Below are 57,671 nucleotides of genomic sequence, written 5' to 3' on the forward strand. Positions count from 1 at the left end.
ACGGCCGCATTGGCCCAACGCTTTTCCCGGGAATTGGCGGTTCATGCCCGGGCGGCGCGCACTTAACCTTTCAGCATCGGTTTTGAAAGCCGGTTCCGGCCTTTACCGGATTGCGTCGTCAGCGCCCAATGGCCCCACGTCCGGCCAGCAGAAAGGAGCCTTGCCATGTCCCCGTCCGCCATTGCCATCGTCCGTGTCCAGGCGTTCCCCGGCCAGGTTGCCGCGTTGGGCCGTCACCTGAATGACTTGCTGGAGCAGGTACGCCAGCAACCCGGCTGCCAGTCCGGCGAGTTGCTGGCGCTGGCCGCCGACCGCTGGCAGGTTTCGACTTGCTGGGCCAGCCAGGCCGCGCTGGACGCGCACCTGGCCGGCGCGAAAGCGCAACAGTGGCTGGGCCAGCTTGGCAGCAGTGAGCTGGCGCTGGGCCTGGAGTTCGAGAGCCGCCGCGGCGAGTGACTCAGAACGGCGAGCGCACCACACCGCCATCCACCCGCAGTGCCGCGCCATTGGTGGCCGATGACGCCTCGGAGCAGACGTAGACCACCAGATTGGCCACCTCCTCCGGGCGCGCGAAGCGCTGCAGCAGGGAGCTGGGCCGCGCACTGCGGAAGAACTCGGCCTCGAACTCCGCGAACGGCTGGCCGCCGGAGAGCTTCTCGACGAACTCGTTGACGCCTTCCGAGGCAGTCGGCCCCGGCAGCACCGCGTTCACCGTCACGCCGGTGCCGGCACAGGTTTCCGCCAATCCGCGGGACAGGCTGAGCTGGGCGGTCTTGGTGACGCCGTAATGAATCATCTCCACCGGGATCACCATTCCACTCTCGCTGCTGATGAACACCACCCGGCCCCAGTTCTTCTGCTTCATGCCCGGCAGGTAGGCGCGGGACAGGCGTACCCCGGAGAGCAGGTTGACATCGAGGAAGCGCACCCAGTCTTCGTCAGGAATCTCTTCGAAGGGCTTCGGATCGAAGATGCCCAGGTTGTTCACCAGCACGTCCACCGCCGGATAGCGCTGCACCAGCGCGGCGACCTGCTGCGGATCGGAAAGGTCGCTGGCGAAGCCTTCCACCCTGGCGTCGGCCTGCCCCGAGCGCAGCCTGGCCAGTGCTTCGTCCACCGAGCCCTGGCTGCGGCCATTGACGATGACCCTCGCGCCTTCGCGGGCCAGGCCCTGGGCAATGGCAAAACCGATGCCCTTGGTCGAACCGCTGACCAGGGCGAGCTTGTCGGACAGATGCAGGTTCATGAAATGTCTCCGGCGCGGGCAAGTGGGTCGGGCCCCGCACTGCAACCGGGGCCCGTGGATCGATCAGCATAGATGAGCGCCGGCATCTCGCCGGACTCAGCGATCGGACGGCGCCTCGGGCTTGGCCGGCGCCGCATGCCATTGATCGCGCGGCACCCACTTGGCCTGCTGGGGGTCGCCCAGGTAATGCGGCGACATGATCTGTACGCCGTACTCGTTGAACACGTCCTGGATATTTGCGTGCAGTACGCTCAGCAGCAGCGCGCGCGGGCGCGGCTCGCTGGGGATGGCCTGGGCCACCAGGCGGTATTCGGGGTAGAAGTCCGACAGCGCCGTCTGGAACACCTGTGGTGCCGGGGTTTGCAGGATGCCGTCGGTGCGCCGTGCCGCCTCGATCAGCATGGCCTCCACCTGCCGCCACGGCGTGTCGTAGCCGATGGTGACGACCGTATCCACCACGTAGCCCTGGCCTTGCACGATGCGCGAATAGTTGCGCGTCACCGAGCCGGTGATCATCGAGTTGGGCAGCGTCAGCACTTCGCCCAGGCCGGTGCGGATGGTGGTGTTGAACACCCCCACCTCGGTCACCGTGCCTTCGTTGTCGCCGATGCGGACGAATTCGCCGACCCGCAAGGTGCGCGAGTACGTGAGGATCAGCCCGGAAGCCGCCTGGCCGATGACGCTGGAAGCGCCCAGGGAAATCATCAGGCCCACCAGTACCGACAAGCCCTTGAAGGCCTCGGTGCCGGAACCGGGGAGGTACGGATAGGCCATGACGATAGCGAACAGCCAGATCGCCAGGGAGGTCAGCCGTGTGGTCGGCTGCAGGGTTTCCTCGGTCAACCAGCGCAGGTTGCCCGGCCGTGCCATGCGCTGCAGCACGTGGCGGGCGAAGCCGCTGATGGCACGGGCAATCACCAGGATGCTGAGTGCCACCGCCAGCCCCGGCAAGGCATCGAGCATGCCGTTGATGAGATAGCGCGCCAGGTTGACCAGGTGCACGTTGAGGCTCTCGCCCCACGGCCGGGTATAGGGGAAGCGCGAGAGCACGAAGCTCAGCCATTGATAGCTGAACAGGAACACCAGCAGCCAGTAGACCAGCCAGATCAGCCGGCCGACCAGGTAATAGAGGTAGCGGCTGCCCAGCAGCGGCGTCTGCCCGACCTTGAGCCGGCCGCTGTGCCGGCTCATCACATCCGGCAGGCGCTGCAGCAGCTTGCTTCTCACGTAGCCGATGCCGCGCAGCAGCAGGAGGTAGGCCACCGTCGCCGCGGCCGCCAGGCCCAGCGCGCTGAGCAGGTAGCGCACGCTGCTCGCCTCGCGGTTCTCGGCCACCGCCAGGCGCAGGTTGGCGGCTGCCACCTCGGCGGCGGCACGCACCGAACTGCCCGGCGGATCGACATCCTCCGGCGAAATGATGAAGGCACGGCTATAGCCGAGCAGGACCATGTAGCTGTCCTGGATCGGGTCGAGATTCACTTTCAGTTCGTCGCCGCCCTGCAGCGCTTCCTCGATGGTCGCCTTGGCGCGATGGGCCCGCACCTGCGGAGACTCGCCGAGCAGCGTGGCGCGAAACAGCAGGATGTCGCGGTTTTCCACCTTCAACGGCGCCGCCGCATCGTCAGGCGCCCGCACCGCGGTTGCCGGCGGCTCCGCGGCCAGCCCGGCCTGCACTCCGACCAACAGCAGCCCCATCAGTAGCAGACATCTGCCCAGCTTTTTCCCCATGGCCACTCCCCAACCTTCCTGCGCCCTGATCCGGTCTCTGCCGGACCGTTCGCTCAAGCGTAGCCAAAGTCGGAATTTGCGCCGGACCTGTGGCGAAACGTCCCCATCTGCCAGTCGTTTCTGCGAAAGCCGCGCCGACCGTAGAACTGAGCCATTCAGCTGTAAGATTTTTGATACTTAGCTGTCGCTTATGTCGCTGTTCTGCTTGCGATAATTCGGATTGGTACTAGCGTAAATTGCGTAAGCAGATATGCGTAGGACTGCTTTCCTCGGGGACTTACTTAGCCGGAAGTTAGGAAATGCAGGCCAAATTCCGTTCGAAACTATTCCAGCCCGCCGCCCACGCGCTCGCGCTGGAGCAACGCATTCTCTTCGACGGCGCTGCCGCAGCGGCTGTCGATCAACAGCATCATGACACCACTGCGGGCGCCGACGCCAAGGACACGGCCAAACCGGCCACTGCGGTGGAAGCGCGCGCGCAGGCAGCGGCACCCGCCCAGGCGGCGCCGCGCAACCTGGTGGTGATCGATGCGCGCCTGGAGAACCGCGACCAGTTGGCCGCCAACCTGCCGGTGGGTACCACCGCGCTGCTCGTCGACGCCGGCCAGGATGCCATCGCGGCGATCAGCAGCGCCCTGGCGCAACTGGGCAAGGTCGACTCCATCCAGATCTTCTCCCACGGTGCCACCGGCCAGTTCACCCTGGGCAGCCAGACCTTCACCAGCCAGAGCGTCGACCAGCTCGGCGAACGCCTGAGTGCCTGGCGCGGCGAACTCAATGCGGGTGCGGACATCCAGCTCTACGGCTGCGACGTTGGCGCAGGCAGCGCCGGGCAGGCGCTGGTGAACGAGCTGGCGCGCTGGACCGGCGCCGATGTCGGCGCCTCGAGCAACGCCACCGGCTCCCGAAATGCCGGTGGCGACTGGAACCTCGAAGTGCGCGCCGGCGACGTCGACAAGACCATCGCCCTCAGCGCCAGCACACTGGTGGACTTCCAGGGCCTGCTGGCCAATGCCAGCCCCACCGTGGCCATGGGCAGCGGCGGTTCCGCAGTGCGCCTGGGCGATCAGTTCACCTTCGACGTCATCTTCAGCAACCCGTCCACGCAAGTGGGCTACGCCCCCTATATCGATCTGTTCATGCCGGCCACCGGCCGTGATGGCAACGACGGCGCCAGCTTCATCTCGGCCACCTACCTTGGCCAGGCGGTGAAGTCCACCGTGCTGACCTTCGGCGCCGACGGCAACGTCACCCACCCGTTCGCCAAGGACGCCAACGGCAACGCCCTGGTGATCAACGCCGCCAGCGTCGGCATGAAGCCCGGCGACCAGATGATCGTGCTGCAACTGCCCTACGGCAGCGTCACCAACGGCCAGCCGGCAATCGACATCCTGGTCACCGCGCAATTGAGCAACCTGGCCGACACCAGCTACTCCGATGGCGCGCCGAACCTCACGATCAATGCCCGCGGCGGCTTCGAATACGGCAATGATTCGCTGAACAACCCGACCCAGGACCCCTCCCTGGTGGAGTCCGCGCTGCACAGCTTCGTGGTGACACCGACGCTGCTATCGATCACCCAGACGGTCAACATGCCCGAGGGCGAGACCGTCACCGGGCCGAACTACACCCGCACCCAGACGGTGACGGTGACCCCGGCCACCGGCCAGACCCTGACCAATGTCAGCGTCACCCAGACCGTGCCCGACCAGGTCCACGTCAGCCAGATCACTCCCGGTGCCGGCGGCACCCTGGAGTCGGTGACCCTGCACGACGGCACCGTGCTCACCGATCCCGCGCTGATCGCTGCCGCCCTGGCCAACCCCAACGCCTTCGTCGCCAGCTACACCATCCACTACGACAACCTGAACAGCGCCAGCAGCACCCAGGTGAGTTTCTACGTCCCGGAGATCGACGCCAACGGCCGCCCGGTGATCGACCCGACTACCGGCAACCCGGTGACCATCAACTTCGGTACCGCCACCGCCAGTGGCGACTGGAACCCGCTGGACCCGCGCGACCGTCCGCTCGACCCCGACGGTTATCCGTTCACCGAGACCGGCAATGGCCAGGGCATCACCTTCGTCGCCAAGTCCATCACCCTGCTCAAGGAAGTCAACCTGCAGAACGATGTTGGCCAGGCCGGCCTGACCCCCGGCGATACCCTGCGCTACACCATGGAAGTGGCCATCTCCGACTTCTTTGCCTTCGGCAAGAACATCCTCGGCCAGGGCCAGTTCACCATCACCGACCATCTCAGCGACGGCCAGACCTTCAGCACCCTCAATCCGCCAACCATCGTCATCCGGACGCAAGGCGGCTCCCAGGTGATTCCGCTGATCTACACCGCCACGCAGAATGCCGACGGCAGCACCACCCTGGTCTTCGATATCTCCGAGTCGATTGCCACTGCCGTCCAGGGCCCCGGCCTGTACGCCCTGTTCGGCGACCTCTGGGACGATAACCAGCAGGAAGGCGCCACGACCCTGACCATCGTCTATGACGCAGTCGTCGACCTCACCTACACCTCCGACCACCCGCCCCACGACCAGCTCAACGAGGGCGACAGCGTCGGCAACAACGCCACCGTCGATGCCACGGTGCTGCGCGACGCGGTGAACATCGGCGGCACCCAGACCGATGGTTCCAGCACCACCAGCACGATCCAGACCTCGACGGTGGATATCGACCTGACCAGGGTCAATGGTGGCCTGCCACCGGCCAACGGCGAGCTGCGCCCCGGCGACGTGGTGACCTTCACCATCACCTACGACCTGCTGGTGGCGGACTACGAGAACTTCACCCTCACCGCCTACCTGCCGCTGCCGCTGCTGGATGCCACCGGCATCAACTGGACGCAGGGCACCGGGGTCGGGCAGTGGCTGATCACCAACGGCAACACCATCGCCGATGTTCCCGACAGCGTCACCACCGGTCCGGGCAACTCGATCATCTTCAACTTCGGCAACTTCGCCTCCGGTGGCCTCAACGGCGGCCGGGTGCAGGTGCAGTTCACCATGCGCGTGGGCGACCAGCCCTTCGCCGACCAGCGCGAACTGGACGTGCTGGCTCAGTCCAGCCAGACCACCACCATCGACAAGACCGTGCTGACCTCTTCGGACGTAGCAGTCATCGAGTCGGTCGCCGAACCGGTGCTGGACATCAAGCACGGCGTGGTTTCCAGCAGCAACGGCACAGTCACCGGCACCAGCGGCAGCTGGTCGGCGCCTGGTACCAGCGGTGTGCCCTTCAGTGGCGGCGTACCGACCCTCACCTCGGTGGACGGCAACGTCAGCGGCATCGATGGCGGCGACACCTTGCGTCTGGCGACGGCGATCAAGAATACCGGGGGGGGCGGCGCCTACGATGTCACCACCAGCATCACCCTGCCGGCCGGCGTCAGCTTTACTGGCGGCAGCCTGGACGCGCTCACGACCCGGCTGCAGATCTACCGTGGCGACGGCACCCAGCTGATCGCCGGGGTCGACTACAGCGTCAACGGCAATACCATCACCTTCCTCGACGCCAACGGCCAGGCGACATTCCTCGCCGGCCGTGCCAATGCCGCCGACGGCAACGACGCCGCCGGGCGCAACGTGGTGGTGATCACCTACGACGTCACCGTCAACAATGCGATTCTCGCGTCGAGCACCCTGCAGAGCAGCGCAGCGCTGACCAACTACGCCAGCGTCAACGGCGGTCAGGACTTCACTCCCACCGACCTGGTAGACCTGGCCAACCAGCAGGTCGCCGCCCCCACCATCACCAAGGTCTACAAGGACGGCAGCCTCAGCGCCGACGACTCCAGCGCCAACCACACCACCGGCAGCGACCTGGTGATCGGCGAGAGCATGACCTACGACATCGTGGTGACACTGCCCGAGGGCACCACTGGCAACCTGCGCATCAACGACCTGATTCCCCCGGGACTGCGCCTGGACACCAGCTTCAATAGCGGCCGGGGCTATCAGATCATCCTCACCCGCGCCGGTAGCGCTGCACTGGGCCAGGACTTCGGCGGCAGCGTCAATGTCTCCAGTTTCGTGATCGACCCCGGCGACGGCGGTGATCTCCACCTGGTGTTCGACGTCGCTGGCTCCAATGCCGACAACAACACCGGCAACAACGCCTTCGTCATCCGCCTGGTATTGATCGCCAACAACGTCAGCGGCAACCAGCAGGGCGTGGTACTCAACAACGGCGCGCAACTGGTCTATAGCGACCCGGATGGCGATACCCCCAACGGCGCCACAGCGATCGACCGCAGCCTGGCCAGCGCCCAGCAGCCCAGCGTGACAATCGTCGAGCCGACGCTGGCGGTGACCCAGCAACTGACCACTACCCCGGCGTTCGGCGGCTTTGGCGAAAACGCGCCGATCAGCTGGAACATCACTATCAGCAACACCAGCGGCATCAACGCCTTCGACCTTAGCTTCCTCGATACCCTGCCGATCCAGATCAGCAACTACACCATCACCAACATCAGCGGCGCTGGTGCTGGCAGCTTCGCCATCGTCAACGGCGTCCTGCAGACGGTCGGCAAGGTCGACCTGGCAGCGGGCGGCAGCATCATCATCAGCCTGTCCGGGGTGGTCAACAGCCAGGTCGGCAGCGTGCCCGTCATGCGTAACGTCGCGGCCGTACAGTGGACCAGCCTGGACGGTGCCAACAGCGGCGAGCGTACCGGCGTCGACGGCATCCTCGCCAGCGGCGTGCTCAACGACTACAGCATCGACAACACCCTGCTGATCCCGGTCTCCAACCAGATCCTGATCTCCCGCGTCGGCGGCATGCCGGATACTCCGCCGGCCACCAATGCCAGCGGCGTTGTGGATACCTCGGCACCGTTCGAGCAGGTAGCCGTCGGCGAAGTGATCCGTTACCGCGTGGCCGTGCAGATCGCCTCCAGCGGCACGGGCAACACCAACTACCAGATCGTCATCGACCTGGCGCCCGGCCTGGAATTCCTCGCTGCCGACCTCAACGAGGTCCTCATCGCCTTCGTGTCTACCCTCAAGGGCGGCCTGAACAGCAGCAACGCACTGCTGGACGTGAACACCGTCGCTGGCCTGTGGATCCAGGGCAACCAGCTCAGCGGCGTGGCCCGGCCAATTGACCCCAACGTGCCGGTCGACCCGTCCAATCCCGGCGCCTGGCCAGGCCCCACAGCGGTGCTGAACTCCTCGCTGTACAGCATCGCCGCCACCGGTGGCCTCAACGGCGGTCAGCGGGTCACCATCAGCCTGGGCAACATTACCAACACCGAGCAACTGCCGGGCGATGACGACATCGAAGGAGTGGTCATCGACTTCAACGTGCGGGTGCGCAATACCGTCGGCAACCAGGCCGGCACCCAACTGGGCATGCAGGTCAGCGAGTATGTCGACAGTAACAGCGAGCCACGCGGCCAGAGTGGGGTTCTCTACGAAACCGTGGTCGAACCAGGCTTCACCGACCCGACCAAGTCGGTGATCGACCTGACCTTGAGCCCCGGCAACACCACCAATGCCACCCTGGAAGTGAGCTTCCAGCAGAACGGCAATGTGCCGGCCTACGATGTCCACCTGCAGGACAAGCTACCCGGCGGCAGCAACTACACCTTCGTCGGCGTCACCATCAGCGACGTCAACGGCAACAGCGTCACCTACACCGCTGCGGACTTCCTGCCCGGCGGAGCCGCGACCCTGGCCGGGCTGACCCTGAGCATCGACCCCAACCCGGCCAACGGCATCGGGCTGGACATCACCAGGCTCAATGTCGGCGACAAGGTCAGCTTCCGCTACAGCGTCACGGTGCCGGACGCTCCGATCGCCAACAACGCCGCGAGCTCCGCCGTGCTGACCTGGACCAGCCTGCCGCAAAGCTTCACCGCCTGGGGCGGTTCGGCGGTCGGCAGCGCCGGCACCGCCACTGGCGAACGGACCGGCCAGGATGGCCCCGGCCCGGACAACAGCGTGCTGAACAACTACATCAAGAGCGTCGGCATCGCCTTTGGCGTGGTGCGCGGCACGCTCTGGGACGACACCGGCTCCGCCACTATCAGCACGACACCGGACGGCCCCGGCCTGGCCGGCCAAACCGTCACCCTCACCTGGGCCGGCGCGGATGGCCTGTTCGGCACCGGCGACGACGCGCAACTGGCGACGACCACCACCGACGCCAACGGCCAGTACGTTTTCAGCATCCTCCCCAGCGGGCTGTACCGCGTGGACGTTGCCGCGCAGGTCAGCAACCCGACAACCGGCGACCCCGGCAATACGCTCAAGGTGCGCATCGACACCGACGGAGCGGGCAACACCTTCAACCAGGTCCAGCTGACGCTCGATGGCGGCACCGCCACCGATGGCCCGACCGGGCAGGCAAACTTCGGTTACGTGCACCTCAACGAAGCACCGATCAATACCGTCGCCAACCAGCACGGCCAGGAGGACACGGTACTGCACATCGTCGGTCTGGCTACCAGCGATGTCGACGCCGGCAACGGCGTGCTCACCGTCACCCTGACCGTCAACCACGGCGTACTCTGGACCAGTGCCACGACACCTGCCCCCAACGCCACCCCGCCGAGCGGTGCCAGCAACCAGTTGGTGCTGAGCGGGACGCTCGCACAGATAAACCTCCTGCTCAGCCAGCTGTATTACAAGGGTAACCAGGACTTCAACACCTTCCGCGACAGCGAAACCCTGACCATGGTCACCAACGACCAGGGCAACTTCGGCGACCACCCGCTCACCGGTGATGGCACGCCGGGTCAGAACCCGGCGGACGCGCTGAGCGACACCGATACCCTGAACATCGTCATCGACCCGGTCAACGACGCGCCCGTTGCCCATCCGGACATCGCCATCGCCGTCGAGGCCGGCGGCAGCCTCAATGCCGATCCAGGGATCAACCCCACCGGCAACGTGCTGGACAACGACACCGACGTCGACATCGCCACCAACAATGACTTCCTCCGCGTAAGCCGTCTGGAGAACGCCGCTGGCGGCGGTGTCAACGTTCCGGCCAACGGCACGGTCGTCAGCCTCGCCGGCCGTTACGGCACGCTGTACATCACCGCCAACGGCGGCTACCAATACGTCGTCGACAACAACAATGCGGCCGTCCAGGCCCTGCGGACCGGCACCGACCAGTTACGCGACTCCTTCGGTTACTTCGTCGTCGATAGCGGCGGCCTGAGCAGCTCGACCTCCCTCACCATCGACATCCACGGCGCCAACGACACCCCGATCGGCGTTCCGGACTTCGGTACCGCCATCGAGGCGGGAGGCACCAACAACGGCACTCCGGGCCAGGACGCCACCGGCAACGTACTCACCGGTGACCCTGTCACCGGCGCCGGCGCGGACACCGATGTCGACTCGGTAGCCCTGGGCGAAACCAAGACGGTCAGCCTGGTGCGCTACGAAGGCGTCGGCGGCGGGCGGATCTTCCCGGTCGCACCCGGGGCGCCCGCCACCTTGCAGACGGCCTTCGGCACCCTGACGCTCAACGCCGACGGTTCTTACCGCTACGTGATCGACAACAACAACCCGGCGATACAGGCACTCTCGCCAGGCGACCCGCCCATCACCGAGGTCTTCACCTATCAGGTCACCGACAAGGGCGGCCTGAGCGCCCTGACCACCCTGACTATCCGCATCCAGGGCGCCAACGATGCCCCGGTGGCCGTCGACGATCACAACACCGCCACTGCTGGCGCCAGCGACGGCAGCCCGGCGCCGGTCAATGCCAGCGGCAACGTGATCACCGGCGCTCCGGGCACCGGCGTGGATACCGACGTCGACAACGCCGACAAGCCCAACGCCGACAAGCTCAGGGTCGATGGCATTCGCTCCGGCCTGGAGACCGCCGGCGGCACCCTGACCACCGTCCCCGGCACCGGCACCATCGGCGTTACCGGCACCGCGGCACGGCTGGCCAACGGCACGATCATCAGCGGCAACTTCGGCCAGCTGACCATCGGCGCCGACGGCAACTACCTGTTCGAGATCAACAGCGCCGACCCGACCATCCGCGCGCTGACCGCCAACCAGTCGCTGGACGTGATCTTCACCTACCGCATCCACGACAGCGGCGGGCTGACCGACCAGGCACAACTGATCATCACCGTCACCGGCGTGAACGATCCGCCCATCGTGCAGCCGGTGGTGATCCATGCCACCGAGGCTGGCGGCCTGCTCAACAATGTCCCGGGCCTGGACCCGACCGGCAGCATCCGCGGCTCCTACACCGACCCGGACGGTGACACCCTGACCATCACCGCCGTGGTCAGCCCCACCGGCGCCAACGGCACCGTGGGCACCGACCTGGCCGGCAGGTACGGCATGCTGCTGCTCAACGCCGATGGCAGCTATCGCTTCGCGGTGAACAACCTCGACCCGACCGTGCAGTCCTTGCGCACCTACAACGACACCCTCACGGAGGTCTTCACCTATACCGTCAGCGACGGCCACGGCAAGGCCATCACCCGCACCTTCAGCGTCATCATCCACGGGCAGAACGACACCCCCATCGCTGGCGATGACACGAGTACCGCCATCGAGGCCGGCGGCACGCTGAACACCACACCCGGCGCCCCGGCTACCGGCAACGTGCTGCTCAACGACTTCGACGCGGATGGCGCGGCCTATGGTGAAACCAAGGTGGTGGATGCCGCGCGCAGCGGCGACAAGAACGGCAGTGGCGCGCTCATCGACCTCAGCGTCAGTGGCGGCGTGCTCACCGGCAGCTACGGCACCCTGGTGCTCAACGCCAACGGCACCTACACCTACACGGTGAACGACAGCCTGGCGGCGGTGCAGGCCCTGAAGCTGGGCGACAGCCTGGTGGAAACCTTCACCTACCGCATGCACGACACCGCCGGCGCCTCCTCCATCGCCCAGCTGACCATCACCATCGATGGCCGCTACGACGCGCCGGTGGCCAACGACGACATCAACTACGCGGTCGCCAACCTCGACGGCAGCGGCGGGCGCAACCCAACCGGCAACGTGATCACCGGCCTGACCGGGATCTTCGACGGCATCGGCAAGGACACCGATGTCGATGCCGGCGACCATATGCGCGTCACCACCATCGCCAAGGGGCCCGAGGGCGCGCAGGTGAATACCGTCGCCGTGGTGCCGGGCAGCCCGCAGACCATCCTCGGCGCCTTCGGCACGCTGGTGATCAACGCCGACGGCAGCTACCAGTACTTCGTCGACAGCAACAACGCCACCATCCGCGCGCTCGGCCCGCTGGCCTTCGCCATCGAGGAGTTCACCTACCAGGTCACCGATGACGGCAACCTCAGCGACCAGGCCACCCTGGTCATCCTGATCCGCGGGCAGAACGACCCGCCGATCACCGCGCCGGACTTCGGTACCGCCGTGGAGGACGGCGGCCTGCACAACAACGTGCCGGGCAGCAATCCTTCGGGCAACGTGCTGGCCAACGACACCGACCCGGACACCATCACCACCATCCCGCAGGACGTGATGCACGTGGTTTCGTTCTGGGCCGGCGACAGCCCGACGTCCACCACCGTCACCGCGCCCGGGCAATCGTTGCGCGGCCAGTACGGCACGCTGACGCTGAACCAGGACGGCAGCTGGAGCTACGCCCTGGACAACAGCCTGCCGGAAGTCGAAGCCCTGCGCGCCAGCGGCCAGACCCTGCAGGACAAGTTCACCTACCTCGGCTCGGACATCTGGGGCGGCGCCACGCCCGGCCTGCTGACCATCACCATCGACGGCCGCAACGACACGCCCATCGCCAGTGACGATACCGCCACCGCCGTCGAGGCTGGCGGCGTGAACAACGGGACGCCCGGCGTCGACCCGCGCGGCAACGTGCTGGACAACGACACCGACGTCGATGGCGTGCAGTACGGCGAGACCAAGACCGTCGTTCACTACACCGGCGAGAATGGCAACACCGCCAGCGCCGGCCAGGTGCTCCAGGGGCTCTACGGCAAGCTGACGATCAACGCCGACGGCAGCTATCAGTATGTCGTGGACAACGCCAACCCCACGGTGCAGGCCCTGCGCACTGCCGGCGAAACCCTGCGCGAGATCTTCACCTACCGCATGCGCGACACCGCCGGGGCGACCTCCGACGCGCGCCTGACGGTGACCATCCAGGGCGCCGACGACAACCCGATCGCCCGCGACGACAGCAATGTCGCCAGTGACGAAACCCCGGCGCCACAGGCCACCGGCAACGTCCTGCCCAACGACAGCGACGTGGATGGCGGCGACCACCTGACCGTCACCGGCATCCGCACCGGCGCGGAGAACGGCAGCGGCAGCGCCGGGGTGATCGGCCAACCCATCGTCGGGCGCTACGGCACCCTCGTGCTCAACGCCGATGGCAGCTACACCTACACCATCGACCAGAGCAACCGCGAAGTCCTGGCCGCTGCGGGTCTGGGACAAGTCCTCAAGGACTACTTCACCTACACCATCAGCGACCTCACCGGCCTCACCGACCAGGCGCAGTTGACCATCACCCTGGACATCGCCACGCCGTACATTCCGCCGGGACCGCACTTCGACCGTTTCGGCGACGACGGCTACCCGCGTGATCGGATACCCGACGTCGACCCGGCGATCTTCGTGCAACCGGTGGTCGAGCGCATCGATGATCGGCTGTCGCTGTCGGCCTGGGGTGCCGACGGCAGCAACATCGACATCTTTGCCACGCCGGAGATCGAAAGCCCGTCGCTGGGCGCGCAACTGGGCCAGGTGAAGGGCCAGTTCGTCGCTCGCGCCGTGGCCGAGAGCCGCCGCGCCGCCGACCTGGACACGCGCTGGGTGGATGGCCGCCATGGGGTCATCAGCCTGAGCGCTGACGGCCTGCTGCCCGACCCATCGCTGTGGGCACCCTTCCCCGCCGACATGGTGGGCAAGGCAGAGAAACCCGCGCAGACCGCACCGGGCTTCCGTGCCCAGCTGCGCGAGGCCGCCCAGCGCAGGAGCGGCGGCCAATGAGGAACATGCGACCCATTCAGATCGATCAAGGACAGAACATGCCCGCCTATGCACTGAAATGCCTGAGCGCCACCATCACCGTGAGTATTCTGCTCAGCGCCTGTTCGGCGTTCGAGCCCAAGCCTTACACCGAGGAGGAGATGCGCCAGCGGGTGATCGAAGACCAGGCACGGATGTACAAAGAGCAGGAACCGGTCAGCGGGCCGATCACCTTCTACGAAGCCTCTGCGCGAGCGTTGAAATACAACCTCGACTACCGCCTCAAGCTGCTGGAAAGCGCACTGGCCTCCGACCTGCGCGACGTCACCAGCCACGAGATGCTGCCGCGCGTCGTCGCCTCGGCAGGCTACGCCGGGCGCAACAACGACTCGGGCGGCACGTCCATCGGCATCGAGGACCGCCAGGTCAGCTTGCGTCCCTCGACGTCAGAGGAGCGCTACCGCCAGCTCTACAGCCTCGGCCTGTCCTGGAGCCTGCTGGACTTCGGCGTCGCCTACTACCGCACGCAGCAGAAGAACGACCAGATGCTGATGGCCGAGGAGCGCCGCGAGAAGGTTGCGCAGAACGTCCTGCAGGACGTGCGCAACGCCTACTGGCGCGCCCTCGGCGCCCAGCGCCTGCTGCCGGAAGTGGACGGCCTGCTGATGCGCACCCACCGCGCCCTGACCTCCGCCCGCGAGGCCGAAGGCAAGGGCCTGCTGCCGCGCCAGGACATCCTCGCCTACCAGCGCGCCCTGCTCGACTCGGTGTACATGCTCACCGTGCGCCGCCAGGACCTGGAGTTCGCCCGCGCCGAGCTGGCCGCGCTGATGTCACTGCCGCCGAATACCAAAATGGTCCTGGCCGACGTCGGCGAACAGCCGCTGCCGCTGGTGACTAACAACGTCGACCAGCTCGAACGCCTGTCCCTGGAGCGCCGCCCGGAAATCATGGAGGAGTGGTACCGCAAGCGCGTCGACATGAACGACCTGAAGATCGCCAAGGCCCAGCTGTGGCCCAACGTGAGCTTCAACTACGGCTACGAGTACGACTCCAACAAGTACCTGTACAACAACGACTGGAACCAGACCGGCATCAACGTCTCGATGAACCTGCTGCGCCTGGCGCAGTACCCGGACATCAAGGCCGCCGAGGCGAGCCAGGAGAAGACCGACGACATGCGCCGCACCGCGCTGTCCATGGCCATCCTGACCCAGGTGCGGGTCGGCCTGCTGCGCTACCAGCTGGCCCGGCAGGAAGTCGAGTTCGCCGACGAGAGCCTGCGCGTCGACCAGAGCCTGCTCAGCTATGCCCAGTCCGCCCGCGGCGCCGCGCTGGGCAGCGAGCTGGAGCTGATCCGCGCCGAAGGCCGCTACCTGCTCTCGCGCTACCAGCGCGAAGCGGCCTACTCCGACGCCCAGGCCGCCTGGGGCCGGCTGTACAACTCGGTGGGCTTCGAGGTGATGCCCAAGGAAATCGAGAACCACGACGTGAAGACCCTCGCGCGGGAAATCCAGCGCACCCTGGAACAGCAGACCAGCACCAATCTGCTCGCCAGCAGCGGCGCCGCTGCCGGGCAACCCGCGATTAGGCAACCCTCGATCGGGCAAGCGACCGTTGGCCAGAAGGAAACCGTCAATGCCGCGCAGTAAGCCGTACCTGCTTCTCCCGTTGTGCCTGATGTTGCTCCAGCCGGCCCTGGCCGATGACGCCAGCGGCCTGCCGCCACTCCCCGACAACCAGGACCCGGGGGCCATCCGAGTGCTGCTGGTGTCGAACCTGGAAACCACCCTTTCCGCCCAGATGAACGGCACCCTCGGCGCACTCAAGGCCAGCCTCGGCGACAAGGTCGCCAAGGACGCCGAACTGGCCCAGCTCAACTGCGTCGAGGTCAACGCCCGCGCCAAGGTCGCCGCTGCCGAACTGAACATGGCCCGCGCCAACCTGGCGGCCAAGCAGAACCTGCGCAAGCTCGACGCGGTGGGTGACCTGGAGGTGGCCATGGCCAACACCGAGCTGCAGAAGGCCGACGGCGCGCTCACCCTGGCCCGCGCCCAGGCCGGCTACTGCCTGGTCGATGCGCCGTTCGCCGGGCGCATCGCCAAGGTCTACGTCAAGCCCTATCAGACAGTGACGGCCGGTACGCCGCTGTTCGACCTGGTCAGCGATGGCGCATTGAAGGTCCGCCTCAACGTGCCCTCTTCCATGCTGCCCAACCTGCGCCCGGACATGCCGCTGGAAGTGGACATCCACGAAACCGGCAAGCACTACCCGGCCAAGGTCAGCGTGATCAACGCGCGGGTCGACGCCGTGGCGCAGACCGTGGAGCTGGAGGCGAAGCTGGACGCCAGCTACCCCGAACTGATCGCCGGCATGAGCGGGGTGGCGCGCTTCCCCGAAAGCCATGAGTGAGCTGCTGCCGCCACCCCAGCTGCTGCTGAGCCTGGCCAATGTGCGTGACAAGGCGCTGGCCGCCGACTCCCTCGGCGGCCTGGCCTTCAGCATCGCCAACGACCTGTTCCCGCTGCTGCGCTTCCACCAGGCGCTGGTGTTCGCCTGCCATGAATCGCGCAACGAACTGCTGGCGGTGTCCGGCCTGGCCAAGCCCACGGAAGACTCGCCCTACCTGGTCTGGCTGGAGCGCGCCAGCCGCTGGGTCGCCGCGCAGTTGCCCGACGCCACGCCCAGTTGGCTGGCTCGCGACGCCATCGCCCCACCCGCCGACATCGCCGAAGGCTGGAGCGAGTGGTGGCCGGCCGGGCTCTGGTGCGTGCCGCTGCACGACCGCAGCGGCAAGCGCCTGGGGCTGGTGCTGTTCCTCCTGGACGAAGCGCCGGCACGCAATCTGCAGCCGCTGCTGCAGGGTATCTGGCAGACCTGGGCGCATGCCTGGGCCTCGTTCGGACCGCGTACCCGCCTGCGCTTCTGGCGACCGAGCAAGCGCCAGGTGCTGGTCGGCGTGATCGCGCTGGCGGCGCTGCTGCTGATCCCGGTGCGGCAGACGGCCCTGGCGCCGGCGGAAGTCGTCTCGCGCAACGCCCAGGTAATCAGCTCGCCCATCGACGGGGTGATAGTCAAGATGCTGGTTCGTCCCAACCAGAACGTGGACGTCGGCACGCCACTCTTCGAGCTGGACGAAACCACTCTGCGCAGCCGCGCCGACGTGCTGGCCAAGGAAGTTGCCGTCGCCGACGCCGAGCTGATGGCCGCCAGCCAGCGCGCCTTCGACAACCCACAGAGCAAGAGCGAGCTCACCGTGCTCGACGGCCGCGCCCGCCAGCGCCGCGCCGAACTGGCCGCCGTACAGGCACAACTGGCGCGTACCCGCGTGCTCGCACCACGCGCCGGCGTCGCCGTGTACAGCGACCCCAACGACTGGCTGGGCAAGCCGGTGGTGACCGGCGAGCGCATCCTGCAGATCGCCGACCCGAAGGCGCCGGGCATGCGCATCCAGCTGCCGGTGGCCGATGCCATTGCGCTGGAGCCGGGAGCGAAAGTCGCGCTGTTCCTCACCGCCTACCCGCTCGACCCGCTGCACGGCGAGATCCTCGACACCAGCTACCAGGCCAAGCCCAGCGACGAAGGCGTCGCCTCCTACCGGCTGCTCGCCAGCGTGGAAGACCCACCGCCACACGCACGGCTCGGCCTGCACGGCACCGCCAAGCTGTATGGCGAGCGCGTGGTGCTCGGCTACTACCTGCTGCGCCGCCCGCTGGCTTCGCTGCGCGCCTGGACCGGCTGGTAACGGAGGGCCGGATGGAAATTGCCGCCGAAGACCTGCCCACCCCGCCCCTGCGTGACGACCTGCGCCTGGATGAAGCCGCGCCCGGCCCGGACGGCGAGCCGGTGTGGGTGATCCAGGACAGCGTGCTCAATCGCTTCTACCGCATTGGCTGGCTGGAATTCGAATGCCTGTTGCGCTGGGAGCAGACGCCCCGGCAGATCAGCGAGCAGATCGCCGAGCAGACCGCGCTCAAGCCCGAGGCCGAGCAGGTGCTGGGCTTCCGCCAGTTCCTCGAACACCACCAGTTGCTCCGCCCTGGTCCCGAGGCCCTGGCGCGCCTGGCCGCGCGCAGCGAAGGGAAACAGTGGACGACCTGGAACTGGTGGCTGCACCACTACCTGTTCTTCCGCATCCCGCTGCTCCGCCCGCAGCGTTTCCTGCGCGCCATCGCCGGCAGCCTCGACTGGCTGTTCAATCGCTACGTGGCCCTGCTGGTGCTGCTCCTGAGCCTCGCCGGGATCGTCCTGGTGACGCACCAGTGGGACACCTTCACCCACGACGTGGTGGAGTCGTTTTCCTTCGAAGGGCTGCTCAGCTTTGCCGCCGCGCTGGTGGTGGCGAAGACGCTCCATGAGCTGGGCCACGCGCTGGTGGCGACGCGACTGGGGCTGAAGGTGGCGCACATGGGTATCGCCTTCGTGGTGATGTGGCCGATGCTCTACACCGATACCGGCGAAAGCTGGAAGCTGCGCAGCAACCGCCAGCGCCTGGCCATCGCCAGCGCCGGGATCATCACCGAACTGGGCCTGGCCGGGCTGTCGACGCTGGGCTGGGCACTGGCCGACCCCGGGCCGTTGCGCAATGCGCTGCTGTACCTGGCCACCACCAGCTGGGCGCTGTCGCTGGCGCTGAACGCCAGCCCGTTCATGCGCTTCGACGGCTATTTCATCTTCTCCGACCTGCTGGACTTCCCCAACCTGCACGAACGCGCCGGCGCCCTGGCGCGCACCACCTTGCGGCGCAACCTGCTGGGGCTGGACGAGCCCTGGCCGGAGCACTTCCCCACCAGCAAGCGCCGGGCGCTGGTGGCCTTCGCCTTCGGCACCTGGGTCTACCGCCTGCTGCTGTTCCTCGGCATTGCCGTGGCGGTCTACTACTTCTTCTTCAAGCTTCTGGGGATCTTCCTGTTCGCCGTGGAAATCAGCTGGTTCATCGTTCAGCCCGTGTGGCGCGAACTCAAGGTCTGGTGGCAGCGCCGCGCGGAAGTGAAGCCGCGGCGCAAGCTGGTGTTCCTCACCGTGCTGGGCGCCCTGCTGCTCCTGCTCGCCATCCCCTGGCGCACCCAGGTGCACGCCATGGGCGTGGCCCGTGCGGCGCAGCAGTTGCACGTCTACGCGCCCTTCCCGGCGTTGTTGCGCGACCTGCGCCCCAGTGGCGCGGTCGGCCAGGGCGAGACGCTGGCGGTGATGGAGGAACCCGATATCGCCGCCAAGATCCGCGGCAGCGAAGCCGGTATCCGCGGTTACCAGGGCCGCCTGGCCGGCATGCTGGCCGACCCGTCGGGGCTCTCCGAGGAAGCCGTTACCCGCCAGCGCCTGGGCGTCGAGTACCAGCAGGCGCGCGCCGCGCGCAACGAGATGGCCCGCCTCAACCTGCAGGCGCCCTTCGCCGGGCGCTGGATGGACGTCAACCCGGACTGGAAACCCGGCCAGTGGATCAACACCCGCGAGCCCATCGGCGTGCTGGTGGACCCGCAGCACTGGCTGGTGGATGCCTACGTCAAGCAGGACGAAGTGCAGCGCCTCACCGACGGCGGCCATGTGCGCTTCTACCCGGAAGGCGTGCCGCACCCCATCGAGGGCCAGGTCGTGCTGATCGGCACCACGCGCATCAGCCAGCTGGAACAACCGATGCTCGCCTCGCGCTACGGCGGCCCGTTGAACGTCAACCCGCAGGGCGAAGCCCTGGTCCCCAACCCGGCGCTGTTCCATGTGTTGGTGAAGCTGGACGCGGCGCCGCCCGGGCTGCACGAAACCCGCGGCCACCTGCAGATCGAGGGCGCCCGGCGCAGCTGGCTCGGCGAGGGCTTTACCCGCCTGCTGGCTGTCGCCCTGCGCGAGAGCGGGTTCTAGTGACTGAGCACCTTGCAGGCCCGGTACCGCCGGTGAATCGATCGCGGACAGAGTCCGCTCCTACGCATACCGCGCTCGCTCAGCAAGGATGGAGCTCGCCCCGCTGAAGCGTCAGGTTACGTAGGAGCAACTGTCTTCTCTGGATAGTCCTCCGCTGCATCTATCCCCTCACCCCAACCCTGGCTGCGCGCCCCGCTCCTCAGGGAGAGGGGGCATTTCGAGCCGACTGACGCTAAGGTTTGATCCTGCACCGAACGGTCCCCTCTCCCCTTGGGAGAGGGCTAGGGTGAGGGATGGCCCAAGCGCAGAGATATCTCGTAGGAGCGGACTCCGTCCGCGATAGGCCTCAGGCCGCAGAGGAGCATCGCCGAATACCCGCTGCGCACCTCACGCCACCTCACTCTCTACGCCCGCATCAAGGTCCACCAGCAGCTCGATCATCGCCCGCGCCGCTGCTGAAAGGCGGTCGCCGCTGCGGGTGACGATGCCGCAGCGGGCCTGGAGGATGTCGACGTTCTGCGGCAGGTTGCGAAAATGCAGCCTGACCAGTTCCCCGCGCGCCATCGGCTCGCTCAGCGCTTCCTCGACGGCGATGCCGACGGCATCGGTCTGGCTGACGATGCGCACCAGCGAGGCCATGTCCTCACACTGCACATTGGTGCTGATGTCGATCTTGCCGCTGAGGTTGGCGAGCATCTTCCGCGCACTGGGGGGAATCAGCGTGGCCGCCAGCGGGTAGGCGAACATGTCGTTGGTGGAGAGGCTCTCCTTGGCCAGTAGCGGGTGCCCCGCACGACAGAAGAACAAACCGCTGCGCGGCTTCAGCGCGCGCGTCTGGAAGTTCGGGTCGGCTTCGAAATGGCGGATGTCGGCGACGAAGAATTCGATCTCCTCGCGGCTCAGGCTGCGCGCCAGGCGCTCCCAGTTGTCCACGCCGAACTGGATGTGGATGCGCGGGTAGCGCTGGACGAAGCGCGACACCGCGTCGGACACCAGCTTCTGCGCCGGCGCCGGGCCACTGCCGAAACGCAACTCTCCCGAATCCAGCTTGTTCAGCCGGGCCACCGCATGGCTCAGGTTGTTCGCCCCCTGCACCAGGCTCAGCGCGTGCTGCAGCACCACCTGGCCTTCTGGCGTGGGGCGCAGGTCCTTGCTGCCACGGTCCACCAGGCGGCAGCCCAGCTCCTGCTCCAGGCCCTGGATGCTGCGGCTGAACGCCGGCTGGGTAATGCCCATGGCGTCGGCCGCGCGAACGAAGCTGCGGTGTTCGTTGAGGGCGATGAAGTAGCGGAGTTGGCGCAAATCCATGATGCATTTCCGGCATTGAAAATAGTGGGCAAAGGCATTTGCCGCTCGTTATGCGCTGGTTTTAAATGCAAGCTCTTATTCCGTCAATGAAGAATAAAACAAACATCTATTCTTTTATGAACTAAGAATATAGCTCAGACCAGGAGTCGCCCGATGCCAGCCTTGCACCTCCTTTACCCGCGAATGCGTCAGTCGCGCTGTCGCTGACAGTAGAAGCCGCACCCACCCCTACTGAAAACGTCGCTCGCCACTTTCCTGTGGCGCGGCCCCCTTTTGCCCGCGATCGGCGCGGACAGACAAGGACACAGCATGATTTCGACACATTCGCCCTTCCCCTTCGCCCCGCGCCGGCTGCGCGCCCCGGATTATGCCGTGGTCCTGCTGCTGGCCCTGGGCGGCGCCCTGCCGGTGCTCGCCGAGGAAAGCGAGGACAGCACGACTGCCGCCCAGACCGATAAGGCCGTTAGCGCCGCGCCGGCCAAGGCCGACGCGACCCTGGGCAAGGTCACCGTCACCGCCCGCCGCCGCGAGGAGGACTCGCAGAAGGTGCCCACGCCGATCACCGTGGTCGGCGGCGAAACCCTGGAAACCCAGCGCGTCTACAAGGTGCAGGACCTGCAGCAGATCCTGCCCAGCGTCAACGTCGCCTTCATCCATGCGCGGCAGTCGAGCATCGCCGTGCGCGGCATCGGCAACAACCCGGCCAGCGACGGCCTGGAAGGCAGCGCCGGGGTCTACCTGGACAACGTCTACCTGGGCCGCCCGGGCATGGCGGTATTCGACCTGCTGGACATCGAGCAGCTGGAACTGCTGCGCGGCCCGCAGGGCACCCTGTTCGGCAAGAACACCACGGCCGGCGTGCTGAACATCAGCACCCGCGCACCGACCTTCAGCCCCGAACGCAGCGTGGAGGTTTCCGGCGGCCAGGATGGCTACTTCCAGGGCAAGGGCACCGTCTCCGGCGCGCTGACCGACACCCTGGCCGGGCGCGTCTCGGCCTACCGCACCCGCGACGACGGCTACATCAAGAACGTCCACGACGACAACTACTTGAATGGCGGCGAGCGCCAGGGCATTCGCGGGCAATTGCTGTTCAAGCCCAACGAGGACTTCGACCTGCGCTGGATCAACGACTACAACGAGGAGGATTCGAGCAACGGCAGCATGGTGGTGTATGGCGCCGCCGACCGCTTCTGGCAGCGCGCCGCCGCGGTAGGCGCTTCGCCGATCCGCGATCCCGACCGGCACAAGGTCAACATCAACAGCCGCCAGCACGTCAGCGTGCACCAGGGCGGCAGCTCGGTGGAGGCCAACTGGAACCTCAACGGCGGCTACAAGCTGACCTCCATCAGCGCCTACCGCTACTGGCACTTCACCCCGGCCAACGACGAGCAGCTCAACGTCTCGGCGATCAACAACACCGGCGTGGAAGTCCACGACCGCCAGTTCTCCCAGGAAATTCGCCTGGCCTCGCCCACTGGCGGCTTCTTCGACTACGTGCTCGGCGCCTATGCGTTCAACCAGAACCTGGGCAACAAGACCTTCACCGATTACGGCCCGCTGGCCGATCCGTACCTGCTGGGGGCGAACCTCAACGCCCTGAACAACACCTACTCGAAAGCCAACGGCAAGATCGAGACCGACAGTTTCGCGCTGTTCGCCCAGGGCACCTGGCACCTCACCGACAAGCTGGACTTCACCGCAGGCCTGCGCGGCACCTACGAGGAAAAGGACGCCAAGGTCGAGCGCTTCGATCCGGTGGGTGGCGCTCCGGTGAGCGGCACCGCCGCGCTGGTGCGCCGCAACCAGTTGGGCGCCTATGACTCGGGCGACCTCAGCCTCTACAGCTTCGCGCCGTCGGCGCTGCTGAGCCTGAGCTACCAGTTCACCGATGACCTGCTCGGCTATGCCTCGCTGTCCCACGGCGAGAAATCCGGCGGCGTGAACCTGGCCGTGGCCAGTGCGCCGACGGCCGGCGCCGACTCCCTGCTGGTCGGCCCGGAGCGCGCCAACGACGCCGAACTGGGGATCAAGACCACCCTGTTCGACAACCGCCTGCAACTCAACACCAACCTCTTCTGGACCGGTATCCACGGCTACCAGGCGACCACGCTGTACCAGCCGCCGGGCTCCACCCAGCTGGTCTCGGTGCTCTCCAACGCCGGCAGCGTGCGCTCGCGTGGCCTGGAGTTCGAAGCCACCGCGCTGCCGATTCGCGGCCTGACGCTGAACGTCAACGGCTCCTACAACGACGTCACCTACCTGTCGTTCAAGGATGCGCCGTGCCCGGCGGAAGTCTCCACCCAGCCTGGCGCACCGGCCTCCTGCGATCTCACCGGCCAGCGCGTGGTGGGCGCCTCGAAATGGATCGCCAACCTCAATGGCGAGTACGCCTGGAACCTCGACGACGGCATCCGTCCCTACGTGACCGGCAGCTACTCCTACCGCTCCGAGGCCGAAGGCACGCTGGACAACTCCGACCTCTCGAAGATCGACGGCTACGGCCTGGCGAACTTCTCCGTCGGCCTGCGCAAGGACCTCGGCGACGGCCAGCTGGACGCCTCGGTCTGGCTGAAGAACGCCTTCGACAAGGACTACTACCTGGCCGCCTTCGCCAGCATCAACGGCTCCTACACCGCCTCGGTGGGGCAGCCGCGGACCCTGGGCGCGTCGGTTCGCTACGACTTCTGATCCCCATCCGCCGCGTCTTTGGCGCGGCGCTATTGCCACAGCAAGAGGACGATGAGATGAGCAATGCAGCACAAGCCATTCAGCAAGACCTGGCCCACCTGGACATCCACCCGGTAGCCGGGCGCATCGGCGCGGAAATTCGCGGCGTGACGCTTTCCGGTGATCTCGACGCCGCCACCATCGAGGCCATCCAGGCTGCGCTGGTGCAGCACAAGGTGATCTTCTTCCGTGGCCAGACCCAGCTCGACGACCAAGGCCAGGAAGCCTTCGCCAAGCTGCTCGGCGAGCCGGTGGCGCACCCCACCGTGCCGGTGCAGGAAGGCACCCATTACCTGCTCGAACTGGACGGCGCCCAGGGCCGCCGCGCCAACTCCTGGCACACCGACGTGACCTTCGTCGACGCCTATCCCAAGGCTTCGATCCTGCGCAACGTGGTGGCACCGGAGTCTGGCGGCGATACCGTCTGGGCCAACACGGCCAGCGCCTACGACGACCTGACACCGGAGCTGAAGGCGCTGGCCGACTCGCTCTGGGCCGTGCACAGCAACGAATACGACTATGCCAGCGTGCGCCCGAACGTCGACCCGGCGCGCCTGGAGGAATACCGCAAGGTGTTCACCTCCACCGTCTACGAGACCGAGCACCCGGTGGTGCGCGTGCACCCCATCAGCGGTGAGAAGACGCTGCTGCTGGGGCACTTCGTCAAGCGCCTGAAGGGCCTGTCACAGCACGACTCCGCGCACCTGTTCGCCGTGCTGCAGAGCCACGTCACCCGCCTGGAAAACACCGTGCGCTGGCGCTGGCAGCCGGGCGACGTGGCCATCTGGGACAACCGCGCGACCCAGCACTACGCCGTCGACGACTACGGCACCCAGCCGCGCATCGTGCGCCGCGTGACGCTCAGCGGCGAAGTGCCGGTGGGCGTCGACGGGCAGCGCAGCCGGACGATCAAGAAGGTTTGAGCCTTTTCCCAGAGCCCCTCACCCCCGCCCTCTCCCAGTGGGAGAGGGAGTAGATCGGCGCAACGGGATGCCCCGCTGCATCGGACTGCCCCCTCTGCCTCCGGGACAGGGTTGGGGTGAGGCAAGCCGCAAACTCAGGATTCTCGAGATGACCCAATCCAACGCCGTACAACAACCCACCCCCGAACCCTTCGCCATCGTCCCCCTCGACGCCCCGCTGGGCGCCGAAGTGCGCGGCCTCGACGCCCGCGAGCCGCTGACGCCGGAACAGATCCTGGCGATCAGGCAGGCGCACCGCGAGCACCACATCCTGATCTTCAAGGACCAGCAACTCGACGATCAGCAGTACCTGCGCTTCGCCACCCTGTTCGGCGCGGTGTTCCAGCCGCCGGCAGATGTGCCGGTGCTGTCCTCCGGCGCCGACGGCAAGGCCCCGGACATCGTCAAGGTGGCCAACACCGAAGACGGCGAACTGGGCAACTTCGCCCTGCCGGCCCACGTCGACCACCAGTGGACCCCGGTGCCCTCTTCCGGCTCCTTCCTCTACGCGCTGGAGGTGCCCAGGACCGGCGGCGAAACCCAGTTCACCAACCTCGCCCGCGCCTACGAAACACTGGACGAGGCAACCCGCGCCGAGATCGATCCGCTGCGCCTGATCAATTACAACCCGTTCATCCGCCTGAAGAGCGGCGGCTACAACGGCACCTTCGTGCGCTACCGCACGCCGGACATCGAGCCGATCCAGGGCACCGAACATCCGCTGGTGCGTACCCATCCGGAAAACGGCAAGCGCGTACTGTTCCTCTCCGTGCACACCGAGGTGGAAATCCCCGGCGCCGATCCGCAGCAGGGCGCCGCGCTGGTGGAGAGACTGCGCGAGCACCTGCAGAAGCCCGAGCTGATCTACAGCCACAAATGGTCGGTGGGCGACATCGTCTGGTGGGACAACCAGGCCGTGCTGCATGGTCGCAATGCCTTCCCGGCCAGCGAGAAGCGGCGCCTGAAGCGCATCAGCCTGAGCGGCAGCCGGCCGTTCTGAAGCCAACGTAGGGCGCATAACCTGGAACAGGTTATCCGCCACCCCATGCACAGTGGATAACGCAGGCGCGTTATCCACCCTACGGAACGGGGATATCTTCGCCAGGACTTGCCCTCACCCCAGCCCTCTCCCAGAGGGAGAGGGAGCCATTCGGTGCGATTGGGAGCAACGAAGTCAGCCGGCGAGCGACGATCTCTTCACCGCTCAGGACAGTACCCTCTCCCGCTTGCGGGAGAGGGTTAGGGGCCTTGGGTTTTGTAGGAGCGAGCTTGCTCGCGAACGGATTACCCGGACGCGGCGGAATCAAGCGGTTCGCGAGCAAGCTCGCTCCTACGAAAAGCCGTACGCCTCCTGCTGACGGCGCTTTCTATGCTTATGCGAAATCGTTTCTTGTCCTGAATCAGCTATTCCTTTTATAGTTTCGGCAACTCGTCATAACAAGTTATGAACTATGGCCGAACTACTCCCCCTCTCCCCCGTTCCCCTGTACAGCCAGCTCAAGGAAATCCTCCGCACGCGCATCCTCGACGGCACCTATCCGCCGCTCAGCCGCATGCCGTCCGAGGCCGAGCTGGGCAAGGCCTTCGAGGTCAGCCGGATTACCGTGCGCCAGGCGCTGGGCGACCTGCAGAAGGAAGGGCTGATCTTCAAGATCCACGGCAAGGGCACCTTCGTCGCCAAGCCCAAGGCGTTCCAGAACGTCAGCACCCTGCAGGGCCTGGGCGAATCCATGACCCAGCGCGGCTACGAGGTGATCAACCGCCTGCGCAGCTTCAAGAGCGTGCCCGCCAACGCCCAGGTCGCCGCGCGGCTGCAGGTGGCCGAGGGCGAGAACGTCGTGCAGATCAAGCGCGCCCGCCTGGTCAACCGTGAGCTGGTATCGCTGGAAATCACCTGGCTGCCCGAGGCCGTCGGCAAGCGGCTGGAAAAGGCCGACCTGGTCAGCCGCGACATCTTCCTGATCCTGGAAAACGACTGCGCCCTGCCCCTGGGCCATGCCGACCTCGCCATCGACGCCATCCTCGCCGACGCCGAACTGGCCCGCGCGCTGGAGGTGGAAGAAGGCTCGCCGGTGATGCGTATCGAACGCCTGACCCACACCGCCGACGGCGCGCCGCTGGACTACGAACACCTCTACTACCGCGGCGACGCCTTCCAGTACCGCCTGCGCATCGACCGCCACAAGGGACATCAGCAATGACCCAGTTCGATCTCTCCCAGATCCCCGAGGACAAGCAACTCGCCTACGACATCGTGGTGATCGGCGGCGGCACCGCCGGGCCGATGGCCGCGATCAAGGCCAAGGAAGCCAACCGCGAGCTGCGCGTGCTGCTGGTGGACAAGGCCAACGTCAAGCGCAGCGGCGCCATCAGCATGGGCATGGACGGCCTGAACAACGCCATCATCCCCGGCCACGCCACGCCCGAGCAGTACACCAAGGAAATTACCGTCGCCAACGACGGCATCGTCAACCAGGCGGCGGTCTATACGTACGCCACCCACAGCTTCGAGACCCTGCAGCAGCTGGACCGCTGGGGCGTGAAGTTCGAGAAGGACGAGGTCGGCGACTACGCGGTGAAGAAGGTCCACCACATGGGCGCCTACGTGCTGCCCATGCCCGAGGGCCACGACATCAAGAAGGTGCTGTACCGCCAGCTCAAGCGCGCACGCATCGAGATCACCAACCGCCTGGTGGTCACTCGCCTGCTCACCGATGGAGAAGGCGCGGTCAACGGCCTGCTCGGCTTCGACTGCCGCACCGCGCAGTTCCAGGTGATCCGCGCCAAGGCCGTGGTCCTCGCCTGCGGCGCCGCCGGGCGCCTGGGCCTGCCCTCGTCCGGCTACCTGATGGGCACCTACGAGAACCCCACCAATGCCGGCGACGGCTACGCCATGGCCTACCACGCGGGCGCGGAACTCTCGAACCTGGAGTGCTTCCAGATCAACCCGCTGATCAAGGACTACAACGGCCCGGCCTGCGCCTACGTCACCGGCCCGCTGGGCGGCTACACCGCCAACAGCAAGGGCGAGCGCTTCATCGAGTGCGACTACTGGAGCGGCCAGATGATGTGGGAGTTCCATCAGGAACTCGAAGGCGGCAACGGCCCGGTGTTCCTCAAACTGGATCACCTCGCCGAGGAAACCATCCAGACCATCGAGGAAATCCTCCACAGCAACGAACGACCCAGCCGCGGCCAGTTCCACGCCAACCGTGGCACCGACTACCGCCAGCAGATGGTGGAGATGCACATCTCCGAGATCGGCTTCTGCTCCGGCCATTCGGCCTCGGGCGTGTGGGTCAACGAGAAGGCCGAGACCAGCGTCAAGGGCCTGTACTCGGCCGGCGACATGGCTGCCGTGCCGCACAACTACATGCTTGGCGCCTTTACCTACGGCTGGTTCGCTGGGGCCAATGCCGCGCAATACGTGGCCGGCCGCGAGTTCAGCGAGGTGGATGCCGCCCAGGTCGAGCGCGAGCGCGAACGCGTCTTCGCCCCTTTGAAACGCGAGCACGGCCTGCCGCCGGCACAGGTGGAGTACAAGCTGCGGCGCATGGTCAACGACTACCTGCAGCCGCCCAAGGTGACGAAGAAGATGGAGATCGGCCTGCAGCGCTTCGCCGAGATCGCCCGCGACCTCGACCAACTCAAGGCCAGCAACCCGCACGAACTGATGCGCGCCATGGAAGTCAGCGTGATCCGCGACTGCGCCGAAATGGCCGCCCGCGCTTCGCTGTTCCGTACCGAGAGCCGCTGGGGCCTGTATCACCACCGTGTGGATTACCCGCTGCGCAACGACGCCGACTGGTTCTGTCATGCGCACCTGAAAAAAGGTGACGACGGCGAGATGACCAGTTTCAAGAAGCCCATCGAGCCTTATGTGATCGCGCTGGATGAGGATGAGCAGCAGGCTTACGAGAAGCTGCGGGTGAAGAGCGAGGCGGCTTGAGATTTTCTCTCACTGAAGCCCCCTCACCCCAGCCCTCTCCCAGGGGGAGAGGGAGCCGTTTGGCACGATTGGCGACGACGGAATCAGCCGTCGAACGCCAATTTCTTCACCGCTCAGGACAGTCCCCTCTCCCTCTGGGAGAGGGTTAGGGTGAGGGAAGGCCCGACAGCCCAGAACCACCGAACAGAATCAGCCCGCCGCCAAGACGGCCGGCAAGCAACACGATGAGGACCGCGTGCAATGGCCTACCAACCCCAGGAAATCTTCTTCCGCTCCAGCGCCCCGGTAACGGTGGACGAAGACAAGTGCATCGCCGACAAGGGCTGCACCGTCTGCGTCGAGGTCTGCCCGATGGACCTGCTGGCGATCAACCCCGCCACCCAGAAGGCCTTCATGGCCTTCGACGAATGCTGGTACTGCATGCCCTGCGAGAAGGACTGCCCGACCGGTGCGGTGCGCGTGGAGATTCCCTACCTCCTGCGCTGATCCAGCAGTCGCACCGGCTCCCGTAGGATGGCGTGGAGCGCAGCGATACCCATCAATCCAATAAGAAACGCCATCCGGCCCCACCGCCGGACGCCTGATGCACCGCCCCTCGTTTCCCACCGCAAGGCCTGCGGCGGAGACGATTCCAACACTCATGATTCGAGGGGAACTCCCATGACCTTGCGCACCACCCTGGCCGGCCTCGCGCTCGCCATTGCCAGTATCACCGCCCACGGCGAGACCATCCGCGTCGCCATCGGCACCCAGGACACCACCATCAACTGCGCCGCCGGCGGCCTGCTGATCCGCGAACTCGGCCTGCTCGACAAGTACCTGCCGCACGACGGCAAGTACCAGGACGCGCAGTACGACGTGCAGTGGAAGAACTTCACCAGCGGCGCGCCGCTAACCAACGAGATGCTCGCCGGCAAGCTCGACTTCGGCGCCATGGCCGATTTCCCCGGCTCGCTCAACGGCGTCGCCCACGAGGCCGCCGGCAAGCGCAGCCTGTTCATCAGCGTGCTCTCGGGGAGCATCGAGGGCAGCGGCAACGGCATCGTCGTCCCGGCCTCGTCCAAGGTGCAATCGCTGGCCGAGCTCAAGGGCCAGACCATCTCCGTGCCCTTCGCCTCCACCGCCCACGGCCTGCTGCTGCGCGCCATCGCCGCGCAAGGCTGGGACCCGGAGAAGGACGTGACCATCATTGCGCAGCCGCCGGAAGTCGCCGGCTCCGCCCTGCAGGCCAACAAGATCGCCGCCCACGCCGACTTCGTGCCCTTCGCCGAGCTGTTCGAAAGCCGTGGCATCGCCCGCAAGATCTACGACGGTTCCCAGGCCAAGGCGCCGACCTTCCATGGCGCGCTGGTGGAAGCCGACTACGCGCAGCAGTACCCGGAAATCGTCGAGGCCTACCTGCGCGCCACCTACGAAGCCAACCAACTGCTGGCGAAAGACCCGGAGAAATACAGCGAGCTGATCGAGAAGGTCGCCGGCATTCCCGCCGAAGTGAACTACCTGTTCCACGGCCCGCTCGGCCTGCAGACCCGCGACCTGACCTGGAAGCCCGAATACCGGCAGGCCGTCACCACCGCCATCGACACCCTGAAGCTGCTGAAGAAAGCCGACCGCGGCCTGAACGTCGAGCAGTTCGTCGACGACCGCTACATCCGCGCCGCCTTCAAGGCCTCCGGCGCCGACTACGACGCTGCGCTGAAGAACTACGCGCAGCAGCCGTTGCTGGGTAACGACGCTCTGACCAACAAGCCGATCAGCGATACGCGCAAGGTCGCGCAGATCTGGGTGCGCGGCGAAGCGAAAGTGCGCAGCTACGCGACCGCCAGGGAAGCGCTGGGGCAACTCGCCGAACTGAAGCAGCAAGGCAAGGACATCCGCGCGGTCTACGCCCAGGCCAGCGACAGCGGCATCAAGCTGCTGGCCAGCCAGGCCTGGTTCGTACGTGGCAAGGACGGCGCGCTGGACGCCTTCCTGCTGCACGAACAGGCCGACGCCTTCGCCCGCCAGCACGGTGGGGAAGTCGCCGACTTCGCCGCTGCCAGCCAGCAGGCGGTCGCCAGCCGCTGAGGTGCAGCCCCGGTGCCGCGCGCACCGGGGCTCGACGGAGAACGATGATGAACACCACCACCCTCACCCGCTGGAGCCTGCGCCTGGCCTCGCTGCTGGTCTGCCTGGCGTTCTGGCAGGTGCTCAGCGCGCGCCACGTGAACCTCGGCGTGGTCACCTTCGCCAACGTGCCCGGCCCGCGTGATGTGCTGGAAGCGGCCTGGAACCTGGCGCAGTCGAGCAAACTCGGTCGCCACCTGGGCAGCAGCCTGCTGCGGGTACTCGCCGGTTACCTGCTGGCGGCCTTCGCCGGCATCGCCCTGGGGTTGCTCATCGGCCGTGGCCGCTGGGCACGCGACAGCCTGCTGCCGCCGCTGGAAGTGCTGCGGCCGATCCCGGCGGTGGCGTGGATACCGCTGGCGATCCTGATGTTCCCCAGCTCCGAGCTGTCGATGATCTTCATCACCTTCACCGGTGCGCTGTTCCCCATCCTGCTCAACACCATCCACGGCGTGGAAGCGGTCGATCCGCGCCTGCTCGCCTCCGCCCGCAGCCTCGGCGCCGGGCGCCTGGCGCTGCTGCGCGAGGTGGTGCTGCCGGGTGCTGCGCCGAGCATCGTCACCGGCCTGGCCATCGGCATGGGCACCTCGTGGTTCTGCCTGGTGACCGCCGAAATGATCTCCGGGCAATGGGGCATCGGCTACTACACCTGGGAGTCGTACACCTTGCAGAACTACCCCGACATCGTCGTCGGCATGCTGCTGATCGGCGTGCTCGGCATGGCCAGCAGCCTGCTGGTGCGCCAGCTCGGCAGCCTCGTCACACCCTGGCAACGCCAGGCCGGAGGCAAGCCATGACGCTGCCTGCCAGTGCGCCGGGGCGCGTGCGTGTCGATGGCCTGTCGATCCATCTCGGCAGCGGCCGCGACGCCTTCGAGGCCGTGCAGTCCCTGAGCTTCGCCATCGAGCCCGGTGAATTCGTCTGCGTGCTCGGCCCCTCCGGCTGCGGCAAGTCCACCCTGCTCGGTGCCCTTGCCGGCCACCTGGCGCCCAGCGCCGGCAAGCTGGAAGTGGACGGTGGTCCTGTCGCCGGCCCCTCGCCCGAGCGCGGCATGGTGTTCCAGCACCACACCCTGCTGCCCTGGCGGCGCGTGCGCGACAACGTCGCCTTCGGCCTGAAGATGCGCGGCGTGCCCCGCGCGGAACGCCATCGTCAGGCCGACGAGATGCTCCAGCTGGTGGGCCTCAACGGCTTCGCCAATCGCTGGCCGTCGCAGCTCTCCGGCGGCATGCAGCAACGCGTGGAAATCGCCCGCGTGCTGATCAACCAGCCGCGCCTGCTGCTGATGGACGAACCCTTCGGCGCCCTCGACGCGCAGACGCGGATGATGATGCAGGAACTGCTGCTGGACATCTGGACGCGCCTGCGCACCAGCGTGCTGTTCATCACCCACGATATCGACGAGGCGCTGTTCCTCGCCGATCGCATTCTGGTGATGAGTCCGCGCCCCGGACGCATCCTCGAAGACATTCGCCTCGACTTCCCACGCCCGCGCCACGCCGACCTGCTCACCAGCGCGGAATTCTCCCGGCTCAAGCGCCACTGCCTGGAACTGCTGCGCCACGAAGACGGCCGCCAGCTGCCACGCCTGACGCCACTGGGCCTGCCCACTCCACAACGGATACCGCGATTCGCCATATGACTGCCTTCAATCACAGCACAGACAACCCCGACATCCTCGACCTGCAACCGCGTCTGCAGGACGCCGACGCCGGCGTGCGCCGCATCGCCCTGATCGAGCTGGCCGACCTCGAAGACCCCGATGGACTGCCCTGGCTCGCCCACGCGCTGACCCATGACGACGCCGCCAGCGTGCGTGCCGAAGCCGCACGCCTGCTGGAAGCCTGGGAAGAGCCCGACGTCGTGGACGCGCTCTGCCAGGCCCTTGCCGACGGCGACGAAGATGTGCGCGAGGCTGCCGCCCAGAGCCTCAGCGAGCTGAAGACCGCCGAGGCCGGCGTACGCCTGCTGCCCTGGGCAACGCACAGCGAAATCTTCGTCCGCCGCAGCGCCCTGCGCGCCTTGCGCGAACTGCGCCTGGAAGCCGCCGCCGAACCGGCGCTCACTGCGCTGCAGGACACCGACGCCGGCGTGCGCCGCGAAGCCGTGGGCATCCTCGGCTGGCTCAAACGCACCGACGCCCTGCCGCACCTGGCGCGCCTGACCCGCGACGACCCGGACGCCGAGGTCCGCCGCGCGGCCGCCGGCGCCCTGGGTCTGGCGATCGACGCCAGCGTGCTGCCAGCCTTGCAGGCCGCCCTGGCCGATGCCGCCTGGCAAGTGCGCGAGGAAGCCGCCGGCACCCTCGGCAAGCTGGCCCTGCCCGAAGCCGGCGAAGCCCTGGTGCAGGCACTGGAAGACGACTTCTGGCAGGTTCGCCTGCGCGCCGCCCGTTCTCTGGGCAAGCTGCGCTACCTGCCGGCGCTGGAGGGTTTGAAGGTTGTGCTCGGCCACGGCATCAGCAACCTGCGCAAGGAAGCCGCGCTGGCCCTGGGCGAGCTGGGCAGCGGCGATGCCATCGACACCCTGCGCAACGCCGAGCAGGACGGCGACCCGGAAGTCCGCAAGGCCGTGCGCATCGCCCTCGCTCAACTCGGACAGCACACATGAACACGCCGGTCGCGCTGCATCGTTCCAGCACAGACGGCGAACTGCGCATCCGCTGGGATGACGGCGTCGAGCAATGCATTGCCTTCACCCGCCTGCGCGGCGCCTGCCCCTGCTCGCAATGCCGGGCAGCGCGGCTGCACGGCCGCATCGAGCTGGTGCAGGCCGGCGTAGCCCTGCAACAGCTGAACCTGCAGGGCTACGGCGTGCAATTGGTGTTCGACGACGGCCATGACCGCGGGATCTACCCCTGGGACTATCTCCGCAGCCTGGCCTGAATCCGCACGGGCCGGCACACAGATGACGCGCTGCCGCATCCAATCTGGCGCGCAGGAACATGCCGCGCGGCGGCAGGGTGATTAGCGTTCGCAGCATACCCACAAGAACGTCAACCACCGAGCGTCATTCATCATGCATCCATCGCTTTCCCAACGCGTCATCGCCATCACCGGAGCCTTCGGCAACCTCGGTGCGGCGCTGGCCAACCAGGCCGCCGCAGCCGGCGCACAGCTTGTGCTGATCGACCGGGCCGAAGCACCGCCCGCGGACTTCCGCGCGCCCGACGGCGCCCTGCTGCTGACCGCTATCGACCTCGCCTCGCTGGCCGACGCCCAGGCCGCAGCGCGCCGGATCGACGAACGCTTCGGCCGGCTCGACGCGCTGGTGAACGTCGCCGGTGGCTTTGCCTGGCAAACCCTGGCCGAAGGCGATGTCGAGTGCTGGGATCGCCTCTACACCCTCAACCTGCGCACAGCCCTGTGCGCCTGCCAGGCGCTGCTGCCGCTGATTCGCCGGTCCGCCGCCGGGCGCATCGTCAACCTCGGCGCCGGCGCAGCCAGCCGCGCCGGCTTCGGCATGGGCGCCTACGCCGCCTCCAAGGCCGGCGTGCTGCGCCTGACCGAAAGCCTCGCCGAGGAACTCAAGGACCAGGGCGTCACGGTCAACGCGGTACTGCCGAGCATCATCGACACGCCGCAGAACCGCGCCGCCATGCCCGAGGCGGACTTCGGCCGCTGGGTCACGGCCGAACAACTGGCGGGGGTGATCCTCTTCCTGCTCAGCGATGCGGCCGCCGCCATCACCGGCGCCGGGATTCCGGTCAGCGGCCGCGTCTGAGCGTGCCGACGGACGCCGCTGGCTTCGGCGGCGCCCGACTTGCTAGATTGCACCCGCTCTCCAACCGGACCACCGGATCGTCCCACACGCCATGCATCCTGCCACCGCCAGCGCCGCCTTCGTCAACCACGTGCTGAACACCGCCGAGCAATACGGCTGTGACGGCGAACTGCTGCTGAACGAAATCGGCCTGCAACGCGAGCGCCTCGCCGACCCGATCCTGCGCATCCCCATGCACCAGCTGCGGGCCCTGCTGGAGCTGGCGGTGCGCATGAGCGGCCTGCCGCACTTCGGCCTGCTGGTCGGCGCAGCGGTACGCCCCGGCAGCTACGGCGTGCTGGGGGCGGTGTCGATGACCAGCGCGACGCTGGGCGAGTCCATGAGCATGATCCGGCGCTTCGGCAAGATCGTCTTCGACAGCCCGTCGAGCCAGACGCATATCGTCATCGGCGACGGCCGGGTACTGCTGGAGGACCAGCGCATCACCGAGCTGGAACCCTACTGCGCCTGCCAGCAGGACGCCGTGCTGGCGGGCTGGACGGCGTTCGGCCGCTGGCTGATCGGCAGCAGCGCAGCGCTGCTGGAAGTGCAGATGATTCACCCAGCGCAGGGCGACGCCGCCCTCTACGACGAGTTCTTCGGCTGCCCCGTGCAGTTCAACGCCCCGCGCAACGCACTGGTTTTCCCCGAGGCGATGCTCGCCGCGCGCATCCAGGGCGCCGACCCGCGCACCCACAAGAGCCTGCTGCTGGAGGCGGACCTGCAACTGGGCCGCTCCTACGCGCCGCTCTCGGTGATCGGGCGGCTGCGGGCGCTGCTGATCGAGCACATGCCCGGCGGCGAAGTCAGCCTGGATGGGCTGGCCAGCGAACTGGCCATGTCGCCACGCACCCTGCAGCGCAAGCTGGCCGCCGAAGGCGAAAGTTTCTCCCAGGTGCTGGAAACCATGCGCATGGAACTGGCCGATCATTACCTGCGGCGTACCGACTCCAGCGTCATGGAGATTGCCCTGATGCTCGGCTTCTCCCAGGCCAGCGCCTTCAGCCACGCCTTCCGCCAGTCTCGCGGCATCTCCCCGGCAGACTTCCGCAAGACCCTGCGCGCCGGCTGATCACCCCGCCCTTTGTAGGAGCGAGCTTGCTCGCGAACCGCTCTCCTGAGATGCCGTGCAAGGCTCGGCAGAACGTAGGGCGCATAACGCCCCAGGCGTCATCCGCCGGCCTGTTTGCGTTGTGTGCATGAACATCGGCGGATAACCGCAAACGGTTATCCGCCCTACGCGAGTCAACCCACCAAGCCGCTATACCGCGTCATAAATCCTCCGAATTCCGCGATGATTGACGTCACGCAACATGCGCACTGGCGCCCTGCATCACGCCCGCCCTGGCGCATCGCGTTAGCCTCCGTGCAACAAAAAAAGGAGGCAGAAACATGCCCAACATGATCGTCTACGCCGTGCCGGCGTTCCTTGTGCTGCTGCTGGTCGAACTGCTCTGGAGCGTCTGGCGACGGCGGCAGACCTTCGCTCTCTCCGACAGCCTGTCGAGCGCGTCGCTGGGGCTCAGCGGCCAGGTGGTCAACCTGTTCGTGCGCGCCATGAACTTCGGCATCTACCTGCTGGCCTACCAGTACCTGGCGCTGTTCGACCTCTCCACCTCGCAGTGGTGGGTCTGGGTCATCGGCCTGCTCGGCTACGACTTCTGCTACTACTGGCACCACCGCATGGGCCACGAGGTCAACCTGGTCTGGGCGTCCCACGTGGTGCACCACTCCAGCGAGGAATTCAATTACTCCACGGCGTTGCGCCAGACCAGCACGGGCTTCCTCACCAACTGGTTGTTCTATTGGCCGCTGGCGCTGATCGGCATTCCGCCGAGCGTGTTCATCGTCGCCGGGGCGGTGATCCTCGGCTACCAGTTCTGGATTCACACCCGCCACATCGGCAGCCTCGGCTGGTTCGACCAGTGCTTCGCCTCGCCGTCCAACCACCGCGTGCACCACGGCCAGAACGCCTACTGCGTGGACAAGAATTACGGCGGCGTGCTGATGCTCTGGGACCATCTGTTCGGCACCTTCGCCAAGGAGCGCCCGGCGTCGGAGGAGCCGATCATCTATGGCATCCACGGCCAGCTGAAAACCTTCGACCCGCTCAAGGCGAACCTCCACAAGTACCGTGACCTGCTCGCCGATGCCCGCCTGGCCGATAACTGGAAAGACCGAATTCGCGTCTGGTTCGCCCGCCCCGGCTGGCGCCCGGCCGCCGCCGAGCGCCTGGATCCGAAACCGCCCCACGACATCACTGCATTCCGTATCTACCGCCCGCGCATCTCCGCCGCCACGGCCTTCTATTGCCTGCTGCAGATGCTCCTGCTGATGGCGCTGGGCATGGGCTTCCTGGCCTTCGCCTACCAGTTGCCGCTGGCCTGGAAAATCGTCGGTGCGCTGTGGATCATCGCCTCGCTGTGGGTGCTCGGCCGCAGCCTGGAAGGGGCTTCCGGGAATGGTCGCTGGCAGTTGCTGTGGCTGTGTTCGCTGGCGATTCCGGCGGCCATCGGCCACCTGCAATGGGGCCTGCCGGTAGCCTGGGCAGTAGCGCTGTTCTTCGCCGCGACACTGACCCTGTTCGGCATGCTGCTGCGTTCGCTGCGCCAGTCCGCCACCCTGGAGGTGTGAGATGAACTCCAGCGTGCTCTGCGAACTGTTGTTGTGCGCCGCCAGCCTGTGGGCCGCAGTGGACAGCCTGAAGCATGCGCACGGATGGCGCGCCGGCGGATTCGCCCTGATCGCCGTCACCGCGCTGCTCGGCGCGCTGGTCTATGGCGGACTGGAGACGGCACGACCGGCGCACCAGACCATGACCGGCATTTCCGCACGCATCGGCCTGCTGTTCATCGCCATCGGCAGCCTGCACGGCGCGCCCCGCCATCTGCTGCTCGCCGCCCTCGCCGCGCTGATGCTCTGGTTGCCGGACAACCTGGCGCTGCTCGGCAACCTGCTGGCACTGCTCGCCATCGCTTGGCCCGGCCGCTCGCAGCGCTGGCCGCTGGCAATCGCCGGCGCCCTGCTGTTCGTCCTCGCCGGGCTGGGCATTGCCGGCCGTGGCGAATGGTGGGGCATCCCGCGCGTGGACCTCTATCACCTCACGCTGCTGCTGGCGACGCTGTGCTGGACGCTGGCACGGCTGCGCGGCACGCGCTGGCTGCCTGGCACGCCAGCTTCCCTGGTCCGCTGAGCGCAGGGCCGCCCACCACCGGAGAACCACATCCGGCGTGAACGCAACACGCCCATTTGCCTTCGCAGAGCACTATCCGAAGGGGCGCCGCCACGAGGCCCCATCTGATGACACACACAATAAGAACCAGTCGTTGGAGTAGCCTCACATGACCACCAGATCCCGCAAGCGTCGCTTGCAGACCGGGTCCGCCTTTGCCTGCGTTTTACCCCTGATGCTCAGCGGCCAGTCGAAGGCCGTCGAGTTCAGTTTCCTCGACAACCAGCTCAGCGGTTCGCTGGACACCACCGTGTCCTACGGCGCGCTGTGGCGCGTGCAAGGTCAGGACAAGACCAACAACGACGTCAACAGCAACGACGGCAACCGCAACTTCAGCACGGGGCTGGCCTCGGAGGTGTACAAGATCACCTCCGACCTGGAGGCCACCTACCAGAATTACGGCCTGTTCATGCGCGGCTCGGCGTTCTACGACACGCAGATCATGGACAAGCGCAACGACTACTACGACCACAACGAACCGCCACAGCCCAGCCAGAGCTACCCGCACAACGACCATTTCACCGACGCCACCCGCGACACCGCCGGGCACCGCGCGGAAATCCTCGACGCCTACCTCTACGGTAACTGGGATATCGCCGACCATCCGCTGAGCGCGCGCCTGGGCAACCAGGTCTTCAACTGGGGCGAAGGCGTGTTCTACCGCGGCGGCATCAACACCACCAACCCGGTGGACGCCGCCAAGTTCCGCCTGCCGGGCTCCGAGCTCAAGGAAGTGCTGATGCCGGTGGAGGCGGTCAGTTTCAATATCGGCCTCACCGACAACCTGTCGATGGACGCCTTCTACCAGTGGAACTGGAAGGAAACCCGCCTCGATCCGGCCGGCACCTTCTTCTCCGAGACCGATCTCTTCGCCGATGGCGGCAACACCGGCTACACGCGGGTGAAGGCACTGTCCGACCCGACCTTCCAGAGCCTCTACCCGATGCTCTCGGCCAGCCATTTCGCCGGCCTGCAGGGTACCGACTACCTGGACCAGAACGGCTACTTCAAGGTCAGTCACATCGGCAAGGACATCAACGCGAAGAACGACTGCCAGTTCGGCGTGGCCTTCCACTACATCGCCGAGCAGCTCAACTCCACCGAATTCGGCTTCTACTTCGTCAACTACCACGCCAAGGACCCGGTGATCTACGCCGATCTGAACCAGAGCTACGCCGGACTGGACATGGACCAGCTGGCCCGGCTGGTCGGCTCGCCGTCCTACGACGCACTGGTGCAGAGCGGTGGGCCGATGCTCGGCCTGATCAACGCCGCCGCGGCGGTGGACATGGCCAACCAGGCCAACGCCCGCCGCGAGTACGTCGAGAACATCCGCATGTATGGGCTGAGCTTCAACACCACGCTGGGCGACGCCTCGCTGTTCGGCGAGATCGCCTACCGACCCAACCTGCCCATTGGTGTGGCGACCACCAACGACCTGCTCGGCGACATGCTCGCCCAGGCCGGCAAGATCGCCGACGGGCAGAAGGTCAATGTCGGCGGGCAGATGGTCGGCCTCGGCGGAGCGGTGCACGACTACGAGCGCGTGGAATCCTTCAACAGCTCGCTGGGGACGATCTACAACTTCGGCCCGTCGCTGTCCTTCGACTCCTTCATGGGCGTGTTCGAGGTCGCCGCCGAGCAGCTGCGCGGCAGCAGCCTGCAATACACCGCCTATGACGGCAGCACCCGCTACTACTCCGGGCGCAGCAACGGCGCGTACGTTTCCGGTTTCGACCGCAGCGACCAGGTCAACCGCAATGCCTACGGCGCCACCCTGCTGCTGACCGGTACCTGGAACGACGTGTTCGCCGGGGTCAACCTCTCGCCCTACGCCGTCTACAAGGACGACTTCAGCGGCAACTCGCAGCAGGCCGGCAACTTCATCGCCGGGCGCAAGGCCTACACCCTGGGCCTCAAGGCGACCTACCTGAACAGCCTGGAAGCCGAGCTGCAGTACACCGAGTTCTACGGCGCCGGGCAGGAAAACGCCGCCCGCGACCGCGACAACGTCGGCTTCAACGTCAAGTACTCCTTCTGAGCGGAGATTCACCATGGGCAACATCCGTACCCTAGCCGGCGCTATCGCGCTGGCCCTGTCCTCCAGCGCTGCGCTGGCGGCGGTTTCCCCGCAGGAAGCGGCCAGGCTGCAATCCACCCTCACGCCGCTGGGCGCGGACAAGGCCGGCAACGCCGCCGGCAGCATCCCCTCCTGGACCGGCGGCATCACCCAGGCCCCGGCCGGCTTCAAGCCCGGCCAGCATCCCATTGACCCGTACGCGGCGGACAAACCGCTGTTCACCATCACCAGGGCCAACCTCGAGCAGTACAAGGCCAACCTCACGCCCGGCCAGTTGGCGATGTTCAACAACTACCCGGACACCTTCCAGATTCCGGTATACCCGACCCGCCGCAGCGGTTCGGCGCCGCAATGGGTCTACGACAACACCCTGAAGAACGCCACCACGGCCAAACTGGCGGAGAACGGCAACGGCTTCGTCGATGCCTTCGGCGGCATTCCCTTCCCGATTCCGCAGAGCGGCGTGGAAGCGGTGTGGAACCACATCGCCCGCTATCGCGGCACCTTCATCGTGCGCCGCTCCGCCGAGGCCGCCGTGCAGCGCAACGGCGACTACTCGCCGGTGGTCACCCAGCAGGAAGCGCTGTTCAAGTACTACCAGCCGGGCGGCAACTTCGAAGGTCTGGGCAACCGCATGTTCTACTTCCTCGCCTTCACCAAGAGCCCGGCGCGCCTGGCTGGCAGCGCCGCGCTGGTGCACGAGACACTGGACCAGGTGAAGGAACCGCGCCAGGCCTGGGCCTACAACGCCGGCCAGCGCCGCGTGCGGCGCGCGCCGAGCCTGGCGTATGACACGCCCATCGCCTCCTCCGATGGCCTGCGCACCGCCGACGACACCGATCTGTACAACGGCGCGCCGGACCGCTACGACTGGAAGCTGCTGGGCAAGAAGGAGGTCTACATCCCCTACAACAACTTCCGCCTGGCCAGCGCCGAGGTGAAGTACAAGGACCTGCTCACGCCCAACCACCTCAACCCGCAGTACACCCGTTACGAACTGCACCGCGTGTGGGTGGTGGAAGGCACGCTGAAGCCGGGCGCGCGGCATATCTACTCCAAGCGCGTGCTGTTCCTCGACGAGGACAGCTGGGGCGCCGCCGAGGTGGACCAGTACGACGGCCGAGGCGAGCTGTGGCGCGTATCGATGGCCTACCTGCGCAGCTACTACGAGCTGCCCACCACCTGGACCTCCATCGACGTCTTCCACGACCTGCAGGCGCGCCGCTACGTGGCGATGAACCTGGACAACGAAGAGCCGGCCAGCATCGACTTCACCCAGGCGCTGCCGGACGGCGAGTACTTCAGCCCGTCGGCCCTGCGTCGACGCGGCACCCGCTGACCCTCAGCCCATCGCGGGGCGCTCGGCCCCGCTTCCCCGCAAGGAAACCTGAACGATGTCCAGACCCGCCCTCACCCTCAACTGGTTCGGCTGCTACCTGATGCTGCTGGGCCTGGCGCTGATGCTGGTGCCCAACCTGCTGCTCGGCCTGTTCCACATCGCTGCCACGTCGGAGGTGTGGATACGGATCGTCGGCGTGCTGGCATTCAACATCGGCGTCTACTACCTCGCCGCCGCGCGCAGCGAATCGCGGCCGCTGTTTCTCGCCTCGGTGTATACCCGCGCGTTGGTGCTGGCCAGCTTCGCCGCCTTTGCCCTGCTGCAATTGTGCGAACCGATAGTGGTGCTGTTCGGCGCCGTGGACTTCTGCGGCGGCCTGTGGACGCTGCACGCCCTGCGCACGGAGAACAGCGCTCACGCCATCAGGAACTAGACTTGCTGCTTCCCCTGTCAGCCCTGGAGGTCGCCAGCATGCAACCTGTCACGCTCACGCTTGCCGCCTGCGTCCTGCTTCTGGGCGCCTCGGCCGGGTACGTCCACGCCGAGGGCGATGTCGCGAAGGACGTTCGCGACCTGCATCGCGATATCGACAAGGGCGTCGACCACGACGCCAAGGAGATCGACAAGGGCTACCAGCACGACAAGCACGAGGTGGAAAAGACCGATGACCACCTCGACAAGGAACGTCACAAGGAAGACAAGCACCTGGACAAGGAGATCAAGAAGGACCTCTGAACCTGCCTAGGACAGCGCGCCCTGCAGGTGCTGGATCACCCTCTCCACCGCCTGCTCCAGGCAGCCCTTGAAGAAGTGATCGGCGCCGGTATAGAGCAGCACTTCGCGCTGCTGCGGCCGCGCCCAGTCCAGCAGGTTGGCCAGCGGCGCCATTTCGTCCGCCTCACCGTGCAGCAGCAGGCAACCGGCCGGCACCGCCTGTGCTTCGTAGTCGCGGCCGCCGGGGACCGTTCCCACCGGCAAACCCATCAGCACTAGCGCTTGCGCCGCGGGCGACAGCTCGCTGGCAACGCGGGCGAACACATAAGCGCCGAAGGAAAAGCCCACCAGCGCCAACGGCAGGCCGGGATACTCGCTACGCAGATGCTCGATCACCGCCAGCATGTCCTGCGCCTCGCCGATGCCTTCGGCGTACTCGCCTTCACTGCCATCCACGCCACGGAAGCTCGGCCGCACGGTCAGCCAACCGGCTGCGCAGAGCTTGCGCGACAGGGTCAGCGGCACGCGATGTCGCGGGCTGCCGCCCAGCAGCGGCTGCGGATGGCTGATCAGCGCGACACCTTGCGGCGGCACACCCGGCCGGTCGATCAGCAGTTGCAGCTTGCCCACCGGGCCATCGATCAGTTGTGTGCGGCGCTCTTCTTCGGACATCGACTCTTCTCGCGGAACGGAAACGGAGCGCCGATTGTAGCGCCCCGCCCGCTCCCTTCAGCACCACAGCCTTGCAGTGGGCCGCACTCGTAGGGCGCATAACCTGCGCCGCCAGCCAACTAACGGCGGATAACGCTGGCGCGTTATGCGCTCTGCGAACCGGGAATACGTCAGGCCCTGTAGGAGCGAGCTTGCTCGCGAACCGCTTGAATCTGGAGCGGCCGGGCAATCCATTCGCGAGCAAGCTCGCTCCTACGAAGAGCTCCTAAGGCAGCACTCAGCAACGTGCTGCCTTGGCGTTACAGGATCGACAGCGGGTAATCGACGATCAGGCGGAACTCGTTGACGTCGCCTTCCACCTGGTCGGCATTACCCCGGTGGATCGCCTCGCGCAGGCGCAAGGACAGGTCCTTCGCCGGCCCGGACTGCACCACGTACCTGGCCTCCAGGTTGGTCTCGTGGTGCTTGCCATCCTCACCATAGCCATAGCCGCGGTACTGGCTGTCGGCAGCCATCTTCGTGCCGTCGATGCCGTGGCCGTTGACGTAGCGGGCCATGAAGCTCAGGCCGGGAATGCCGTAGGTGGCCATCGCCAGGTCATAGCGCAACTGCCAGGACTTCTCTTCCGGGCCGTTGAAGTCCGAGTACTGGATGGAGTTGGCGAGGAAGATCGAGTCGCCGGTGTCGCCGGGGCCGTTGACACCGAACGCCACGTAGTCGAACGGCGTATCGCCATGCACCTTCTGGTAGGCCAGCGTCAGGGTGTGGGCGGTGAGGAAGGTGTACGCGGCGGCGGCGGACCAGGTGGTGTTGCTGATCTCGCCGGCCTTGGCGCTGCCGTCGTCGTTGGTGCGGTAGATATTGAAATCGAAGTTCAGCGACTGGTCGTCCGCCAGCGGCAGCGTGTAGTTGGCGTTGCCGTAGTACTGGCGCCACACGTCCTCCAGCCTGGAGGTATAGAGCGAGAAATTCAGCGCGTCGTTGACCATGTACTTGCCGCCGACGTAGTCGATGCTGCTGGCCTCGACGTTGGCATAGGAAGCCCAGATGCCATGGTCACCGTTGGTGGTCACCGGGCCGTTGCCGCCGGTGAAGTGGCCGCCGTCGAGGTCCAGGCCCTCGATCTCGCTGCTGAGCACGTTGAAGCCGGTGGCCGTCTGCGGGAACAGGCGCGTGCCGCCGGCGGCGAACACCGGCGCGGTGGGCTGCAGGTCGCCCCAGCGCAGCTCGGTCTTCGAGACGCGCAATTTCACCGCGCCGCCGGCACGCCCGTACTGGCTTTCCGGCGAGTCATTCTCGCGCACCGGCAGGTTGCCGGTCCCGGAGGTGCCAGCGCCGCCATCCAGGCGGATACCCCAGTTGCCGAAGGCCTCGACCCCGAAACCGACGGTACCCTGGGTGAAGCCCGAGCTGTAGTTCAGCGTGAAGCCCTGGGTCCAGTCCTTGCGGTCGCGGTCCCCGGACTTGTGGTCACTGTTGTAGTAGTAATTGCGCATCAGCAGCGAAGCCGTGCTGCCTTCGATGAAGCCGGTGGCTTCGGACTGGTCGGCAACCACGGCCGCATGGGTCAGTTGAAACGGCATGCCGGCGGCGGTTGCCCCCAGGCACGCGCCGAGCAAGGTGAGTCGGAACGCGGACATCTGCTACCTCTTTGTTGGACTTGTCTTGGCAGGTGTATCGATTGGGTACTGCACAACTTTCTTATGTTTCCCTGCCATAGGCAGAGCGAGCGAAGAAATAACAATCCGCTGCTTTGCCCTCCAACCAGCCTTGTCGATAGTCGATATCGAAACGAATGATTAAGCATTTGTCGCTAGCGCCATTAAGCTTGCGCCCCGATGAAGAACATGAGTCCCGGATGCCCGCTCCAGAGCGTCCGGAGGATTGCTCCACTTCATCATCCTTTGGTTTGGCCGCCTCCCCAGGCGGCCTTTTTTTGCCTGCTGGAAAGTTATCGAACACACCTTCCAGGCCATTCCCGGATAATTCTTTCGGCCAACTTCCTGCTCTTGCAAAGACAGTTTCAAGACAACTTCGCAGAACTTCTTCGTACAACTTCTGCAGCATTGGGCAACTTTTCCCGCGGTGGTGATAGCGCCTCGGCATACCGCTCATCCCCACGGCCGTTTCCCCTTCGATGAGTCACTTGCGCAAAGCAAGCGACCCCATTAGATTACAACCATAATCTCTCAAGCCGCCGCTCGCCTGCTGCCCTGCCAGGCCCGTAGCCAGGCGGACTTATTAGATGATGATATTCATGTAAAGAGAGGTCGCCATGCGCCGATCCAGCTTCGAAAACCTGCCCTGCCCGGTGGCCCAGGCGCTGGACCTGATCGGCGATAGCTGGAACGTGCTGATCCTGCGCGAAGCCTTCTACGGCTCCACCCGCTTCGACCAGTTCCACGCACGATTGGGCATCGCCAGCAACGTGCTGACCCGGCGCCTGCGCGCACTGGTGGACAGTGGCCTGCTGCAACGCCGCCAGTACCACGACCATCCACCGCGCTTCGAATACCTGCTCACCGATCGCGGCCGCGACCTGCGCCCGGTACTGCTGACCCTGCTGCAGTGGGGCCAGCGCCACGCCGCCATGGCCACTGCCGCCGAGCTGGTCGACACCCGCACGGGCCAACCCGTGCGCATCGCCCTGGTGGACGCCGACAGCGGCGAAGCCATCGGTGCGCAGCACCAGATCCATCGCCGCGAGGGCGACCAGCTCGTCCCCGTCTTCCCGCAAACCGTTTCCCAAGCCGATCACGCCTGAGCGAGGCCGCCATGAACCAGCCCGTCACCCTTCCCGCCACGCCAGCCGTCGACACGGCGAAGCCGAAGTCGCGCAAGGCCCTCAAGCTCGCTGTCGCCGCGGCAGCCATCCTCGGCGCGGGCATATACGCCGGGCACTGGTGGCTCGACGGTCGCTTCCTGGAGAAGACCGACGATGCCTACGTCGGCGGTGACGTGACGGTGATCAGCCCGCGGGTGGCCGGCTATATCGCCGAGCTGAAGGTGAACGACAACCAGCTGGTACATGCCGGCGACCTGCTCGCCCGCATCGATGATCGCGATTACCGCGCCGCGCTGGCCAAGGCGGACGGCGCCGTGCATGCCGAGGAAGCGGCGCTGACCAATGTCGATGCCCAGGCCTCGCTTCAGGAAGCGCTGATTCGCCAGAGTCAGGCGGAGATCGACGCGGCGGCTGCCGAAGAAGTGCGCACCCGCGACGACCAGCACCGCTACGCCACCCTGGTGCGCACCAATGCCGTGTCGGTGGAAGCCGCGCAGCGCGCCGATGCCAGCTTCAAATCCGCCCGCGCCAACAGCGACAAGGCCCACGCCAGCCTGCTCGCCGCGCGCCGCCAGCTGGACGTGATCCACAGCCAGCGGCTGCAAGCCCAGGCCGCGCTGGAGCAAGCCATGGCTGCCCGCGACCTGGCGCGCCTGGACCTCGACTACACCGAGCTGCGCGCTCCGGTGGACGGCTACATCGGCAACCGCCGCGCACGGGTTGGCAGCTATGTCGCCGCCGGCACCCAGTTGCTCGCCGTGGTCCCCGCACAGGGACTGTGGGTGGACGCCAATTTCAAGGAGGATCAACTGGCGCGCATGCAGCCCGGGCAGGCGGTGACCATCGCCGCCGACATCCTGCCGGGCAAGGTCTTCCACGGCCACCTGGACAGCCTCGCCCCGGCCACCGGCGCGCAGTTCAGCATCCTGCCGCCGGAGAACGCCACCGGCAACTTCACCAAGATCGTCCAGCGCGTGCCGGTGCGCGTGCAACTGGACGACGCCGATGGTCGCCTCGGCAACCTGCGTCCGGGCCTTTCCGTGCTGGTGGAAGTGGACACCCGCAGCCATGAGCATGGCGCTGCCGACCCGCGCGTCGCCCAGAGCCTCCGGCCGTGAATTTCTGGAGCAGCGAGATTGTCCCGGTGGAAAGTCTTGCCACCGGGCGCAAGGTGATTTCCTTCGCCTGCATGTGCCTGGGGATGTTCATCGCGCTGCTGGACATCCAGATCGTCTCCGCCTCGCTGCGCGACATCGGCGGTGGACTCTCGGCCGGCGCCGATGAACTGGCCTGGGTACAGACCAGCTACCTGATCGCCGAGATCATCGTCATCCCGCTCTCCGGCTGGTTGTCCAAGGTGCTGTCCACGCGCTGGCTGTTCGCCGCCTCGGCACTGGGTTTCACCCTCACCAGCCTGCTCTGTGCCATGGCCTGGAACATCCAGAGCATGATCGCCTTCCGCGCGCTGCAGGGCTTTCTCGGCGGCTCGATGATCCCCATGGTGTTCACCACCGGCTTTCTCTACTTCGATGGCAAGCAGCGGGTGATAGTCGCTGCCACCATCGGCGCCATCGCCTCACTGGCACCGACCCTTGGCCCGGTGGTCGGCGGCTGGATCACCGACATTTCCTCCTGGCCCTGGCTGTTCTACATCAACCTGGTGCCGGGGCTGTTCGTCGCCATCGTGGTGCCGATCATGGTGCGCATCGACAAGCCCGACCTGTCGCTGCTCAAGGGCGCCGACTATCCGGCGATCCTGCTGATGGCGCTGTTTCTCGGCTGCCTGGAATACACCATGGAGGAAGGCCCGCGCTGGAACTGGTTCAGCGATGACACCATCGTCGCCACCGCTTGGATTTCCGCGCTGTGCGGCGTCGCCTTCATCTACCGCAGCCTCACTGCCGCGCACCCCATCGTCGACCTGCGCGCCCTGAAGGAACGCAACTTCGCCCTCGGCTGCCTGTTCAGCTTCGTCACCGGCATCGGCATCTTCGCCACCATCTACCTGACCCCGCTGTTCCTCGGCCGGGTGCGTGGCTACGGCGCGCTGGACATCGGCCTGGCGGTGTTCTCCACGGGCATTTTCCAGATCATGAGCATCCCGCTCTACGCCGCCCTGGCGCGGCGATTCGACCTGCGCTGGATCCTGTTGCTGGGCATGCTGATGTTCACCCTGTCGATGCTTGAGTTCGCCCCGCTGACCCACGACTGGGGCGCCGCGCAGCTGATGTTCCCGCAGGCCCTGCGCGGCATGGCCCAGCAGTTCTGCGTCGCCCCCACGGTGACGCTGGCTCTGGGCTCGCTGCCGCCGGAACGCCTGAAGCTCGCCTCCGGGCTGTTCAACCTGATGCGCAACCTCGGCGGCGCCATCGGCATCGCCGCCTGCGCCACGGTACTCAACGACCGCGCCAATCTGCACTTCCTGCGCCTGGCGGAACACCTGAACAGCAGTAACGAAGCGCTCAATCACTGGCTGGCGCCGTCGCTGGAGATCAACGGAGAGCCGTCGCAGCAGGCGCTCAAGCACCTGTGGGAGCTGACCTGGCGTGAGGCGCAGACACTGACCTTCGCCGACGCCTTCCTGCTGGTCGGTGCGTGCTTCGCGGTGACCCTGCTGCTGGTGCCACTGATGCGCAAGATCGCCCCACCGGCGCAGCCCAGCGCGGACAGTCACTGAGCGCCGGCGATGCCGGTGCGCCGACCGGCGTGCGGCATCAGGCCATGTCGCTCTGGATGAACTCCTCGGCAAGGAAGTCGATCAGCGTGCGCACCGACGGCAGCAGCCCGCGGCGCGAGGGGAAGATCGCGTGGACGATGCCGCACTTGGGCCACCAGCCCGGCAGCATCTCCACCAGCGTCCCGGCCGCCAGGTCCTCGCGCACCGCCACGCGCGGTACATGGGCGACACCGACACCGGCAATCACGGCATTGCGCAGGGCCAGCAGGTCGTCGGTCACCATGCGCGGCTTGTGCGCGATCAGCAGGCGCTCGCCTTCCTCGTTGAACAGCTCCCACTGGTACTCGCGCTGCATGCTGCCCCAGTGCAGGCTGGGCAGTTGCCCCAGGCCCATGGGCGAGCTGTCGCCGGCCAGGCGCTCGAGCAGGTCCGGGCGCCCCACCAGGCACTGGGTGCTGTTGCCCAGCACCTTCATCACCATGTCGGTGTTCTCCAGCGGCGGGAAGCGCACCCGCAGGGCGATGTCGAAACCCTCGTGGAGCAGGTCGACACGGCGGTTGGTGCTCTCGATGAAGAGTTCCACCAGCGGGTACTTGAGCAGGTAGCGGGTGAGCATCGGCCCGACCCAGGAATTGAGCAGCGTCGTCGGGCAGGCCAGTCGCACCAGCCCGCGCGGCTCGCTGCGATTGCGTTCGATCACCTCGGAAGCGCCTTCCGCCTCGATGCGCATGGCCACGCAGCGCTGGTAGTACTCCTGGCCGATTTCGGTCAGTGAACAGTGCCGGCTGGTGCGATGCAGCAGGCGCACGCCGAGGCGTTCCTCCAGCTGAGCGATGCGCCGGCTGAGCTTGGACTTGGGGATGTCCAGCGCACGGCCGGCAGCGGCGAAACCACCCTGCTCCACCACCTGGGTGAAGTAATAGAGGGTGTTGAGGTCTTCCATGGATCGTTCTCCGCATGGAACGCTGGGAAAGCCCCGGATCTTACCGTATCAGACGCGTTCCCAGACCAACTCCGGCGAACCCCTCGCGTAGGAGCGGACTCCGTCCGCGATGGGCTTGCCTCGCTGCCTGTTTATCCGGAGCGGCGCCGCGTCAATCGCGGACGGAGTCCGCTCCCGCAAGATACCTCTGCGCTTGGGCCATCCCTCACCCTGGCCCTCTCCCAAGGGGAGAGGGGACCGTTCGGTGCAGGATGAAACCTTCGCGACAGTCGGCTCGGACTGCCCCCTCTCCCTGAGGAGCGGGGCGCGCAGCCAGGGTTGGGGTGAGGGGGAAGATGCCGCGACGGACTATCCAGAGAAGACAGTTGCTCCTACGCACCATTCACCACACGTTCCGGCTTCCTGTAGGAGCGAGCTTGCTCGCGAACCCCACGGCACGGCACGGCACGACGGCACGGAGCCTGTTCGCGAGCAAGCTCGCTCCTACAGATGATGCCTTGGCGCTGTGCCGTAGCGTAGGGCGGTCTCTCTGATTGGCGGGAGCGGAGTAAACAGTTCGCGGACGGAGTCCGCTCCTACGTACAACTCACCGCACGTTCCGGCTTTTCGTAGGAGCGAGCTTGCTCGCGAACCGCACGACACGGCACGGCACGACGGCACGGAGCCTGTTCGCGAGCAGGCTCGCTCCTACAGGTGATACCTTGGCGCTGTGCCGGAGCGTAGGGCGGCCTCCCTGATTGGCGGGAGCGGAGTGAACAGTTCGCGGACGGAGTCCGCTCCTACGCGGCCAACGCCATCGAGGGAGCGGATTCCCGCACTCATGAACCGGTCATGCAGGCGATACCGATCAGCCCTTCGCCGCCCAGGCGTTGAAGCGCTGTTCCAGATCCTCGCCGTGGTCCACCCAGAACTCGAAGTTCACCGGCACTGCCTGTTCGAGGTTGGCCGGAGCCGTGTTCAGGCGCTCCACCAGCTTCGGGTCGAGCAGCTTCGTGGTCCCCAGGTTCACCGAGCCGTAGCCCAGCTTCACGGTATGGATCTTCTGCTGCTCGGGCTGGAGCGAGAAGGCGATGAAGTCCTCGGCGGCCTTCTTGTTCGGGCTGCCCTTGGGGATCGCCCAGGAGTCGATGGCATACAGGCTGCCGTTCCACACCACCTTCATCGGCGCGCCCTCTTCCTGGGCGGCAAAGGCGCGGCCGTTGTAGGCGGTGCTCATGGCCACGTCACCGCTGGCGATGAACTGCATCGGCTGCGCGCCGGACTCCCACCACTGGATCGACGGTTTGATCTCATCGAGCTTCCTGAACGCGCGGTCCACGCCCTCTTTCGTCGCCAGCACCTTGTACAGGTCTTCCTTCTTCACGCCGTCGGCCAGCAGGGCGATCTCCAGGGTGTACTTGGCGCCCTTGCGCAGCGAGCGCTTGCCGGGGAATTTCTTGGTATCCCAGAAGTCGGTCCAGCCGGTCGGGCCGTTGGCGAAGCGCTTGCCGTCGTAGACCATGGCCATCGACCAGACCAGCAGGCCGGCGCCGCAGTCGGAGATGGTCCCGGGCACGTAGTTCTCGGCCTTGCCGAGAATGGCCGGGTCGAGCGGTTCGAACAGGCCGTCCTCGCAACCGCGCAGCAGTTCGGGACCTTCCACCTGGACGACGTCCCAGTTGACGCTGCCGGTGTCGACCATGGCCTTGATCTTGCCCATTTCGCCGTTGTACTCGCCGGCGATCACCTTCATGCGTTCCTTCTTCTCGAAGGGTTTGTAGAAGGCTTCGGTCTGCACGTCCTTGCTGGTGCCTCCAAAGGAGATCACGGTCAGGTCAGCAGCCATGGCGCCGGACGCCACGCCCATGAGCAGGGCTCCCAGAATCGGGTTTTTCATTTCCACCTCTTGGCTTTGTTGTTGGCAGATGGTTCAAGCACGCAGGCGCCCGGTCTCTGCGGACCGGGGCACGATATCAGGGTCAGCTGCGGTAGACGGCCTCGCCATCCTCGATCAGGCGCAGCGCCGATTCCCAGGCCAGCAGGTGCAGGCCGTCGGTCAGCGCTTCTTCTTCCTGCACGGCAACGCGTTCGCAGACCGCGGGTGCCGGGTAACGCAGCTGGCGGCCGCCGGCCAGGGCCTGGACCTGCGCCTGGCAGGCGCGTTCGAGGAAGTAGATCTGGTTGAAGGCTTCGGCGATGCAGCGCCCAGTGGCCAGCAGGCCATGGTTGCGCAGGATCATCACCATGTGGCTGCCGAGGTCGTTGACCAGGCGCGAGCGCTCGTCCGGGTCCAGGGCGATGCCTTCGTAGTCGTGGTAGCCCAGGCGGTTGTAGAACTTCAGCGCGTGCTGGCTGATCGGCAGCAGGCCGTCTTCCTGGGCGGACACCGCAATGCCGGCGGCGGTGTGGGTATGGATCACGCAGGCCACGTCCTCGCGGGCGGCATGCACCGCGGAATGGATGTTGAAGCCGGCACGATTGACGCTTTTCGGCCCGAAGCGCGGGTCGATGACGTCGCCCGCGTGGTCGACCTTCACCAGGTCGGAGGCGCGCATTTCGTGGAACAGCACGCCGTAGCGGTTGATCAGGTAGTGGCCCGGCTCGCCCGGTACCCGCGCGGAGATGTGGGTGTCGATGTGATCGGTCCAGCGGAAGTGCGCGATCAGCCGGTACAGCGCGGCGAGGTCGCAGCGGGCCTGCCACTCTTCGGCGGAAATGCTCGATGGGTCGATGTTGTAAGCTGTGTCACGCATGACAGGCGGTCCTTGTTCTTATTCAGGCTGTGCGGCGTATTGCCGCCGTCTGAGAGCGAGTGTGCTGGGCACGCCCGGCCCGCGCCATGCACAGGGACAACGCAGATTCTGCAGTGCTGTTATGGTCCAGCGACCTGTACAGATTGCTCCACCGCCCACCCACACAAGAATCGGACCTTCGGATGCTGTTGCTCGACCCCACCTCGGACATTCCCCTGGTCACCCAGATCGTCGATGGCATTGCCCAGGCCATCGACGAGCAGCGCCTGCGTCCCGGCGCCAAGCTGCCCTCGATCCGCAAGTTCGCCCAGGCCAACGGCGTCAGCCATTTCACCGTGGTCGAGGCCTACGACCGGCTGGTGGCGCGCGGCTGCCTGAACGCCGTGCCCAACGCCGGCTTCTACGTGCGCGGGCCAGCCGTGGACGAGAGCAGCAGCGATGAAACGCCCACCGAGTTCGACTTCGACGCGCACCTGCTGCTGCACAAGGTCTTCCAGCCGCTGGGCATGGAGATCCGTCCCGGTGTCGGCCTGCTGCCGGAGCACTGGCTCGACGGCGAAGGCCTGCAGCGCGGTTTGCGCAGCCTGGCGCGGGAAGAGCCGACACAGTTCGGCAACTACGGCCACAGCAAGGGCAACCTCAAACTGCGCGGCAAGCTGGCCGACCGCCTGGGCGACGCCGGCGTGGCCGCCAGCCCGGAGCAGATCCTGCTGACCGCCGGCGCCAGCCAGGCGCTGGACCTCAGCGTGCGCTACCTGGTGCAACGCGGCGACCCGGTGCTGGTGGACGAACCCGGCTACCACAACCTGTTCCTCAACCTGCGCCTGCAGGGCGCGCAACTGCTCGGCGTGCCGCGCAGCGCCGACGGGCTGGACCTCGACCGCCTGGAGCAACTGGCCCGCGAGCACCGGCCCAAGGTCTACTTCACCCAGGCGCGGCTGCAGAGCCCCACCGGCGGCAGCCTGTCGCTGGCTGCCGCGCACCGCCTGCTGCAACTGGCGGAGAAGTACGATTTCCTCATCGTCGAGAACGACATCTATGCCGACCTCGACCCGGCCGGCCAGTTGCTGCTGGCCAACCTCGACCAGTTGGCCCGAGTGATCTACATCGGTAGCCTGTCCAAGGTCATCGCCCCGGCACTGCGCACCGGTTTCATCGCCGCGCACCCCGAACTGATCGAAGAGCTGGTGCCGCTGAAGATGGTCAGCGGCCTGACCAGTTCCGAACTCACCGAAACCCTGGCCCTGGATATCCTCCTGCAGGGCCGCCATCGCAAGCATGTGCGCCAGCTGCGCGACCAACTCGGCGAAGCCCACGACAGCGTGGCGCGGCGCCTGGAGGCAGCCGGTCTGGAAATCTTCCACGAACCGCGCGCCGGGCTGTTCCTCTGGGCCCGACATGGCGCTGTGGACGACGCCACGCTGCTCGCCGGGCGCGCCAAGGAGGCGAAGATCCTGCTGTTCCCCGGCCAGCTGTTCATGCCCGATGGCCGCAGCGTGCCGTGGATGCGCTTCAACGTGGCGCATTCATTGGATGAGCGGCTGTACAGCTTCCTCTCCGCTCAAGGAGATGCCCCCGTGTAGGAGCGAGCTCGCTCGCGAACCGCCCAGGGCCCGGAGCTTCCGGGAGAGCCCGTTCGCGAGCAAGCTCGCTCCTAGCCAAACTACCGAGCCCCTCTTTCGGCCTAGCGGTCACAAAGTTCGCGAGTGCCGAGTCCAAGGAAGAACAGCCGGAATTTCCCCGGCCACGTCAGGAGGACACCGTGAAATTCCCAGCCATCGACAACGAACAACTGCAACGCGCCCAGCAGGGCGAACCCGCCGCACTCGACGCTTTGCTGCTGGCCTTGCAGGCACCGGTCTACAACCTCGCCCTGCGCATGCTCGGCCGCCGTGAAGACGCCCAGGACGCCAGCCAGGAAATCCTCCTGCGCATCACCACCCACCTCGCCAGTTTCCGCGGCGACAGCCAGTTCTCCACCTGGGCCTTCCGCATTGCCAGCAATGCGCTGCTGACCGCGCGCACCAAGGTCCGCGAGACGCCCACCGTGTCGCTGGAAGCACTGGCCGAAAAGCTCGACCTTGGCCTGCGCCTGGCCGAGGCCAATGACCGCCCGCTGGAGCCGGCGGACAAGCTGGTCGCCGAACGCATCGCCCTGGCCTGCACCCAGGGCATGCTGATGTGCCTGGAGCGCGATCAGCGCCTGGCCTACGTCCTCGACATCGCCTTCGGCCTGGATTCGGAAACCGCCGCCGCCGTGCTGGAGGTCGAACCGGCGACCTACCGCAAGCGCCTGTCGCGGGCGCGCCAGCGGCTGGATGAGTTCATGCAGCAGCATTGCGCCCTGGTGAATCCCCAGGCGCCCTGCTCCTGCCAGCGCCAGGCGCTGGCCCTGCCACCCGGAGCCAGCGACACGCGCAAGGCCGAGAGCGAACTGCTTGCCCTCACCCGCCTGGCCGACGCGGCGGCGGTGTTCCGCGCGCACCCGGATTACCAGGTGCCGCAACGGGTAATCGAAACCGTCCGCGCCGTGCTGCAGCAGCACACTGGAGGCTGGCAATGAACGCTTTCGCCGATCTGGGCTATCCCGAGGGTTTCCAGCCGCTGCAACGGCGCAACCCGCTGCTGGACCTGCTCGGTCCATTCCTGGTGCGTGGTGAAGGCGAATCGCTGGAGCTCGGCCTGTTGCTGGACGAGCGCCACACCAACAGCCGCGGCGGCGTGCACGGCGGCATCCTCGCCACCCTGGCCGACATCGGCATGGGCTACGCCATGGCTTTCGCCAGCCAGCCGCCGCAGCCGCTGGTCACCGCCAGCCTGACCCTGGACTACGTCTCCAGCGCCCAGGTCGGCGACTGGCTGAGCATCCGCCTGCTGCACAGCCGGCGCGGCCGGCAGATGGCGTTCGCCAATGCCCTGCTGTCGGTGGGCGACAAGGTGGTGGCCCAGGCCAGCGCCGTGTTCGCCGTACCAGCACAACGTTGATCCTGCAGATATCGCCAGCCGCCGCGTGAGGCCGTAGACTTGCCGCCCATCAGCAACCGCCAGCAAGAGATCGACTATGGGCGCCCAGTGGAAAGCCAAACATAAAGAAGTCGCCGCCAACGCCAAAGGCCGCGTGTTCGGCAAACTGTCGAAGGAAATCATGATCGCCGCGCGTAACGGCGCCGACCCGGACATGAATCCGAAACTGCGCCTGGTCGTCGAGCAGGCCAAGAAAGCCTCGATGCCCCGCGACACCCTGGAGCGTGCGATCAAGAAGGGCGCCGGCCTGCTGGACGGCGCCGCTACCTTCGAGCGCGTGGTCTACGAAGGCTTCGCCCCGCACCGCGTACCGGTGATCGTCGAATGCCTGACTGACAACGTGAACCGCACCATCGCGGAAATCCGCGTGCTGTTCCGCAAGGGCCAGCTGGGCGCTTCCGGCTCGGTAGCCTGGGACTTCGATTACCTGGGTCTGGTCGAGGCCACCCCGGCCAGCGCTGACGCCGACCCGGAACTGGCCGCCATCGAAGCCGGCGCCCAGGACTTCGAGCCGGGCGAGGAAGACGGCGACACCCTGTTCCTCACCGACTCCACCGATCTGGACGCCGTTTGCCGCGCCCTGCCCGAGCACGGCTTCACCGTTGCCTCGGCCAAGCTCGGCTACAAGGCAAAGAACCCGGTGAGCCTGTCCGCTGCCGAGCTGGAGGAAGTCGAAGCCTTCCTCGATGCGCTGGACGGCAACGACGACGTGCAGAACCTCTACGTCGGCCTGGCCTGATATCGCGACCAGCGAGCAAGCTCGCCCCTTCAGGAACCGGCACGACCGGCTCTTCGTAGGAGCGAGCTTGCTCGCGAACCTGCCTCGCACCTGACGCATCATGCGCATGCTGTTCGCGAGCAAGCTCGCTCCTGCAAGTTTCCGCCTCCATCAGAGCCGCCTGGCTCCCCTCTGCCTTCTCCCGCGAAAATCCCCGCCTTGCGTCTTTGCGCATTTCTGATATCGCCCATCCCGCGCCCTTCGTACCTTCTCCCTGCCCGCCGCACCTGACGGCAGGCGCGTGCATCCCATAAAACAACAACAAGGGCCTGCCCCATGACTCCACGACTCCATCCGTCGGCACCCGCCGGCGCCCTCCCTTGCCCGCTGCGCTCCGGCGCGCGCGGCTGACTGCCGTTCACCACTTCGATCATTCACAGGCAAGGGACAACCATCATGCTCAAACAAGGCGTACTCCGCTGGCCCCAGATCGCCGGGCTCGGCATTTCACTGGTCGTCGCCGGGCAGTTTTCCGGCTGGAACTACGGCCTGGCCAGCAGTGGCTGGGCCAATATGCTCATCGCTACCCTGCTGATGGCCGTGCTCTGCGGCGGCCTGGCGCTGTGCGTGTGCGAACTGTCCACGGCGCGCCCGCACGCCGGCGGCGTGTTCGCCTATGCGCAGCTGGCCTTCGGGCCCTTCGTCGGCTACCTGGTCGGCGCGGCGTGCGCGCTGGCGCTGACCATCGGCACCGGCGCGGCGGCGAACTTCCTCGCCGCCTACATGGAGTCGGTATTCGGCTTCGGCGGCTGGCCGGTGCGCATCGGCCTGTTCGCAGTGATCATCGGTATCCACCTCATCGGTGTCGGTGAAGCCCTCGGCCTGACCCTGCTCGCCGGCGCCGTGGCGGCCATCGCCCTGCTGGCCTTCGGTGGCGCCATGCTGCCCCACGTGCACTGGGAAAACCTGCTGGCTACCGCCGACAGCACGCTGCCCGGCGTGAGCGTCGCCGGCGTGTTCGCCTGCGTACCCTTCGCCATCTGGATGTTCATCTGCCTGGAGCAGGTCGCCTCCGCCGCCGAGGAAGCCGCCGAGCCGGGCCGCAACATGCCGCGCGGGATCATCGCCGCCGTCGGCACCCTGTTGCTGACCGCGCTGACCGTGGTGATCAGCGCGCCGGGCGCAGCCGGTGTGGAAGTGGTCGGCAATGCGGGCGACCCGCTGTACGCCGCCATGACCCACGGCGGACTCTACGGCGAGCGCGACTGGCTGCCGCTGCTGGTCGGCTCCGGCGCCGTGTGCGGCCTGCTGGCGACCTTCTTCTCGGTGGTGTTCTCCGCCTCCCGCCAGCTGTTCGCCCTGTCCCGCGACGGCTTCTTCCCCGCCGCGCTGGCGCGCACCAACCGTCGTGGCGCGCCCTATGTCGCGCTGCTGGTGCTGAGCGTGATCGGCCTGCCGCTGACCCTGGTGCCGCCGGAAAAACTCCTGCTGTGCATCGTCCTGCTGCTGGGCAGCTGCCACCTGGTGCTGTTCGCCGCCTACCTGCGCCTGCACCGCCGCCAGCCCGGCCTGGCACGCCCGTTCCGCCTGCGTGGCGGCCCGCTGATCGCCAGCGTCGGCATGCTGCTGACACTGGTGGTGATCGCCGCCTGCTTCCAGCTGGAAGTGGCGATGCTCAGCGCCCTGGCCCTGGTGGTCGCCGCGCTGATCCTCAACTACCTGCTGCGCGCCGCCCGCGCAGAAAAGCCTCTGGAGAATGCCGAGAATGTCTGAACCGACCCTGCTGCAACGCCGCCACCAGGTGATGGGCGATGCTTCGCCACTGTTCTACGACGAACCGCTGGAACTGGTGAGGGGCGAAGGCGTCTGGCTGATCGACTCTGCCGGCAAGCGCTACCTGGACTGCTACAACAACGTGCCCTGCGTCGGCCACTGCCACCCGAAAGTGGTGGCCGCCATGGCCGAGCAGGCGGCGACGCTGAACATCCACACCCGCTACCTCAACGAGCGCGTGGTGCGTTACGCCGAGAGCCTCACCGCGACCTTCGCCGAGCCCCTGGACAGCCTGATGTTCACCTGCACCGGCAGCGAGGCCAACGAGCTGGCCCTGCGCATGGCGCGCTTCGCCACCGGCAACCGGGGTGTGATCGTCAGCG

At 66.5% G+C, this 57,671-nt stretch carries 43 protein-coding genes (1 of these 43 running past the window's edge); 34 read left to right on the plus strand and 9 right to left on the minus strand.

What is annotated here, in order from left to right; translation table 11 throughout:
- The first annotated feature begins 165 nt into the window (after window positions 1-165).
- Window positions 166-456, plus strand: a complete 291-nt coding sequence (locus tag N5C91_RS26460) for an antibiotic biosynthesis monooxygenase (RefSeq protein ID WP_236173353.1) — start codon at window positions 166-168, stop codon at window positions 454-456.
- A gap of 1 nt (window position 457) precedes the next feature.
- Here the strand turns inward: N5C91_RS26460 and N5C91_RS26465 are convergent, their stop codons facing one another.
- Together N5C91_RS26465 and N5C91_RS26470 are read right to left on the minus strand one after the other, a co-directional pair.
- Complete coding sequence (locus N5C91_RS26465) at window positions 458-1,246, minus strand: SDR family NAD(P)-dependent oxidoreductase (protein WP_279833112.1); 789 nt, start codon at window positions 1,244-1,246, stop codon at window positions 458-460.
- 96 nt (window positions 1,247-1,342) lie between these two features.
- Entirely contained in the window at window positions 1,343-2,974 is a 1,632-nt protein-coding gene (locus tag N5C91_RS26470) for a mechanosensitive ion channel family protein (RefSeq protein WP_279833114.1), read from the minus strand.
- Between the two features lie 299 nt (window positions 2,975-3,273).
- On the opposite strand from N5C91_RS26470, the gene N5C91_RS26475 reads away from it, so the two are divergent.
- The 5 genes from N5C91_RS26475 to N5C91_RS26495 are packed head-to-tail and all read left to right on the plus strand — an operon-like array spanning window position 3,274 to window position 19,782.
- The gene (locus N5C91_RS26475; protein ID WP_279833119.1) at window positions 3,274-13,947 is read left to right on the plus strand and encodes a VCBS domain-containing protein; all 10,674 of its coding nucleotides are present in this window, start codon (window positions 3,274-3,276) and stop codon (window positions 13,945-13,947) included.
- A 38-nt stretch (window positions 13,948-13,985) separates the two neighbouring features.
- Entirely contained in the window at window positions 13,986-15,578 is a 1,593-nt protein-coding gene (locus tag N5C91_RS26480; RefSeq protein WP_279833121.1) for a TolC family protein, read from the plus strand.
- Window positions 15,565-16,338, plus strand: a complete 774-nt coding sequence (locus tag N5C91_RS26485; protein WP_236173358.1) for an efflux RND transporter periplasmic adaptor subunit — start codon at window positions 15,565-15,567, stop codon at window positions 16,336-16,338. The genes N5C91_RS26480 and N5C91_RS26485 overlap by 14 nt, the downstream gene beginning before the upstream one ends.
- Window positions 16,331-17,671, plus strand: coding sequence for an HlyD family efflux transporter periplasmic adaptor subunit (locus N5C91_RS26490; protein ID WP_236200290.1), 1,341 nt, complete (start codon window positions 16,331-16,333; stop codon window positions 17,669-17,671). The genes N5C91_RS26485 and N5C91_RS26490 overlap by 8 nt, the downstream gene beginning before the upstream one ends.
- An 11-nt stretch (window positions 17,672-17,682) precedes the next feature.
- A complete protein-coding gene (locus N5C91_RS26495; protein ID WP_236200289.1) occupies window positions 17,683-19,782 on the plus strand; it encodes an HlyD family efflux transporter periplasmic adaptor subunit in 2,100 nt (699 codons plus the stop codon).
- Window positions 19,783-20,169: 387 nt separating this feature from the next.
- On the opposite strand, the gene N5C91_RS26500 is transcribed toward N5C91_RS26495, so the two are convergent.
- Window positions 20,170-21,090 carry a LysR family transcriptional regulator gene (locus N5C91_RS26500; RefSeq protein ID WP_236200288.1) on the minus strand — a complete coding sequence of 307 codons (921 nt, stop codon included), beginning with the start codon at window positions 21,088-21,090 and terminating at the stop codon, window positions 20,170-20,172.
- A 309-nt stretch (window positions 21,091-21,399) separates the two neighbouring features.
- Between N5C91_RS26500 and N5C91_RS26505 the strand changes: the two genes are divergently transcribed.
- From N5C91_RS26505 to N5C91_RS26595, 19 genes are all read left to right on the plus strand, one after another.
- On the plus strand, window positions 21,400-23,781 hold the full coding sequence (locus tag N5C91_RS26505) for a TonB-dependent receptor (RefSeq protein WP_279833126.1): 2,382 nt from the start codon (window positions 21,400-21,402) through the stop codon (window positions 23,779-23,781).
- A 56-nt stretch (window positions 23,782-23,837) separates the two neighbouring features.
- Window positions 23,838-24,743 carry a TauD/TfdA family dioxygenase gene (locus N5C91_RS26510; RefSeq protein ID WP_279833128.1) on the plus strand — a complete coding sequence of 302 codons (906 nt, stop codon included), beginning with the start codon at window positions 23,838-23,840 and terminating at the stop codon, window positions 24,741-24,743.
- 148 nt (window positions 24,744-24,891) lie between these two features.
- Complete coding sequence (locus N5C91_RS26515) at window positions 24,892-25,782, plus strand: TauD/TfdA family dioxygenase (protein ID WP_279833130.1); 891 nt, start codon at window positions 24,892-24,894, stop codon at window positions 25,780-25,782.
- Window positions 25,783-26,233: 451 nt separating this feature from the next.
- Window positions 26,234-26,983 (plus strand): GntR family transcriptional regulator, encoded by a 750-nt coding sequence (locus N5C91_RS26520; protein WP_279833131.1) that lies wholly within the window; start codon window positions 26,234-26,236, stop codon window positions 26,981-26,983.
- Window positions 26,980-28,731 carry a fumarate reductase/succinate dehydrogenase flavoprotein subunit gene (locus N5C91_RS26525; RefSeq protein WP_279833134.1) on the plus strand — a complete coding sequence of 584 codons (1,752 nt, stop codon included), beginning with the start codon at window positions 26,980-26,982 and terminating at the stop codon, window positions 28,729-28,731. Before N5C91_RS26520 ends, N5C91_RS26525 begins: the two co-directional genes overlap by 4 nt.
- A gap of 240 nt (window positions 28,732-28,971) precedes the next feature.
- Window positions 28,972-29,217: a ferredoxin family protein gene (locus N5C91_RS26530; protein WP_279833136.1), complete on the plus strand. Its 246-nt coding sequence runs from the start codon at window positions 28,972-28,974 to the stop codon at window positions 29,215-29,217.
- A gap of 174 nt (window positions 29,218-29,391) precedes the next feature.
- On the plus strand, window positions 29,392-30,798 hold the full coding sequence (locus N5C91_RS26535; protein ID WP_236200233.1) for an ABC transporter substrate-binding protein: 1,407 nt from the start codon (window positions 29,392-29,394) through the stop codon (window positions 30,796-30,798).
- Between the two features lie 47 nt (window positions 30,799-30,845).
- Window positions 30,846-31,634: an ABC transporter permease gene (locus N5C91_RS26540; protein WP_236200232.1), complete on the plus strand. Its 789-nt coding sequence runs from the start codon at window positions 30,846-30,848 to the stop codon at window positions 31,632-31,634.
- Window positions 31,631-32,479: an ABC transporter ATP-binding protein gene (locus tag N5C91_RS26545; RefSeq protein WP_236173369.1), complete on the plus strand. Its 849-nt coding sequence runs from the start codon at window positions 31,631-31,633 to the stop codon at window positions 32,477-32,479. The genes N5C91_RS26540 and N5C91_RS26545 overlap by 4 nt, the downstream gene beginning before the upstream one ends.
- Entirely contained in the window at window positions 32,476-33,447 is a 972-nt protein-coding gene (locus N5C91_RS26550) for a HEAT repeat domain-containing protein (RefSeq protein ID WP_279833139.1), read from the plus strand. The genes N5C91_RS26545 and N5C91_RS26550 overlap by 4 nt, the downstream gene beginning before the upstream one ends.
- On the plus strand, window positions 33,444-33,722 hold the full coding sequence (locus tag N5C91_RS26555; protein WP_279833142.1) for a gamma-butyrobetaine hydroxylase-like domain-containing protein: 279 nt from the start codon (window positions 33,444-33,446) through the stop codon (window positions 33,720-33,722). The genes N5C91_RS26550 and N5C91_RS26555 overlap by 4 nt, the downstream gene beginning before the upstream one ends.
- A gap of 133 nt (window positions 33,723-33,855) precedes the next feature.
- Window positions 33,856-34,560 (plus strand): SDR family NAD(P)-dependent oxidoreductase, encoded by a 705-nt coding sequence (locus N5C91_RS26560; RefSeq protein ID WP_279833143.1) that lies wholly within the window; start codon window positions 33,856-33,858, stop codon window positions 34,558-34,560.
- Window positions 34,561-34,651: 91 nt separating this feature from the next.
- Complete coding sequence (locus N5C91_RS26565) at window positions 34,652-35,671, plus strand: AraC family transcriptional regulator (protein WP_236173373.1); 1,020 nt, start codon at window positions 34,652-34,654, stop codon at window positions 35,669-35,671.
- Between the two features lie 320 nt (window positions 35,672-35,991).
- A complete protein-coding gene (locus N5C91_RS26570; protein WP_279833144.1) occupies window positions 35,992-37,233 on the plus strand; it encodes a sterol desaturase family protein in 1,242 nt (413 codons plus the stop codon).
- A gap of 1 nt (window position 37,234) precedes the next feature.
- The gene (locus tag N5C91_RS26575; protein ID WP_279833145.1) at window positions 37,235-37,792 is read left to right on the plus strand and encodes a hypothetical protein; all 558 of its coding nucleotides are present in this window, start codon (window positions 37,235-37,237) and stop codon (window positions 37,790-37,792) included.
- A gap of 148 nt (window positions 37,793-37,940) precedes the next feature.
- Entirely contained in the window at window positions 37,941-39,872 is a 1,932-nt protein-coding gene (locus N5C91_RS26580) for a DUF1302 domain-containing protein (protein WP_279833147.1), read from the plus strand.
- A 13-nt stretch (window positions 39,873-39,885) separates the two neighbouring features.
- Window positions 39,886-41,250 (plus strand): DUF1329 domain-containing protein, encoded by a 1,365-nt coding sequence (locus tag N5C91_RS26585; protein WP_279833149.1) that lies wholly within the window; start codon window positions 39,886-39,888, stop codon window positions 41,248-41,250.
- A gap of 55 nt (window positions 41,251-41,305) precedes the next feature.
- Window positions 41,306-41,683, plus strand: coding sequence for a hypothetical protein (locus tag N5C91_RS26590; protein ID WP_045207353.1), 378 nt, complete (start codon window positions 41,306-41,308; stop codon window positions 41,681-41,683).
- A gap of 38 nt (window positions 41,684-41,721) precedes the next feature.
- Window positions 41,722-41,985 carry a hypothetical protein gene (locus tag N5C91_RS26595; RefSeq protein WP_045208809.1) on the plus strand — a complete coding sequence of 88 codons (264 nt, stop codon included), beginning with the start codon at window positions 41,722-41,724 and terminating at the stop codon, window positions 41,983-41,985.
- A 6-nt stretch (window positions 41,986-41,991) separates the two neighbouring features.
- On the opposite strand, the gene N5C91_RS26600 is transcribed toward N5C91_RS26595, so the two are convergent.
- The 3 genes from N5C91_RS26600 to N5C91_RS26610 form a co-directional block, all read right to left on the minus strand.
- Entirely contained in the window at window positions 41,992-42,636 is a 645-nt protein-coding gene (locus N5C91_RS26600) for an alpha/beta family hydrolase (RefSeq protein WP_279833154.1), read from the minus strand.
- 299 nt (window positions 42,637-42,935) lie between these two features.
- Entirely contained in the window at window positions 42,936-44,219 is a 1,284-nt protein-coding gene (locus tag N5C91_RS26605; RefSeq protein ID WP_279833256.1) for an OprD family porin, read from the minus strand.
- A 118-nt stretch (window positions 44,220-44,337) separates the two neighbouring features.
- Complete coding sequence (locus N5C91_RS26610; RefSeq protein ID WP_279833156.1) at window positions 44,338-44,703, minus strand: hypothetical protein; 366 nt, start codon at window positions 44,701-44,703, stop codon at window positions 44,338-44,340.
- 208 nt (window positions 44,704-44,911) lie between these two features.
- Here N5C91_RS26610 and N5C91_RS26615 point away from each other — a divergent pair, with 208 nt between their 5' ends.
- The 3 genes from N5C91_RS26615 (at window position 44,912) to N5C91_RS26625 (ending at window position 48,098) form a co-directional block, all read left to right on the plus strand.
- Window positions 44,912-45,400: a helix-turn-helix domain-containing protein gene (locus N5C91_RS26615; RefSeq protein WP_279833158.1), complete on the plus strand. Its 489-nt coding sequence runs from the start codon at window positions 44,912-44,914 to the stop codon at window positions 45,398-45,400.
- Window positions 45,401-45,411: 11 nt separating this feature from the next.
- Entirely contained in the window at window positions 45,412-46,539 is a 1,128-nt protein-coding gene (locus N5C91_RS26620; RefSeq protein ID WP_279833160.1) for an HlyD family secretion protein, read from the plus strand.
- A gap of 71 nt (window positions 46,540-46,610) precedes the next feature.
- Window positions 46,611-48,098, plus strand: coding sequence for a DHA2 family efflux MFS transporter permease subunit (locus N5C91_RS26625; RefSeq protein ID WP_236200364.1), 1,488 nt, complete (start codon window positions 46,611-46,613; stop codon window positions 48,096-48,098).
- Window positions 48,099-48,135: 37 nt separating this feature from the next.
- Here N5C91_RS26625 and N5C91_RS26630 read toward each other — a convergent pair whose 3' ends face one another.
- The 3 genes from N5C91_RS26630 to N5C91_RS26640 form a co-directional block, all read right to left on the minus strand.
- Window positions 48,136-49,041: a LysR substrate-binding domain-containing protein gene (locus N5C91_RS26630; RefSeq protein WP_236173384.1), complete on the minus strand. Its 906-nt coding sequence runs from the start codon at window positions 49,039-49,041 to the stop codon at window positions 48,136-48,138.
- A gap of 847 nt (window positions 49,042-49,888) precedes the next feature.
- Window positions 49,889-50,917, minus strand: a complete 1,029-nt coding sequence (locus N5C91_RS26635) for an ABC transporter substrate-binding protein (RefSeq protein ID WP_279833162.1) — start codon at window positions 50,915-50,917, stop codon at window positions 49,889-49,891.
- 82 nt (window positions 50,918-50,999) lie between these two features.
- Entirely contained in the window at window positions 51,000-51,773 is a 774-nt protein-coding gene (locus tag N5C91_RS26640; protein WP_236173386.1) for a class II aldolase/adducin family protein, read from the minus strand.
- A 182-nt stretch (window positions 51,774-51,955) separates the two neighbouring features.
- Here N5C91_RS26640 and N5C91_RS26645 point away from each other — a divergent pair, with 182 nt between their 5' ends.
- The 6 genes from N5C91_RS26645 to N5C91_RS26670 all read left to right on the plus strand — a co-directional run.
- Window positions 51,956-53,356, plus strand: a complete 1,401-nt coding sequence (locus N5C91_RS26645; RefSeq protein WP_236173387.1) for a PLP-dependent aminotransferase family protein — start codon at window positions 51,956-51,958, stop codon at window positions 53,354-53,356.
- 179 nt (window positions 53,357-53,535) lie between these two features.
- Window positions 53,536-54,336, plus strand: a complete 801-nt coding sequence (locus N5C91_RS26650; RefSeq protein ID WP_236200217.1) for an RNA polymerase sigma factor — start codon at window positions 53,536-53,538, stop codon at window positions 54,334-54,336.
- The gene (locus tag N5C91_RS26655) at window positions 54,333-54,758 is read left to right on the plus strand and encodes a PaaI family thioesterase (RefSeq protein ID WP_236200216.1); all 426 of its coding nucleotides are present in this window, start codon (window positions 54,333-54,335) and stop codon (window positions 54,756-54,758) included. Before N5C91_RS26650 ends, N5C91_RS26655 begins: the two co-directional genes overlap by 4 nt.
- A gap of 76 nt (window positions 54,759-54,834) precedes the next feature.
- Window positions 54,835-55,536 (plus strand): YebC/PmpR family DNA-binding transcriptional regulator, encoded by a 702-nt coding sequence (locus tag N5C91_RS26660; protein ID WP_279833167.1) that lies wholly within the window; start codon window positions 54,835-54,837, stop codon window positions 55,534-55,536.
- 435 nt (window positions 55,537-55,971) lie between these two features.
- Window positions 55,972-57,288: an amino acid permease gene (locus N5C91_RS26665; RefSeq protein WP_279833169.1), complete on the plus strand. Its 1,317-nt coding sequence runs from the start codon at window positions 55,972-55,974 to the stop codon at window positions 57,286-57,288.
- Window positions 57,281-57,671 carry the start of an aminotransferase class III-fold pyridoxal phosphate-dependent enzyme gene (locus N5C91_RS26670; RefSeq protein ID WP_279833171.1) on the plus strand. 884 nt of this gene lie beyond the right edge of the window, so 391 of the gene's 1,275 nt are visible here — the first part of the coding sequence; it begins with the start codon at window positions 57,281-57,283; its stop codon lies off the right edge, out of view. The genes N5C91_RS26665 and N5C91_RS26670 overlap by 8 nt, the downstream gene beginning before the upstream one ends.

It is taken from the genome of Pseudomonas sp. GD03903 (assembly GCF_029840045.1).
Classification (GTDB): domain Bacteria; phylum Pseudomonadota; class Gammaproteobacteria; order Pseudomonadales; family Pseudomonadaceae; genus Pseudomonas; species Pseudomonas pseudonitroreducens.

Coding starts and splice junctions, on each gene's coding strand:
- N5C91_RS26460 (WP_236173353.1), top strand. CDS start 166: ATGTCCCCGTCCGCCATTGCCATCGTCCGTGTCCAGGCGTTCCCCGGC.
- N5C91_RS26465 (WP_279833112.1), bottom strand. CDS start 1,246: ATGAACCTGCATCTGTCCGACAAGCTCGCCCTGGTCAGCGGTTCGACC.
- N5C91_RS26470 (WP_279833114.1), bottom strand. CDS start 2,974: ATGGGGAAAAAGCTGGGCAGATGTCTGCTACTGATGGGGCTGCTGTTG.
- N5C91_RS26475 (WP_279833119.1), top strand. CDS start 3,274: ATGCAGGCCAAATTCCGTTCGAAACTATTCCAGCCCGCCGCCCACGCG.
- N5C91_RS26480 (WP_279833121.1), top strand. CDS start 13,986: ATGCCCGCCTATGCACTGAAATGCCTGAGCGCCACCATCACCGTGAGT.
- N5C91_RS26485 (WP_236173358.1), top strand. CDS start 15,565: ATGCCGCGCAGTAAGCCGTACCTGCTTCTCCCGTTGTGCCTGATGTTG.
- N5C91_RS26490 (WP_236200290.1), top strand. CDS start 16,331: ATGAGTGAGCTGCTGCCGCCACCCCAGCTGCTGCTGAGCCTGGCCAAT.
- N5C91_RS26495 (WP_236200289.1), top strand. CDS start 17,683: ATGGAAATTGCCGCCGAAGACCTGCCCACCCCGCCCCTGCGTGACGAC.
- N5C91_RS26500 (WP_236200288.1), bottom strand. CDS start 21,090: ATGGATTTGCGCCAACTCCGCTACTTCATCGCCCTCAACGAACACCGC.
- N5C91_RS26505 (WP_279833126.1), top strand. CDS start 21,400: ATGATTTCGACACATTCGCCCTTCCCCTTCGCCCCGCGCCGGCTGCGC.
- N5C91_RS26510 (WP_279833128.1), top strand. CDS start 23,838: ATGAGCAATGCAGCACAAGCCATTCAGCAAGACCTGGCCCACCTGGAC.
- N5C91_RS26515 (WP_279833130.1), top strand. CDS start 24,892: ATGACCCAATCCAACGCCGTACAACAACCCACCCCCGAACCCTTCGCC.
- N5C91_RS26520 (WP_279833131.1), top strand. CDS start 26,234: ATGGCCGAACTACTCCCCCTCTCCCCCGTTCCCCTGTACAGCCAGCTC.
- N5C91_RS26525 (WP_279833134.1), top strand. CDS start 26,980: ATGACCCAGTTCGATCTCTCCCAGATCCCCGAGGACAAGCAACTCGCC.
- N5C91_RS26530 (WP_279833136.1), top strand. CDS start 28,972: ATGGCCTACCAACCCCAGGAAATCTTCTTCCGCTCCAGCGCCCCGGTA.
- N5C91_RS26535 (WP_236200233.1), top strand. CDS start 29,392: ATGACCTTGCGCACCACCCTGGCCGGCCTCGCGCTCGCCATTGCCAGT.
- N5C91_RS26540 (WP_236200232.1), top strand. CDS start 30,846: ATGAACACCACCACCCTCACCCGCTGGAGCCTGCGCCTGGCCTCGCTG.
- N5C91_RS26545 (WP_236173369.1), top strand. CDS start 31,631: ATGACGCTGCCTGCCAGTGCGCCGGGGCGCGTGCGTGTCGATGGCCTG.
- N5C91_RS26550 (WP_279833139.1), top strand. CDS start 32,476: ATGACTGCCTTCAATCACAGCACAGACAACCCCGACATCCTCGACCTG.
- N5C91_RS26555 (WP_279833142.1), top strand. CDS start 33,444: ATGAACACGCCGGTCGCGCTGCATCGTTCCAGCACAGACGGCGAACTG.
- N5C91_RS26560 (WP_279833143.1), top strand. CDS start 33,856: ATGCATCCATCGCTTTCCCAACGCGTCATCGCCATCACCGGAGCCTTC.
- N5C91_RS26565 (WP_236173373.1), top strand. CDS start 34,652: ATGCATCCTGCCACCGCCAGCGCCGCCTTCGTCAACCACGTGCTGAAC.
- N5C91_RS26570 (WP_279833144.1), top strand. CDS start 35,992: ATGCCCAACATGATCGTCTACGCCGTGCCGGCGTTCCTTGTGCTGCTG.
- N5C91_RS26575 (WP_279833145.1), top strand. CDS start 37,235: ATGAACTCCAGCGTGCTCTGCGAACTGTTGTTGTGCGCCGCCAGCCTG.
- N5C91_RS26580 (WP_279833147.1), top strand. CDS start 37,941: ATGACCACCAGATCCCGCAAGCGTCGCTTGCAGACCGGGTCCGCCTTT.
- N5C91_RS26585 (WP_279833149.1), top strand. CDS start 39,886: ATGGGCAACATCCGTACCCTAGCCGGCGCTATCGCGCTGGCCCTGTCC.
- N5C91_RS26590 (WP_045207353.1), top strand. CDS start 41,306: ATGTCCAGACCCGCCCTCACCCTCAACTGGTTCGGCTGCTACCTGATG.
- N5C91_RS26595 (WP_045208809.1), top strand. CDS start 41,722: ATGCAACCTGTCACGCTCACGCTTGCCGCCTGCGTCCTGCTTCTGGGC.
- N5C91_RS26600 (WP_279833154.1), bottom strand. CDS start 42,636: ATGTCCGAAGAAGAGCGCCGCACACAACTGATCGATGGCCCGGTGGGC.
- N5C91_RS26605 (WP_279833256.1), bottom strand. CDS start 44,219: ATGCCGTTTCAACTGACCCATGCGGCCGTGGTTGCCGACCAGTCCGAA.
- N5C91_RS26610 (WP_279833156.1), bottom strand. CDS start 44,703: ATGCTGCAGAAGTTGTACGAAGAAGTTCTGCGAAGTTGTCTTGAAACT.
- N5C91_RS26615 (WP_279833158.1), top strand. CDS start 44,912: ATGCGCCGATCCAGCTTCGAAAACCTGCCCTGCCCGGTGGCCCAGGCG.
- N5C91_RS26620 (WP_279833160.1), top strand. CDS start 45,412: ATGAACCAGCCCGTCACCCTTCCCGCCACGCCAGCCGTCGACACGGCG.
- N5C91_RS26625 (WP_236200364.1), top strand. CDS start 46,611: ATGTGCCTGGGGATGTTCATCGCGCTGCTGGACATCCAGATCGTCTCC.
- N5C91_RS26630 (WP_236173384.1), bottom strand. CDS start 49,041: ATGGAAGACCTCAACACCCTCTATTACTTCACCCAGGTGGTGGAGCAG.
- N5C91_RS26635 (WP_279833162.1), bottom strand. CDS start 50,917: ATGAAAAACCCGATTCTGGGAGCCCTGCTCATGGGCGTGGCGTCCGGC.
- N5C91_RS26640 (WP_236173386.1), bottom strand. CDS start 51,773: ATGCGTGACACAGCTTACAACATCGACCCATCGAGCATTTCCGCCGAA.
- N5C91_RS26645 (WP_236173387.1), top strand. CDS start 51,956: ATGCTGTTGCTCGACCCCACCTCGGACATTCCCCTGGTCACCCAGATC.
- N5C91_RS26655 (WP_236200216.1), top strand. CDS start 54,333: ATGAACGCTTTCGCCGATCTGGGCTATCCCGAGGGTTTCCAGCCGCTG.
- N5C91_RS26660 (WP_279833167.1), top strand. CDS start 54,835: ATGGGCGCCCAGTGGAAAGCCAAACATAAAGAAGTCGCCGCCAACGCC.
- N5C91_RS26665 (WP_279833169.1), top strand. CDS start 55,972: ATGCTCAAACAAGGCGTACTCCGCTGGCCCCAGATCGCCGGGCTCGGC.